This is a genomic window from Endozoicomonas sp. ALB091 (genome assembly GCF_049310265.1).
Classification (GTDB): Bacteria; Pseudomonadota; Gammaproteobacteria; order Pseudomonadales; family Endozoicomonadaceae; genus Endozoicomonas.
Genome location: NZ_JBLYNQ010000007.1, coordinates 922739 through 980409 on the forward strand (window position 1 = coordinate 922739; position 57671 = coordinate 980409).

The 57671-nt window shown below is 51.6% G+C and carries 36 protein-coding genes (2 of these 36 running past the window's edge); 24 read left to right on the top strand and 12 right to left on the bottom strand.

Translation table 11 applies throughout. The annotated features are described in order from the left end of the window. Positions 1 to 2530, bottom strand: the 5' portion of a protein-coding gene (locus tag ACO6UX_RS15840) for a hypothetical protein (protein ID WP_422449196.1). It extends 206 nt beyond the left edge of the window; the window shows 2530 of its 2736 coding nt (coding positions 1–2530); the start codon lies at positions 2528 to 2530; its stop codon lies beyond the left edge, outside the window. A 436-nt stretch (positions 2531 to 2966) separates the two neighbouring features. Here ACO6UX_RS15840 and ACO6UX_RS15845 point away from each other — a divergent pair, with 436 nt between their 5' ends. From ACO6UX_RS15845 to ACO6UX_RS15855, 3 genes are all read left to right on the top strand, one after another. Next, positions 2967 to 4460, top strand: a complete 1494-nt coding sequence (locus ACO6UX_RS15845) for a carboxypeptidase M32 (protein WP_422449198.1) — start codon at positions 2967 to 2969, stop codon at positions 4458 to 4460. Positions 4461 to 4557: 97 nt separating this feature from the next. Then, on the top strand, positions 4558 to 5613 hold the full coding sequence (locus tag ACO6UX_RS15850) for an AI-2E family transporter (RefSeq protein ID WP_422449200.1): 1056 nt from the start codon (positions 4558 to 4560) through the stop codon (positions 5611 to 5613). Positions 5614 to 5637: 24 nt separating this feature from the next. After that, positions 5638 to 6300 carry an NUDIX hydrolase gene (locus tag ACO6UX_RS15855; RefSeq protein ID WP_422449202.1) on the top strand — a complete coding sequence of 221 codons (663 nt, stop codon included), beginning with the start codon at positions 5638 to 5640 and terminating at the stop codon, positions 6298 to 6300. A gap of 179 nt (positions 6301 to 6479) precedes the next feature. Here the strand turns inward: ACO6UX_RS15855 and tldD are convergent, their stop codons facing one another. From tldD to ACO6UX_RS15870, 3 genes are all read right to left on the bottom strand, one after another. Beyond that, positions 6480 to 7919: a metalloprotease TldD gene (tldD, locus tag ACO6UX_RS15860; RefSeq protein WP_422449204.1), complete on the bottom strand. Its 1440-nt coding sequence runs from the start codon at positions 7917 to 7919 to the stop codon at positions 6480 to 6482. 352 nt (positions 7920 to 8271) lie between these two features. Next, positions 8272 to 12687 carry a hypothetical protein gene (locus ACO6UX_RS15865; protein WP_422449206.1) on the bottom strand — a complete coding sequence of 1472 codons (4416 nt, stop codon included), beginning with the start codon at positions 12685 to 12687 and terminating at the stop codon, positions 8272 to 8274. A 423-nt stretch (positions 12688 to 13110) separates the two neighbouring features. Further along, entirely contained in the window at positions 13111 to 15633 is a 2523-nt protein-coding gene (locus ACO6UX_RS15870) for a hypothetical protein (protein ID WP_422449208.1), read from the bottom strand. A 778-nt stretch (positions 15634 to 16411) separates the two neighbouring features. Here ACO6UX_RS15870 and ACO6UX_RS15875 point away from each other — a divergent pair. The 14 genes from ACO6UX_RS15875 (at position 16412) to ACO6UX_RS15940 (ending at position 36720) form a co-directional block, all read left to right on the top strand. Then, positions 16412 to 16945 (top strand): efflux RND transporter periplasmic adaptor subunit, encoded by a 534-nt coding sequence (locus tag ACO6UX_RS15875; protein WP_422449210.1) that lies wholly within the window; start codon positions 16412 to 16414, stop codon positions 16943 to 16945. Then, positions 16914 to 17369, top strand: a complete 456-nt coding sequence (locus ACO6UX_RS15880; protein WP_422449212.1) for an efflux RND transporter periplasmic adaptor subunit — start codon at positions 16914 to 16916, stop codon at positions 17367 to 17369. The genes ACO6UX_RS15875 and ACO6UX_RS15880 overlap by 32 nt, the downstream gene beginning before the upstream one ends. Before the next feature lie 3 nt (positions 17370 to 17372). After that, positions 17373 to 18542, top strand: coding sequence for an efflux RND transporter permease subunit (locus ACO6UX_RS15885; RefSeq protein ID WP_422449214.1), 1170 nt, complete (start codon positions 17373 to 17375; stop codon positions 18540 to 18542). Continuing rightward, on the top strand, positions 18490 to 20115 hold the full coding sequence (locus ACO6UX_RS15890) for an efflux RND transporter permease subunit (RefSeq protein ID WP_422449568.1): 1626 nt from the start codon (positions 18490 to 18492) through the stop codon (positions 20113 to 20115). Before ACO6UX_RS15885 ends, ACO6UX_RS15890 begins: the two co-directional genes overlap by 53 nt. A gap of 288 nt (positions 20116 to 20403) precedes the next feature. Further along, entirely contained in the window at positions 20404 to 21117 is a 714-nt protein-coding gene (locus tag ACO6UX_RS15895; RefSeq protein WP_422449216.1) for an SEL1-like repeat protein, read from the top strand. A gap of 447 nt (positions 21118 to 21564) precedes the next feature. Next, positions 21565 to 22197, top strand: a complete 633-nt coding sequence (locus ACO6UX_RS15900) for a hypothetical protein (RefSeq protein WP_422449218.1) — start codon at positions 21565 to 21567, stop codon at positions 22195 to 22197. A gap of 215 nt (positions 22198 to 22412) precedes the next feature. Then, the gene (locus ACO6UX_RS15905) at positions 22413 to 23984 is read left to right on the top strand and encodes an RING finger domain-containing protein (protein WP_422449220.1); all 1572 of its coding nucleotides are present in this window, start codon (positions 22413 to 22415) and stop codon (positions 23982 to 23984) included. Between the two features lie 169 nt (positions 23985 to 24153). Next, entirely contained in the window at positions 24154 to 25362 is a 1209-nt protein-coding gene (locus ACO6UX_RS15910; RefSeq protein WP_422449222.1) for an RING finger domain-containing protein, read from the top strand. A 256-nt stretch (positions 25363 to 25618) separates the two neighbouring features. After that, positions 25619 to 26902 carry an RING finger domain-containing protein gene (locus ACO6UX_RS15915; protein ID WP_422449224.1) on the top strand — a complete coding sequence of 428 codons (1284 nt, stop codon included), beginning with the start codon at positions 25619 to 25621 and terminating at the stop codon, positions 26900 to 26902. 357 nt (positions 26903 to 27259) lie between these two features. After that, positions 27260 to 28639: an RING finger domain-containing protein gene (locus ACO6UX_RS15920; protein WP_422449226.1), complete on the top strand. Its 1380-nt coding sequence runs from the start codon at positions 27260 to 27262 to the stop codon at positions 28637 to 28639. Positions 28640 to 28982: 343 nt separating this feature from the next. Further along, positions 28983 to 30896, top strand: coding sequence for an RING finger domain-containing protein (locus tag ACO6UX_RS15925; RefSeq protein WP_422449228.1), 1914 nt, complete (start codon positions 28983 to 28985; stop codon positions 30894 to 30896). Between the two features lie 172 nt (positions 30897 to 31068). Continuing rightward, a complete protein-coding gene (locus ACO6UX_RS15930) occupies positions 31069 to 32553 on the top strand; it encodes an ankyrin repeat domain-containing protein (RefSeq protein ID WP_422449230.1) in 1485 nt (494 codons plus the stop codon). Between the two features lie 535 nt (positions 32554 to 33088). Further along, on the top strand, positions 33089 to 34786 hold the full coding sequence (locus ACO6UX_RS15935; RefSeq protein ID WP_422449232.1) for an RING finger domain-containing protein: 1698 nt from the start codon (positions 33089 to 33091) through the stop codon (positions 34784 to 34786). A gap of 317 nt (positions 34787 to 35103) precedes the next feature. After that, positions 35104 to 36720, top strand: a complete 1617-nt coding sequence (locus tag ACO6UX_RS15940) for an RING finger domain-containing protein (protein WP_422449234.1) — start codon at positions 35104 to 35106, stop codon at positions 36718 to 36720. 76 nt (positions 36721 to 36796) lie between these two features. On the opposite strand, the gene ACO6UX_RS15945 is transcribed toward ACO6UX_RS15940, so the two are convergent. From ACO6UX_RS15945 to ACO6UX_RS15955, 3 genes are all read right to left on the bottom strand, one after another. After that, the gene (locus ACO6UX_RS15945) at positions 36797 to 40801 is read right to left on the bottom strand and encodes a YhdP family protein (RefSeq protein WP_422449569.1); all 4005 of its coding nucleotides are present in this window, start codon (positions 40799 to 40801) and stop codon (positions 36797 to 36799) included. Positions 40802 to 40996: 195 nt separating this feature from the next. Beyond that, entirely contained in the window at positions 40997 to 42475 is a 1479-nt protein-coding gene (gene rng, locus ACO6UX_RS15950) for a ribonuclease G (RefSeq protein ID WP_422449236.1), read from the bottom strand. 303 nt (positions 42476 to 42778) lie between these two features. Beyond that, positions 42779 to 43366 (bottom strand): Maf family protein, encoded by a 588-nt coding sequence (locus tag ACO6UX_RS15955; protein ID WP_422449238.1) that lies wholly within the window; start codon positions 43364 to 43366, stop codon positions 42779 to 42781. A gap of 264 nt (positions 43367 to 43630) precedes the next feature. Between ACO6UX_RS15955 and ACO6UX_RS15960 the strand changes: the two genes are divergently transcribed. From ACO6UX_RS15960 to ACO6UX_RS15970, 3 genes are all read left to right on the top strand, one after another. Further along, on the top strand, positions 43631 to 44806 hold the full coding sequence (locus ACO6UX_RS15960; RefSeq protein WP_422449240.1) for a hypothetical protein: 1176 nt from the start codon (positions 43631 to 43633) through the stop codon (positions 44804 to 44806). A 316-nt stretch (positions 44807 to 45122) separates the two neighbouring features. After that, positions 45123 to 46304, top strand: a complete 1182-nt coding sequence (locus tag ACO6UX_RS15965; RefSeq protein WP_422449242.1) for a hypothetical protein — start codon at positions 45123 to 45125, stop codon at positions 46302 to 46304. A gap of 307 nt (positions 46305 to 46611) precedes the next feature. Next, the gene (locus ACO6UX_RS15970) at positions 46612 to 48249 is read left to right on the top strand and encodes a hypothetical protein (protein WP_422449244.1); all 1638 of its coding nucleotides are present in this window, start codon (positions 46612 to 46614) and stop codon (positions 48247 to 48249) included. 277 nt (positions 48250 to 48526) lie between these two features. Here the strand turns inward: ACO6UX_RS15970 and mreD are convergent, their stop codons facing one another. From mreD to ACO6UX_RS15985, 3 genes are all read right to left on the bottom strand, one after another. Further along, positions 48527 to 49012: a rod shape-determining protein MreD gene (gene mreD, locus ACO6UX_RS15975; RefSeq protein ID WP_422449246.1), complete on the bottom strand. Its 486-nt coding sequence runs from the start codon at positions 49010 to 49012 to the stop codon at positions 48527 to 48529. Then, positions 49012 to 49959, bottom strand: a complete 948-nt coding sequence (mreC, locus tag ACO6UX_RS15980; RefSeq protein ID WP_422449570.1) for a rod shape-determining protein MreC — start codon at positions 49957 to 49959, stop codon at positions 49012 to 49014. Before mreC ends, mreD begins: the two co-directional genes overlap by 1 nt. A 425-nt stretch (positions 49960 to 50384) precedes the next feature. Continuing rightward, entirely contained in the window at positions 50385 to 51422 is a 1038-nt protein-coding gene (locus ACO6UX_RS15985) for a rod shape-determining protein (protein ID WP_020585121.1), read from the bottom strand. A 364-nt stretch (positions 51423 to 51786) separates the two neighbouring features. Here ACO6UX_RS15985 and gatC point away from each other — a divergent pair, with 364 nt between their 5' ends. The 3 genes from gatC (at position 51787) to gatB (ending at position 55117) form a co-directional block, all read left to right on the top strand. Then, positions 51787 to 52074 (top strand): Asp-tRNA(Asn)/Glu-tRNA(Gln) amidotransferase subunit GatC, encoded by a 288-nt coding sequence (gene gatC / locus ACO6UX_RS15990; protein ID WP_209203311.1) that lies wholly within the window; start codon positions 51787 to 51789, stop codon positions 52072 to 52074. A 131-nt stretch (positions 52075 to 52205) separates the two neighbouring features. Beyond that, on the top strand, positions 52206 to 53657 hold the full coding sequence (gene gatA, locus ACO6UX_RS15995; protein WP_422449249.1) for an Asp-tRNA(Asn)/Glu-tRNA(Gln) amidotransferase subunit GatA: 1452 nt from the start codon (positions 52206 to 52208) through the stop codon (positions 53655 to 53657). An 11-nt stretch (positions 53658 to 53668) separates the two neighbouring features. Further along, positions 53669 to 55117 (top strand): Asp-tRNA(Asn)/Glu-tRNA(Gln) amidotransferase subunit GatB, encoded by a 1449-nt coding sequence (gene gatB, locus ACO6UX_RS16000; RefSeq protein ID WP_422449251.1) that lies wholly within the window; start codon positions 53669 to 53671, stop codon positions 55115 to 55117. A 193-nt stretch (positions 55118 to 55310) separates the two neighbouring features. Here gatB and nhaD read toward each other — a convergent pair whose 3' ends face one another. Next, a complete protein-coding gene (nhaD, locus tag ACO6UX_RS16005) occupies positions 55311 to 56702 on the bottom strand; it encodes a sodium:proton antiporter NhaD (RefSeq protein WP_422449571.1) in 1392 nt (463 codons plus the stop codon). A gap of 300 nt (positions 56703 to 57002) precedes the next feature. Here nhaD and ACO6UX_RS16010 point away from each other — a divergent pair, with 300 nt between their 5' ends. Next, positions 57003 to 57503, top strand: coding sequence for an aminoacyl-tRNA deacylase (locus tag ACO6UX_RS16010; protein ID WP_422449253.1), 501 nt, complete (start codon positions 57003 to 57005; stop codon positions 57501 to 57503). Between the two features lie 89 nt (positions 57504 to 57592). Here the strand turns inward: ACO6UX_RS16010 and ACO6UX_RS16015 are convergent, their stop codons facing one another. Next, a protein-coding gene (locus tag ACO6UX_RS16015) for a pentapeptide repeat-containing protein (protein ID WP_422449572.1) crosses the window boundary here: on the bottom strand, positions 57593 to 57671 show its final stretch. The gene runs 890 nt beyond the window's last position; 79 of the gene's 969 nt are visible here — the last part of the coding sequence; the start codon falls outside the window, past its right edge — the gene reads right to left on this strand; its stop codon occupies positions 57593 to 57595.

Here is a 57671-nt window from a genome sequence, read left to right on the forward strand (position 1 = left end):
AGTCCTCCAGGGTAAAGTTTGACCAGTATTCAGGCCCATAGCAACTGCCTGCTAACTGCGCCCGTTGAACCTCCTGCCTGACAAGCGCAGAAGGCACCTCTGGGTCATCATTGGCAGCAAGTAAGGAATCTTCATTGGCAGCAAGTGAGGAATCTTCATTGGCAGCAAGTGAGGAATCTTCATTGGCAGCAAGTGAGGAATCATCATCACCGCCAGCCTCCCATTGCTCACAGTCTGCCAGTCTGGAAATACGATGCCTGTCTATATCCTCCCCGGTTTTTTCCAGTGTTATTTTCAACGGGTTTACCTGCCTTGTCAGTTTACCCCAGACCTCTAGCAATTTTGGCAGATCGAAGGTGGCCATTTGCGATTGATCTTGCCGATCTTGTACAGGTTTTCTTCGACCCTTTGGCAGCTTGTTGTTTCTTTTCAAAAACTGGAACCGGTCACTCCAGATGCTTTTTATCTCATCAAAAGTGGCTTCAATCTCACTAACCAGCCCTACCTCTGCCCTGAGACGCTCATGCAAAGATGCCAGCTCATCCAGAAAATCCCTGTCCAGCCCATCAGTACGAAGAATTAACCCCGACAAGGTGCTCAGCGCATCATTGACACTATCAAGCCAACCACAAATCTTCGTTATATCAGTAACGTCCTGAATGGCCTTTTTGAATGCCACACCCAAAGCGGACGACGGCATCACACCTGCTCGTATTAACTGCCCATAGGAATAAATGAAGGACGTTTGAGAGATAATCCGGTTGAATTCTCTATTCATTTTTCTGTCAAGCATATCAGCGAGAGCGAAATAAGACTCAGCCTTAACCACAGGCGTACTCTCGGGATCATCAACCACTGATTGAATCATTGCCGTGACCTCAGCCATTGGTCGATCAGCAATAAACGCTTTTACTGCATCCTGCACCCCCTGTGGCAAAGATGTTTCCCTTGGTGGGGTTTGTGAATCTTGCCGGGCTGTCGACTGGGCAGCGGGTACAGGTGCTTTTAACTCCACCGGTTTCTGGTAACCATAGCCCCTGGCCATTTTTCGTTTCAGCTTCCCCCTGATCTCCCGCTTTTCCCTGGTTTTCCCAGATTCTTCTCCACTGATCAGACGGCTTATTTGCCTGGCAGATTCTTGTCCCCTCAGGGCGTGCATCAATAAAACGTCTCTGCAGGGTCCTTCTACGAATCTTTGAAAACACTCATCGAGTTCTGAGCACTCAGCTGCAGACAGGGAAAACATCTGCTCAGCCTTTTGCATTACCTCTTTTAACAACTTTTTGATTGCTTCGATATTTTTAAGTTCATCATTGCCAATGTCTGGCAATTTGATGCAAACCAGGCACGATAACGCCTTCGAGGCGAGATAAAACAACCATTCGGTATCGTCCAGGTCAGCATTTATGCCATCAATTTTGCCATCAATCAATTTGATGAACCCGCTTAACAGCTTGCGCGCTGAGACAAATTCGCCAATACACAGTGAAGCACTGATCATTTGTATCACCTGGGGAATTTCATAGCACTTGAACAGGTCTGAATTGTTTGATTCTGAATTTAACCATTTGCTCAATCCTGTAACATCAGAACCCAACCCACGATGCAGGTCATCTTTGTCCTCTAGCTGTGCATAGTGATTAACAGCATCGTCCAGGATTATGATCAGAGACAAACTGACAGTTGTACAGAGACGGGATGCTGAGTCAGGAAACCCTTTAAATTTTTCCTGATGATGTTTCGGGAGTTGTTGATGCATAGTGGCCAGATCGGCACAGACATTCAGAAATTCCATGGATTGTGACATAAAAACCTGCCAGTGCTGTGCCAGACGATCACTACAGACAGCGTTCCAGTATAACTCCATGCCAAGATCACCGACGCATTGGCAATACTTACTGGTGAGACGTTTGACTTTTTGGTGCATGGCGGGCTCATCACCAAGACGCAATGACGATACCATCTGTAACACTAACACTATCCCGGATACAGGCTTGTAGCGTTGGAAGCACAAAATAAAGTACTTATGTTTCAAATTAAACAGCTGCTCTCTGAGGCATTCATAGCTTTGTCTTGCGCTTGTTCGGTCACCGCCTATTTTACGCAGCTTCGGTCTTTCATCACTCACCATCTTGTCAAAACGAGCAATATCCGCTCGAAAAGACTCCATCATCTTGAGATCTTCCGTTGACTTTGGTGTAAAGCCTGCAAGATCGTAGGAAAACTCCTTATGTTTGAGATTCTCAAGATAAAAAGACATTAATTCCGAATAACTTTTTACCCTGGATGGTTCTTCATGGAGGTTAACCTTTCTTTCAGTCAGGCTTTTCTCCGGTATTTTTTTAGCAGAGTATTCCACCGGAGCATTTTTTCTGCTTTTGATAGTATTCGAACTGCAGGGTATCCCGGCCAAAGAACCGCCGGAGCCAATGGTCTTGCTGGCATGATTGGCTATGGCTGCTGCCGGTAATTGATTTTCACCACTTACCACGCCAGGTACACTGACAACAGAAGGCTGTACATTGTCCATAACCAATACCCCTTTAGAATCGCGGATATCTCTCAATACGGACAACGTAAAGCCTTTTTTGTTCCATCTCTGTGCAACCTGACCCGGGCCAGATCAACAACGAACAGTTATATACGCCTCAAATCACAGAGAAAAAAGTCCTTAAATAATTCCGACATTTAGAACTCACTCTCCGTTCATCCTGAGCGGAGTCGAAGGGTGCCTGGCACAATCTATCATGCCTCGGAGTTAACGCCCTTCGACAGCCTCAGGACGAACGGAGTTCGGAGGCTCCGAAATGTGTAAATTATTCAAGGACTATTCCTTAACCTCCCGGTGGCGGCCTTTGTTACCGGCTTTTTTTATCGGCTTTTTTATCAATTGAGAAAAGCAGCCTGTCCCTGTGAACTATCACGTCATACAATGGACCTCATAATAACGTGTATGGAGTTCAACGATGACCACTGCTTATGAGAATCTGGTGAGCCGATTCCAGCAGATGTATCACCTTTCCCATCTGGGAGCTATCGCTGGCTGGGACCAGGCCGCCATGATGCCTGTCGGCGGCAATCAGGCCCGTGGTGCAGCGCTGGCGGAATTGAACACCCTTCTGCATAAGCTGCTGACGGCACCTGAAGTGGCAGCCTGGCTGCAAGAAGCACAGGCTCAGGAAACCAACCCGGACACCATCCGCTCCATTAGAGAGATGGCGGTTGAATGGCAACAGGCCAGTGCCATTCCTGATGATCTGGTGAAAGCCAAAACCATTGCATCCACAAACTGTGAACATGCCTGGCGCAGCCAGCGGCCTGCAAATGACTGGCCGGGTTTTGCCAGGAATCTGAAAGAGGTGGTTAACCTTTCCCGCCAGGAAGCGGCTGTTCGGGCAGAAAAAAGCCATGTTTCCCCTTACAACGCCCTGTTGGAGCTTTATGAACCCGGCGTCAATACCCGGGAGCTTGACCAGCTGTTTGGTGACCTGAAAACCTGGCTGCCTGGCTATATTCAGGATGCCCTGGATCGCCAGTCTTCGGTGAGCATCATTCAGCCTGAAGGCCCCTTCCCGATCGACAGGCAAAAGGCGCTGGGACTGGAGGTGATGCAGCTGCTCGGCTTTGATTTTGACCATGGCCGATTGGACGTAAGTACTCACCCATTTTGTGGTGGTGTCAGCGAAGATGTCCGGATGACTACCCGCTATAAAGAAGATAATTTTGTAGAAGCATTGATGGGCATCATCCATGAAACCGGCCATGCCCGCTACCAGCAAAATCTGCCGGAACAGAACCGTGAACTCCCCATTGCCCTCCCCCGCTCCATGGGAATCCATGAAGGACAGAGCCTGTTCTTTGAAATGCAGCTGGGCCGCAGCAGCGAATTCCTGTCGCTGATCCAGCCGTTGATCGTCAAACACCTCTGCGCTGGCACGTCACAGCCCGCCATGGCACTGGATAATCTGGAAAAAATCTACAAACGGGTTCGTCCGGGCTTTATCCGGGTTGATGCGGATGAGATCACCTACCCGGCTCATATTATTTTGCGCTATGAAATCGAGCGAGACCTGATTGAAGGGAACATCGAGGTGGGTGATATCCCCGAACTCTGGCAGCAGAAAATGCAGGATTACCTGGGCCTGGATGTAGCCGGTGATCACAAGAATGGCTGCATGCAGGATATTCACTGGCCCATGGGGTCGTTCGGCTACTTCCCGAGCTACACCCTTGGAGCCATGGTCGCAGCCCAGCTGTTTGCCGCCCGGAAAAAAACCATGCCGGATATTGCAGAGCTGATTCAACAGGGTAACCTTTCACCCATTTTTGACTGGTTGAAAAACAACATCTGGTCACAGGGACGACAGTATTCCACGGCAGAACTGATGACCAGGGCGACCGGCGAGCCATTAACGGCCAGTTATTTCCAACAACACCTGAAAGAAAGGTATCTTGGCTGACAGGCCCTGATAAATAGCATTTTCATCAATAGCACGCCCGGGTTAACTATGATGAAATCGACTGAATCTCTCCATTATTATCATCGAGGTTAACCTGATGCGGGGCATCAAAACGACACATGTCCGCCATATATTTCAGGGGCTGGCAGCACTGATTATCATCATAACGGGGATCAAGCTGGGCAGCACACTGGTTATTCCCCTGCTGCTTTCTGCCCTGCTTGCCTTGCTGGCCAATCCTGTGGTTGATTTGCTGGCGCGGTTCAGAGTTCCGCGAATCGTCGGAATCCTGTTTACCTTAACGGCCTTTGTCATCTTCGCCCTGTTATTCCTGGGTAATGTTGCCAGCACGGTTCAGGAGTTTACCGCCGCACTGCCCGGGTATCGTGAACAGCTGACTGAGTCGTTTAACAGGACTCAGGCTTTCCTGACACAGAAAAATATCCGTATTGACCTGAAAACCTTTATGGACTCCTTTGACCCATCGGCGCTTGTCAGTCTGCTGACCAATATGATTGGCAAACTCAGCAGCACCATGAGTTTTGCCCTGCTGATTTTAATCGCCGCCATCTTCATGCTGCTGGAAGCCCCGCTGCTGCCGGGTAAGCTGCGCTTGGCACTGTCATCCCCGGACCATGAATTACAGAGCATGCGTCGTTTTCTCCACTCATTTAACCGTTATGTGGCCCTGAAAACGCTGATCAGTATGATCACTGGCCTGCTGGTTGGCACCATGCTCTGGGCGAAAGGGGTGAACTTTTATGTGCTCTGGGGACTGGTCGCTTTTCTGTTTAACTTTATCCCTAATGTCGGCTCCATCGTGGCGGCTATTCCCGGCATTCTGCTGACACTGCTGCAGTTTGGCTATGGCGATGCCATGCTGGTTCTGGCGGGCTACCTGGCGATAAACGTGTTTATCGGTAATATCATTGAGCCTAACGTTATGGGACAAGGGCTGGGATTGTCGCCCCTGGTCGTCTTTCTGTCGTTGATCTTCTGGGGCTGGCTGTTAGGGCCTGTAGGGATGATTCTCTCCGTTCCACTGACCATGTTTATTAAAATCATGATGGAATCTTCCAGACAGTGGCGGAACATGGCTATTCTGTTAGGACCTGACGACAGTGCAGAGCAACACGAACAGAAGAACAGCTGATTAATAGGTAAAAGGGAGCCGGTGATGGTTGATAAACCTGACGTTGATCTGAAAAAGAATGACCCGGATAAAAATCCATGGATCGACTGGGCAGAAAAGATCCGGGCCATTGCCCAGAACGGACTCGCCTTTTCCGGAAATGAGTTTGACCTTGAGCGATATCACCAATTACAGGCTATTGCCCATGATATGACCGCACTGCTGACCGGAGCCCCCACAGCAAAAGTGAACGACTACTTTCTGCCGGATCATGGTTATGCCACCCCGAAGATTGACCTCCGTGGCGGCGTATTCCTCGATAATAAAATACTGCTGGTCAAAGAGCGATCTGATGGGCGCTGGGCTCTGCCCGGGGGCTGGGGCGATGTGTGTGAACCTCCCGCTTATGGGGTCGAGCGGGAAATTGTGGAAGAGTCCGGCTATACCGCCAGGGCATTAAAGCTGGTCGCTGTTCGGGATACCCAGCAACACCCCTACCGCCCACGAAGCCCCTATCATATTTACAAATTGATTTTTCTCTGCGAATTGACCGGTGGAGCCCCAAAAGAGAATATTGAAATTTCCGATATCGGCTTTTTTGATATTGACGATCTGCCGGAGCTTTCCGGGGGAAGAACCTTGCCGGAAGATATCCAATTATTATTGGAACACAAAAATAAACGCGAATTGCCCACCGTTTTTGACTGAAACGATGGGCACAATCCGCAGAGAATATTAAGTAATTGTCTTTTAATAAGTTCCCGATTTCCGTTCACCCTGAGTGCTGAGCTTGTCGAAGTATCGAAGGGTCGTGCCACCGAACTTCGACAAGCTCAGTCCGAACGGAGTCGGGCGATGAAAATAGGGAAGTTATTTCCAGACAATTCCTAAGCCGTACCACCCACGGTAATTTCATCAATCTTCAAGGTCGGCTGACCAACACCCACCGGAACAGACTGACCATCCTTACCACAGACCCCTACACCCGGGTCCAGCTCCAGGTCATTGCCGACCATGGACACCTTGTTCATCACATCAGGGCCGTTACCAATCAGGGTGGCACCCTTGACTGGCACGGTCTTTTTGCCATTTTCAATCAACCAGGCCTCACTGGTGGAGAACACAAACTTACCGGAGGTAATATCCACCTGACCACCGCCCATGTTCTCCACATAGATACCTTTTTTAACGGTACTGATAATCTCTTCAGGATCATGCTTGCCAGCCAGCATATAGGTATTGGTCATCCTTGGCATGGGCAGGTGGGAATACGACTCACGACGTCCGTTACCGGTCGGTGCAACACCCATTAAACGAGCGTTCAGCTTATCCTGCATATAGCCTTTGAGAATGCCATTTTCAATCAGGACGGTGCTTTCTGTGGGTACGCCCTCATCGTCCATATTCATGGAACCACGACGACCGCCCAGCGTACCGTCATCAACAATGGTACAGAGTGGAGAAGCAACCCGTTCACCAATCCGGCCAGCATAGGCAGACGACCCTTTACGGTTAAAGTCACCTTCCAGTCCATGGCCTACCGCTTCGTGCAGCAGCACCCCGGACCAGCCAGCGCTTAATACCACCGGCATGGTGCCTGCCGGAGCGGCTACTGCTTCAAGGTTGGTCATCGCCTGACGCACGGCTTTGCGGGCATACTCAAGGCCGGTGTCGTTGAGCAGGAACTGAAGGTAGTCACCCCGGCCGCCGCCTCCGGCAGACCCGCGCTCAATACGCCCTTCTTTTTCAGCAATAACACTGACATTCAAACGGACCAGCGGGCGAATATCCGCTGCCAGCGTGCCATCGGAGGCGGCTACCAGCACCACCTCATGGACACCGGCCAGACTCACCGTCACTTGCTTGACACTGGGGTCGGCCTTGCGGGCTTCCTGGTCCAGCTTTTTCAGCAGATCAACTTTATCTTCACTGGTTAAAGAATCCAGAGGGTTGGCGGTTCCGTAGAGCGACAGTGGCTGGCTGCGCTGCCATGCCTGAACCTGCTGCTGCTGGCCGACCCGGGCAATACTTCGGGCGGCACCGGCAGCCTGTTCCAGTGCCGGGAGAATAATTTCATTGGAATAGGCAAAACCGGTTTTCTCGCCACTCATGGCGCGAACACCGACCCCGCTGTCGACATTGAAACTGCCTTCCTTAACGATGCCATCTTCCAGCACCCAGGACTCATGGCGCATGGATTGAAAATAGAGGTCAGCGGCATCCACATTGTGCCCCAGAATGTTATCCAGAATCCTGCTGAGTTCACTGTCGCCGATATTGGCTGGAGTCAGCAGTTGGTCGCGGGCTGTTGTAATAATATCGGTCATAGATTTTGTCACCACTTTTGTTACCGCTTTTGTCAGCAGCATGGCTTCACACTGGTTTATTCTTATTGCAAGCCTACTCCCTGAGAACGGGCTAACTCAAGGGAAGTTTACAATTTCTCATAATGCATTTTGTTCAGTTTACCGGCTTCCATGGCCTCCCTGAACCACGGATTCCTCCCCCTTTCTACACCGCATACCATCAGCCTTTTTCGGGAGGCTGCCCAATGTGAGTATAAACTGAATAGTCGCCCAGATTCGCGACCAAGATTATTTCACCCCATGCGGGCAGCATCACCTGCATAAATGGCTCGATCAGTTATTGGCCTGCTGATTTAAGTGTTCCAAAGGTATTTCAGGATCCGCTGGTTGCTGTGCCTCGTCCCGACGATGATAGTGTTGGTAGAGAGCGCATAGACCAATGCCCGCAAGGATCGTGACAGCGGTACCCAGGCTGACACCCAGGACAACCCAGGTACTGATGGTTCCAGCCAATGGTGCAGGCGTGACGGGCAGTGCCGTTGCCGGGGGCATGCCGGAGAATGTCATTGATGCTTCCGGTAACGTCACCACGGTTTCCGTTACTGGTGCTGAGGTTGTCATTGCCGCCGTTGCCAATGGTGTTGTGGGAGTGATCGTGGCATTGATGGACGGTAACGGCGTTGAGATGGTGTTTCCTGTAATGGTTGTATTGGACATTACCATTTCGTTGAGCAATGCCGGGGTGGTCAGAGCAGGACTGGACAACGGAGTGCTTGTGTTGGCCATTGCCGTTTTGCCCAGTGGTGCCGGGGTAGTCTGAGTATGGCTGGACGGCCAGCGGGCTGGTAGTTCTGTCCATTGTCGCTTTGTTGAATGGCACCGGGGTGGTCTGTGTATGGCTGGACGGCGGGCTGGTAGTTCTGTCCATTGTCGCTTTGTTGAATGGCACCGGGGTGGTCTGTGTATGGCTGGACAGCATGCTGGCTGTGCTGTCCATTGCCGTTTTGTTGAATGGTGCTGGGGTAGTCTGAGTATGGCTGGACAGCGGGCTGGCTGTGCTGTCCATTGCCGTTTTGTTGAATGGTGCCGGGGTAGTCTGAGTATGGCTGGACAGCGGGCTGGTTGTGCTGTCCATTGCCGTTTTGTTGAATGGTGCCGGGGTGGTCAGAGTATGGCTGGACAGCGGGCTGGCTGTGCTGTCCATTGCCGTTTTGTTGAATGGTGCTGGGGTAGTCTGAGTATGGCTGGACAGCGGGCTGGTTGTGCTGTCCATTGCCGTTTTATTGAATGGTGCCGGGGTGGTCAGAGTATGGCTGGACAGCGAGCTGACTGTGCTGTCCATTGTCGTCTTGTTGTATGGTGCCGGGGTAGTCTGAGTATGGCTGGACAGCAGGCTGCTTGTGCTGTCCATTGTCGTTTTATTGAGTGATGTCATTGCCGGTTGTTGTGAGGTTGTATCAGCCATCGCAGGGTTATTGGTCGAGGATGCCGCTGTCTGCGGGCTATATTGCCGGACAGCAGGTGAATGGGCAGGTGTAGCAGCAATAGATGTTGCTGAACAGTTCCAATGCCAATGGTCTTCAGTGAGTGAGCCCGACGTGAGTTGGCAATCATCGGTTACAAAACGGGAGTCAGCGGTACGGCATAATTCGGATGAATCTGCAGAGCCAAAGTTTTCCAGCTCACCATTAACCTGGCTGTTCAATGATCGTATATCCGCTGTACTGCCGGCCTTACGACCGGCACCAATACCCCCACTCCCATCCGCCGTTGAAACAGAACAGTCAATAGCGCTGATCCCTCTGACCTCATCATTCACCACCCCGCCACCAATGCCGGCATGTGCCAAACGGCCTTCCGTCCTTACGTGGCTGTCCACGGCAACGAGATCATTGACGGAACCCCTGATAAGTTGGCCTCCGCCGCCAAAAGGTCTAAGACTGGGCCTCATGCCAACCTGTCCGCCACCAATGCCTGCATAAGCTATGGGAGCTTTGGTGGTGACATGGCTCTTGATCACCGTCATGGTGCGGATATCACCGGCCACTTCACCGCCGCCAATGCCGGCATCGGATGAGAACTGATCAGTGCTGACATTACTTGACAGAACCGTCAGATGCTCAATATCCCCGGTGATTTTGCCCCCTCCAATCCCGGCATTAGAATGGCTACCCCGGGTTTCTACCCGGCTATCGGTTACTGCCAGATGCTCACCCTGTCCAGCCATCCTGCCAGCGCCGATACCCGCATCTGAGTGACGGCCAGAGGTGGTGACCTGACTGTCTGCGACATTCATATTCTTCATCTGTCCCCTGGTCGTACCACTGCCAATGCCGGCCGGGGAAAAGTTGCCAGTGGTTGTGACCGAACTGTTTTTCACATCAACGCCCTCAATCAGGCTGCCTGTTTCCTGCTGTCCGGTGATGACGCCAGTGGAGGTACGACTAAAAAGATTAGCAGCCCGCTCGTTGATAATGCTGGTATCCTCGACAAGGATGTCGCGAACCGTTGATTGTTCGCCCATTTCACAAGCCAGTGCCGCTGAGAACCGATCACTGTTTTCGATGGCTCCATTGGCGACATGCAGGTCATGCACAATGGCATCACGCCCAAGCTTGCCGAATAGGCAACCCTCCGGATCACTGATGGTATGACACCCCCCATCATAATCCCCCTTGAATGGCGTGCTCCAGCTCCCAATGGTCACACTGTTGTTATGGCTGAAACTTTTTGTCTGAAGGTAGTGACCGTCCAGGGGATAGCCTGGCTGACCGATTTTGCCCAGTGTTTCGCTATCCGCGACCAGTATCGGACTGTCCGGTGCAGCCGACGTTCCGGTCAATGGTTTGCTGCCAGGAAGCGGTGTGGTGGTATGGGACAGCGCTGTTTTATGCATGGTTGTCGGCGTTGTCAGTGCATCGGTTGCTGGTTGTGTGATTGGATTTGCTGTCACGGTTTCCGTGATGGGTAATGTCGTTGGCTGAGGAACCGGGGCCGAAGTAGCAGTGGAGCTTGAACAGTTCCAATGATCTCCGGTGAGTGAATCAGGGTTCAGCTGACAATCACTGGTCACAAAACGTGCATCAGCCGTACGACATAAACCGGGTAAGGTAACATTGCCAAAGTTTTTCAATTCACCATTAACCTGGCTGTTCAGGGAGGCGGTCCCCTTCTCGCTGCCTGAACCGAGTGCCTTCCCAATATCTGCAAAACGCCCGGTGACTGAACTGTTCACTGCGGTGGTATCAGCAACTTGCCCCATGTTCCAACCGGCACCAATCGCAATCCAGGAAAGGTTCTGACTGGCTGAAACAGAACAATCGATAGCCGTTATGCCGTTGATCTCACTTTGCTGACCAGCTACAAGGCCACCGCCAATAGCAGCAAAGCTGTGATCATTTTCTATGTTGACCCGGCTTTTCAGGGCAACAAGTTCACTGACCTTGCCAGCAACAGGCGGAAACACTCTGCCAACCTGCCCACCACCAATGGCAGCATGCCCGCTGGTTCCCGTCGTTGTGACCTGACCGTTGACTACGGTGAGTTGTTTTATCTGGCCAGTGACCAGGCCACCACCTATGCCTGCTGGAGAATAAGCCCCTGCACTGGTAACCTGAGTGTCTCTAACGGTCAAGCGCTCGATATTACCATCAACCCATCCTCCCCCGGCTCCGGTATCTGTGTTCCGCCCTGAAGAAGTGACTGAGCAGTTAACAATCTCAATGTCTTTCAGAACGCTCTTTTTACCCTGTAGCCCGGTAATTACCCCGGCGGTACTGACCGACTCTGAGGATATTACCCCTTGCCTGGTTGCCACGCTGCCATGTTCAATCCGGACATCACTGACCGCAGAGCCACCGGACATTTTACAGGCCAATACGGCAGAGTGCTGCTTGCCGGTTTGATCAATGGTGGCATTGGCAATACGCAGGTTCTTAACGTCGGCACCGGACCCGAGTTCACCGAACAAACAGTCCTGCAGATCGCTTATGGTATGGCACCCACCGTCGTAATGGCCCTGAAATGGCGTGCTGTCACTGCCAACCGGAACACTGGTGTTATGGCTGAAGCTTCGAGTCTGCTGATAATGAGCGTCCGGGGGATAGCTATCGTTACGGCCGATTTTGCCCAGTGTTGCGCTATCCTCAACGGGTATCGGGTTGTTCCAGGCCCCGGGTCTGCCTTCTGCAGGCAGGGCCGCAGCACCCGCCAGCCGGTCCATCGCCATCAGGGTGGCGGTTGCCATGGCCGGACCTGATACACGTTTTGCTGTGCCCGAAGCGGTTACCGGCTTGTCTGGCTTTTCATCTTCCTGTTTTTTATCAGTGACCTTTTGCGAATGGTGTTTTGACACATTGTCTGAACCGCTGGCTGGCTCTTTACCAGACTTTCCCGACACGGCCATATTATCCAGGCTATTCGCCAGAGAAACGTAAGAACAGATGGTTCCTATCGCATCGCTCACTGCACTCACATTGGGTACCCAGCAGGAAAGTACCTTACTGGCCAGCCCAACCCCCTGGACGACACTATCCGCCAGGCTTGTTTTGTCGTTTTTATTGTCAGCAGGCAGCGTATTGGCAACCGGTGCAGCTGGCTGGCTGGTTTGTCGTTGATGCTCAGGAATATAATTGGGAGAGAGAGAGCTGAAGAAGGAGGTAACACCTGACTGGACAGCAACTGCAAACTTTCCTAATGTACCAGTGGGTTTGGTTTTTGCTGGTTCGTTAAGGTAGGGATTACTGGTTACATCTGTCATTGGTGCATGAGTTGAAGAAAATGGCTGCACAATTTACTCCATAAATGTTGTCTCGGTTATACATTGAGAGTGCCATTGTCGTATGAGTAAAAAACAAAGGCATACACCTAGGAGGCTAGATGGCTTTTTGTCATTATTTCAGTTTTGGTAAGATTGCTTTGGACTACATAAAGTCATAAGCAATTTCTTTTGCCGTGAAAGATATTTTGCTTTATTCGATTGTTCTCACTTTTTGCGTCGGCTTGTTCAACGTTGAGCTCTGCTATTTCCAAACCCTGAACAAGAACGGGGCGGTCAGAGTAGCGTTCAATGGTAAATGTGATTGCATGTATTGTTCTCCATAATGTTGTCAACACAGTTTCAAACAGGCAGAAAGCCAGCACTGCTGCCAGGAGGAATCCGCTGCCTGCAAGCCAGCCATGCAGGCAGCAGAACATTCATAAATGGATACAATCAGTTATTGGCCTGCTGGTTTAAGGGTTCCAAAGGTATTTCGGGTTCCGCTTGTTTCGGTGCCTCGCCCCGACGGTGGTATTGGTAGAAAGCGTATAGACCAATGCCTGCAAGGATCGTGAAAGCTGTACCCAGGCTGACACCCAGGATCAGCCCGGTGTTCGGGATTGTAACCAGTGGGGGGGTGGTGGGCAGTACCGTTGTTGGGGGCATGCCAGCAAATGTCACTGATGCTTCCGGTAACGTCACCCCGTTTTCCGTCACTGGTGCTGTGGTTGTCATTGCAGCCATTGCCAATGGTGCTGTGGTAGTGACCGTGGCATTGATGGTCGGTAACGGCGTTGTCATGGTGTGCCCTGTAATGGCCGTATTGGACATGACCATTTCGTTGAGCGGGGCCGGGGTTGTCAGAGTTGGGCTGGACAGCGGGCTGGTTGTGTTGGCCATTGCCCTTTGGCCCAAGGTGGCCTGGCTTGTCAGAGTTGGGCTGGACAGCGGACTGGTTGGGCTGGCCATTGCCGTTTTGTCCACGGGGGGCTGGCTTGTCAGAGTTGGGCCGGACAGCGGGCTGGTTGTGTTGGTCATTGCCCTTTGGCCCAAGGTGGCCTGGCTTGTCAGAGTTGGTCTGGACTGCGAGCTGGTTGTGTCGGCCGTTACCTTTTCATTGAGTTGTGTCATTGCCGGTTGTTGTGAGGTTGTATCAGCCATCACGGTTTTATTGGTGGTGGCTGAAGCTGGCTGCAGGAACCGGCTATGTTGCCGGGTAGCAGTTGAACGGGCAGGTGCGGAGTCAGTAGATGAGGCAGTAGATGAAGCAGTAGATGTTGAACAATTCCGATACCAATGGTCTTCAGTGAGTGAGTCAGTTAGCTGACAATCATCGTTCACTAAACGGGAATCGACGGTACGGCATAGTTCGGGTGAATATACAGAGTCAGAGTTTTGTAAGTCACCGTTAACCCAGCTGTTCAACGTTCGTATTTCCGTTGTTTTATTACCATGACTATAACCGGAATCAATACCCGCACGCCTATTATTCGCCGTTGTAACATTACAGTTAATGGCAATGCCCCCCCTGACCTCACCAGCCACCATCCCGCCACCAATGCCGGCATAGGCCCGGGAGCCTTCCGTTCTAACGTAGCTGTCCAGGGCAACAAGATCATTGACGGAACCATCAAGCCCGGGTTCGCAATGAGTTCCGAAACCACCAACCATCCCGCCACCAATGGCGACATTCGCATGCTTACCATCGGTAGTGACCCTGCTCTTTACCACCGTTATGTTCCGGATATCACCGCACACTTGGCCGCCGCCAATCCCGGCATGAGCCAGGCCACCCATGGTTAGTACCCAACTATCGGTGACTGCCAGATGCTCAATCTCTCCAGACATCTTGCCAGCACCGATACCTGCAACTGAGTAACGCTCAGAGGTGGTGACCGAACAGTTTTTCACAACAGCGCACTCAATCAGGCTGTCTGTTTGCTGCAGTCCGGTGATGACGCCAGTGGAGGTACGATTAGAAGCCCGCTTGTTGATAATGCTGGTATCCTCGACAAGGATGTTGCGAACCGTTGATTGTTCACCCATTTCACAGGCCAGTGCCGCTGAGTACCGATCACTGTTTTCGATAACTCCATTGGCGACATTCAGGTCATGCACGATGGCACCACGCCCAAGCTTGCTGAATAGGCAGCGCTGTGGGTCTCTGATGGTATGACCGCCTCCATCATAACGCCCCGTGAATGGTGTGCTCACGCTACCAATAGCCACACCGCTGTTGTGGCTGAAACTTTTTGTCTGACGGTAGGAACCGTTCGGGGGATAGCCTTCCTGACCGATTTTGCCCAGTATTTCACTGCCATTCACGCATATTTCACTGCCATTCACGCATATCGGGTTGTTCCTGGACCCTGGTTTTCCTTCTTCGGGCAGGGCCGCAGCACTCGCTAGCCGATCCATCGCCATCAGTGTGACGGTTGCAATGGCCGGACCGGACACACTGTTTGTTGTGTTGGAAGCGGTTACCGGCTTGCCCTGCTTTTCATCTTCCTGGTGTTTATTGGTGATCTCTTGCGAATGGGGTTTTGGCACATTTTCCGAACCGCTGGTTGGCTCTTTACCCGACTTGGCCATATTGTCCAGGCTATGAGCCAGGGAAAAGGAAGAACAGAGTGTTCCTACCGCATCGCTCACTTCACTGACATTGGGTACCCAGCAGGAAAGTACCTTGCTGGCCAGCCCAACTCCCTGGACGACATCAGCCACTAAACTTGTTTTGTCGTTTTTATTTTCAGCAGGCAGCATATTGACAACCGGGGCAGTTGGCTGATTGGTTTGTCGTTGATGTTCAGGAACATAATTGGGAGAGAGAGAACTGAAAAAAGTGGTAATACCTGACTGGACAGCAACTGCAAACTTTCCTAATGTACCAGAGGGATTTGTTTTTGCTGGTTCGTTAAAGGAGGGATTGCTGGTTACATCTGACATTGGTACATGAGTTGAAGAAAATGGTTGCACAATTTACTCCATAATAGATGTTGTCTCTGTTAGATATTTAGAGCGCCATTGTCGTATGAGTAAAAAACAAAGGCATACACTAGTACATCGTTTCAATGAGTTTGACGTGTACAATCTCCGTTCACCCTGAGCGTCCATCGTCTCCGCTCAGGATGCGCGGACTAAGGGGGCTTGGCACGATCTATCAGAGTCCGGAGTTTCCGTCCTTCGACAGGCTCAGGACGAACGGAGTGTGGAGGCACGACAACCAGTCAAACTCATTGAAACCATCTACTAGGAGGCTAGATGACTTTTTGTCGTTATTTCAGTTTTGGTAAGATTGCTTTGGACTACACAAGGCCATAAGCAATTACTTTTGCCGTGAAAAATATTTTGCTTTATTCGATTGTTCTCACTTTTTGCGTCGGCTTGTTCAACGTTAAGCTCTGCTATTTCCAAACCCTGAACAAGAACGGGGGCAAAGAAAGCAATATGCATAGTACACTACGAAGTTTACATTTTTTTAACGCAAGCATACTATAAACTCAAACGTTTACTTCTGAGTTATAAGCCTCCCGAACACAACTTCAGGAAATAGTTTTCCTCCTACCTTGATCACATCGGATCAGATTTTTTTAGAGACCGGTCACTATGCTGACATCCATACAAATCACCAGACGGGCAGCTGCCATTGCCCTGGCATCACTCCTTCTTGGAGGGTGCGGTCAAGAAGACGTTGCTCAAACAAAAACTGTCGTTATTCAACCTGCTCTGACAGAAGTGGTCAGCAGCAGTATCAATGATGAACTCAGTTTTAATGGTGTGGTCCGCTGAACGAGCCAACCTTGCCTTTCGTGTAGGTCGACTGATCACCAACATCCGGGTAAAAGAAGGTGATTACATCAAACAGGGGGATCTGCTGGCCAAACTGGATGCCCGGGATGCCAAAACAGCACTTGCATCGGCGGAGCTTGAGCTGCAAAGTGCAGAGGATGACTATAATCGCGCCAAAGCGATTTTTGACAAAAGCCGGGCGATTTCCAAAAGTGATCTGGACGCCATCACCACCCGATTCAATCTGGCCCGGAACCGTGTCGATGAAGCAAAACGACAGCATGAGTACACCGAGCTGCGAGCACCTTTTGACGGCATCATCGGTCGTAAACTGGTGGACAACCATATCCAGATCCAGATCCAGGCCAATGCGCCAGTGCTGGTGCTGCATGACCTGAGTGACCTGGAAGTTGTGATTAACCTCCCCCATCAGATGATGCTTTCCGAGCAGAATCAGGCGACAGTCAATGCGGAATTATCCGGTGGTATTCGGATTTAATGACCTCAAGGGCTTCCGCGTTCTGCCGGGCATGGCTGTTAAAGTCACTGCGTCCAGCACCCGGGCGGAAGGCGCTCTGGCAACCATCACCGTTCCGCTGACGGCAGTGGTTCCGGACAATCAGGGCGGCCAGTTTGTCTGGGTGGTTGGCAGTGACAGCCGGGTGAAAAAACGTTTTGTCAAAGTGGGCAACCTGAATAACAACCGCATTGAGATCAGACAACACCTGACCACCGGTGAACGGGTCATTATCGCCGGTGTCTCCAGCCTTAAAGAGGGCATGGAAGTTCGCCCATATACCGATAGCTCTGCTGAAAAAGCCACGAAAGGCTCTGGAAAAGCTGATGGCTCTTTCATCAAAAAAGCTGATGGCTCTCTTATCAGAAACGCTGATGGCTCCACCCAGAAAAGTTCTGGAGTCTGATGCATGGATATTGCACGCTACACCATCGCAAAACGCACCAGTGTCTGGGTGATTATCGCCCTGACCCTGATCGGCGGCTATATCAGCTACCTGAAACTGGGTCGCTTTGAAGACCCTGAATTCGTTATTCGTCAGGCGGTCATTAATACGCCTTATAATGGTGCCACCGCTCAGGAAGTAGCCGATGAAGTCACAGACCTGATCGAAGGTGCGGTTCAATCCCTGCAGGAGCTAAAGGAAGTAAAGTCCGTCTCCAAACAGGGCATGTCCGAAGTGACCGTTGAAATCCAGCTGGAATTTGCCAAAAGCTCCGGGGATTTACAGCAGGTCTGGGACAAACTGCGGCGGAAAATCAGTGATGTTCAACGGCAACTGCCGCCCGGTGCCGGCCCATCCATCGTTAATGATGATTTCGCCGATGTTTATGCCCTCTTCTTTGCCGTAACCGGTGAAGGGTTCAGTGACCGGCAACTGCAGGATTATGTCGACACCCTGCGTCGTGAGCTGGTACTGGTGCCGGGCGTAGCCAAAACAGCCACGCTGGCCGAACAACAGGAAACCATTTTCGTCGAAATATCCAGTGAACGGATGGCCAGGTACGGCCTGTCGGCAGAGAAAGTCCTTCAGGTACTGCAAAAACAGAACCTGGTGGCCGTTGCCGGCAGTCTTGCTACTGATGCCATGCGCATTCCAGTGATTCCCTCCGCCAGCGTACACTCCTTTACTGACCTGAAAAATCTGCAGGTCGGCGTTGGTGAAAACAACGCCGTACTCCGCCTGGGCGATATTGCCGATGTGACCCGGGGATACCGGGAACCGGCCTCCATGCTGATGCGCTATAACGGCGAACGGGCCATTGGGTTTGGTATCTCCAATGTCACCGGTGGCAACGTGGTGGATATGGGCGATGCGGTCAAGGCACGGATTGCTGAACTGGAAAACCAGCGACCACTGGGCATGGAGCTGGATGTGATTTCCATGCAATCCGATTCGGTGCGTGCGTCAGTGGCCATTGCTGGGCGGAACCGTTGTGGGCATCTGTGCCTTCAGTGCCATTGGTCTGTCACCGTCGGATATGGGGGAATACGCCGGTTCACTGTTCTGGGTAATCCTCTACTCCATGCTGTTCAGCTGGGTATTTGCGGTCACAGTCACCCCAATGCTCTGCCATGACTTTATGAAAGTGAATACCAGCAAGGCGGCCCCAAAGCCAGGTCGAATGATCACGGCCTATAAAGCGCTGCTGGTATGGGTTATTAACCATCGTCTGGTAAGTTCAGTACTGCTACTGGCCACAATGGCAGTAACCATCTGGGGTGTGCAGTTTGTGCCTCCCGGCTTTATGCCTGATTCACAACGCGCACAGTTTGTGGTGGACGTCTATCTGCCACAGGGTTCCGATATCAAGCGTACCGAAGCAGTGGTTGCTGATATCGAGCAGGATGTAAAAGCTAAAGAAGGCATCACCAATATCACCAGCTTTATTGGCGGCGGCGGACTGCGCTTTATGCTGACCTATTCGCCAGAGGCGCGGAACCCAAGCTACGGTCAGCTGCTGATTGATATTGATGATTACACCCGAATTGCGCCGTTATTGAGCGAACTGCAAACAGAACTGGACACCAAATACCCCGACGCATCAATAAAAGCCTGGAAGTTTATGCTGGGCCGCGGTGGTGGCAAGAAGATCGAAGCCGGTTTCGAGAGTCCGGACAGTCAGGTGTTGCGTCAACTGGCTGAGCAGGCCAAAACAATCATGCTGAATGAACCTGACCTGATTGCGATTCAGGACGACTGGCACCAGCAGGTACCTGTCCTGCGTCCGGTATACGCAGCTGAAGAAGCGCAACGTTTCGGCCTGACCACACCGGAGATCAACCAGGCCATTACCCAGACACTGACTGGCCGAAACGTCGGGGTGTACCGTGAGGGTAATGAGCTGATTCCTATTGTGGTCCGCTCACCCGAGGATGAACGCAACCATCAACGGGCTATCGAAAATACCGAAGTGTTCAGTCAGGTGGCGCAGCGCTTTATTCCGGTGAGTCAGTTGATCGATTCAGTCGATGTCGTCTATCAGGATGCCATCTTGCGTCGTATTGACCGCGTACCTACCATTCTTGTACAGGGCGACCCGGCACCCGGTGTCCTGACGGCGGATGCATTCAACAATATCCGCAGCAAAATCGAAGCGATTGAACTGCCTCCCGGCTATCAGCTGACCTGGTATGGTGAATACAAAGCCTCAAGGGACGCTAATGAAGGACTGGTGATTTCTGCGCCTTATGGTTTTGCCGCCATGATCCTGTCGGTCATCTTTATGTTCAACGCCCTGCGCCAGCCCCTGGTCATCTGGCTGACCGCACCGCTGGCACTGGTGGGCGTCACTATCGAGCTGGTAATCTTTCAGACGCCTTTCGAATTTATGGCGATACTGGGCTTTTTAAGCCTGATCGGCATGATGGTAAAGAATGCGATTGTTCTGGTGGACCAGGCGGATGTGGAAAGCAAAGGTGGGAAACCGGCGTATCATGCCATTATTGATGCCGCCCTCAGCCGTGCCCGTCCGGTGTTGCTGGGTGCCCTGACCACCATACTGGGCGTGGCTCCGCTATTGGTTGATCCGTTCTTTAAAAGTATGGCAGTGACCATTATGTTTGGTCTGCTGTTTGCCACCATTCTGACCCTGGTGGTTATTCCACTGTTTTATGCCATCTTCTTCAAAGTGACTGTTGAAACGGCATAAAAGCGGATAAGAATATTCGCTCCTGCCGGGAGCGAATATTTTTTCAACCATTGGCCTGCCATTGACCTCCCCATCAACCTCATCGAAAAAATGCACTATCGTTTCATATTTCCCCGGGGTATATCTCAAAGCCGAATCAATTTTATCCGCGTAATAAGCAACACATTTTTTGTGGATCGACACGTTAGCATAACTAACCAATCGGTCAGTGATTTTTGCGAAAGCAAATGATCAAGTACTTTACGTTTCAAAATAATCAAGTCGTAAAAACGTAAAGGAATGTGTGACATGAATAACCCTCCACCCAGTGCCGGAGTGGTCCCAGTGGACTATTTCACTAATTGCCCGGTCTGTTTGGAAAAAATCTTACCTCCCGAACATCCGCAATTTGCGGGCAGACGCATCGCCCTGGTCAAGCCCTGCGGACATAAATTCCACTTTGAGTGCAATGCTCCCTGGATAGAAGAAAAACTGACATGCCCTTTCGACCGGGTAGTCATTGAGGAGGTAGTGGTAATGCTGAACCTGCCCCGAGACTGGCAGGAGATGATGGTTATTGCAGCAAAAGAGGGCAATATCGAGATCATCCAGGCCCTGCTGAACCGGGGTGCAGACGTGGATGCGAACAAAGCCGAGGGGGATACCCCCCTGGCCTGGGCTGTGGAGACAAAGCACTTTGATGCAGCTCTGCTGTTGGCCAGCAGGGGAACATCTGACCCGATCAGTCTGTTCAAACTGGGGAATCTGTTCCGCGATGGTGACAGGAACCTCCCGGCAGATCTGCACCAGGCGGAAAGCTGTTACCTGAAGGCGGCCGGGCTGGGGAGTGTCAAGGCCATGTCCTGCCTGGGCTCCATTTATCTCAAAGGTGGCAATGACTTCCCGGTAAATCTTCAGCAGGCGAAATACTGGTTAAACAAGGCTGTCAGGGGAGGGTGCCCCAGGGCCATAGCCAGCATGGGCTCTCTGTTTGTGAAAAAGATGGCAAGCGCTTTCCGTTAAGTAGCTGGCCATATGGAATCGAATATTTCTGGCTACTTGGGCTGGTACTATGCGAGGCACAACGGAGGGAGCATAGCCGTAGCCATGTGACCGGAGTTGTAACGAAGCACGACTGCATGGATGCAGGAGCTAGAGCAACGCAGGAGCAGTTGCCGGGAGTGCCAGCACAAGGAGTCAGAAATATATGATTTCATATGGTTAGCTACTTAACCCGGAAGAACTTGGAAAAAATGGGCTATACCGTTAAAGTCATGGCCCTGAATTCAGGTTTACTGGCAATCCATTTCAGGAATAAAAAACCGGTTGGCAATTCTGCCCTCCCGGAAAGGTTTTTTATGGGTAATAAAAGGCAGCTCACCGACCTTTAGCTCTTTTCCCGTCCGTCCCCGTCTCTATTGTTAAACTGATGTCAACCCGGTACCGGTTCTGTTGGCTGAGGATTCACTGATGAACAACACCCAAATCAACTATGCCGTTCAGGACGCCATTGAGTGGTCACTGATGCACGGCATGGCGGTAAAAACCGCCAAAGATTCTGCACGACACTGTGCCTTCAGCTTTGCCCCCACCCTGATCGGGCGTGAACGCTTTGAATTGTTGAAATCCATTGTGCCATTGATGGGCAAGCTGATTCACGGTGTTTCAGAAGACCATGGTTTTCTTCTGGATGCCATTGAGCCGCTGTGCAGTGGCGATGTCTTTTTTGCCAGCCTGCTGGAGCAGCACCAGAACATCCACAGCAGCACCAAGCCTGCCAGACGGCTGCCCATGCTGCTGATGCGCACAGACTTTATGGACGATGCAGAGTCTGGCCCGAAACTGATCGAATTTAATGGCATTGCTGCCGGTATGGGGCCTTTTGGTCAACGGGCCCATGAGTTGCACCATTATCTGCAGTATCAGTGGCCAGCGGCCTTTCAATCCTGGTCCGAGGCAGATGACCTTGAACTGATTCCAAATCATGGCATAGAACATCTGGCCAGGGGTGCAACAGCCTCTGAAGGCGGGGTCCATAGCGGTCAGGGGGCGGTGGACTCACTGGCCTGCACCCGCCCCCCCTGGCAACGCCTGTGTTTCTGACGCCCTATTGCGCTGAAGACTGGTGCTTTATTTGGTGATCGTCGTCTTTTCTCAAGGTACAAATCTTCATGCTCATCGCGGTCGTTGGAAAACACGACAGGTATCGGATCCTGCAGGTCTTTTTTTGAGTTTTTAGCGCCTGGTTATTGGATCTTTTTGGCGTTTACCCGGTCTGAGTAACCAACCCAGAAAACGTAAGTGAAAAAGTCTCTTACATGGACAGCATTCCCTCCAGTCCGGCAGAAGCCATACCCACTGAGAATGCAATCTGCCCGATATGCCACGATGATCTCTACCGACCTGAAGACCCGGAATTTGCGGGCAGGCACGTCACCATAGCCAGGCCTTGCGGACATAAATTCCACCTTAACTGCCTTACCACCTGGACCGATGATCACCTGACGTGCCCCGTGGGGCGCAGAGTCATTGAGACCGTAGAGCTGGAAATCCTCACCCTGCCCCCGGACTGGCGGCAGCAGATGATCACGGCAGCAAAGGAGGGCGATATCAGGACCATCCGTGCCCTGCTGAACCGGGGGGCAGACGTGGGTGCAGGCCAGCCAGGGGAGCCTTCCCCCCTGGTCTGGGCCGCTACCAACAAGCATCTTGAGGTTGCCCTGCTGCTGGCCAGCAGGGGAGGACCCGACCCGATCGGTCTGTGCAAGCTGGGGGATCTGTTCCAGGATGGTGGCGAGGGCATTGAGGTAAATCTGCATGTAGCGGAGCGCTGGTATATGAAGGCAGCCATGCTGGGGAATGACTTAGCCATGAACAACCTGGGCCTCCTGTATAACAATGGTGGCGAGGGCTTTCCGGCAGATCTGCACAAGGCAAAATACTGGCTGCAAAAGGCGGCTGATCTGGATAACACTGTTGCCATGTACAACCTGGGCGAACTCTATGAGCAAGGTGGAGCGGACTTTCCGGTAGATCTCCGTGAGGCAGAACGATGGTACATTAAAGCGGCCAGACTGGATGATGCCATATCCATGTACAATCTGGGCTACCTGAATGAGCATGGTGGCAAGGACTTTCCGGTCAATCTGCACGAAGCTGAGCTCTGGTACTTAAAGGCGATTGAGCATGGGCATACTGGTGCCATGAACAACCTGGGCTTCCTGTATTTGGAAGGTGGCAAGGGCTTGCCAGCGAATCCGGAGCAAGGGAAGTTCCTGTTGTTCAAGGCGGCCGGGCTGGATGAAGAGTCAGCCATGTACAACCTGGGCTTACTGTATCAGCATGGTGGCGTGGGCTTTGAGGTAGATCTGCATGAAGCGGAACGATGGTATCTAAATGCAGCTGAGCTGGGGGATGTTATGGCCATGAACAACCTGGGCTACCTGTATGAGCATGGTAGCAAGGACTTTGCGGTAGATCTGTGCAAAGCGGAGCACTGGTACCTGGAAGCGGTTCGGCTGGAGTATTCTGTGGCCATGAACAACCTGGGCCTCCTGTATTTGTACGGTGGCGAGGGCTTGCCAGCGAATCCGGAGCAAGGGAAACGCTTGTTGCTCAGGGCGGTCGGGCTGGGAAACGCTTCAGCCATGAACAACCTGGGCTGCCTTTACAGGGATGGTGGCGAGGGCTTTGAGGTAGATCTGCCCCAGGCAAGAGCCTTGTTTCTCAAGGCGGCTGGGCTGGGAGATGCCTCGGCCATGAGAAACCTGAAAAAACTCCCTGAACCGCAACCCGCTAAAAAACGCGGGTTTGATGAAGCCTTTCCTGATGAACCCGACCACGCCTGCCCGGAAGGCGAATCCGGGGCTGGAGGCATAAAACGGTGTTAACGAGGGCTTCCCGACAGATCAGCTACAAGCGTTAATCACAAAGCTGCAATTATTCCCGGCACAGATGTGACCCGTTGATGATCATTGAGATTTTCAGAGCCTGGTACTGGATATTTTTGGGTTCTACCCGGTCTGAGTAACCAACCCAAACACGCAAGGGGTACCTTAGATGAACCGTGTTTCGTCCATTGCAGCAGTCATACCCACTGCCCCCCCAAACTGCCCGATCTGCCACGATGATCTCTACCGACCTGAAAATCCCGAGTTTGCGGGCAGGTACGTCGCCACAGCCAGGCCCTGCGGGCATAAATTCCACTTTAAATGCCTTGATCGCTGGAGAAAGGATCATCTTGAGTGCCCTTACGGGCGAAGGGCCATTGAGGATATGTTGTTGGAAAACCGGACCTTGCCCGGGGGCTGGCAGCAGCAGATGACCAATGCGGCAAAACAAGGCGATATCGGGATCATCCGGGTTCTGCTGAACCTGGGTGCGGACGTGGATGCGGGCCAGAGCCCGGGTAAAACACCACTGGCTCTGGCCGCTACCAATAAGCACCTCGATGTTGCTCTGCTACTGGCCGACCGGGGGGGGGCCGACCTGGTCGGTCTGAGAGAACTGGGGCGTTTGTACAGGTTTGGTGGCGAGGGCGTTCCGGTCGATCTGCGCAAAGCGGAGTGCTGGTTACTTAGGGCGGCCGTGCTGGGGGATGCTTCAGCCATGTGCCTCCTGGCTCACCTGTATCATCATGGTGGCGAGGGCTTTGGGGTAGATCTGCGTAAAGCGGAGTACTGGTACCGGGAGGCGGCTGGGAGGGGGATTGTTCTGGCCATGAGCAATCTGGGTTACCTGTATCAGTATGGTGGCGAGGGCTTTGAGGCAGATCCGGACCGGGGAACGTTCCTGTTGTTCAAGGCGGCCGGGCTGGGGAGTGTTGGAGCCATGTACAACCTTGGCAACCTGTATCACCATGGTGGCGTGGGCTTCAAGATAGATCTGCGCAAAGCGGAGCACTGGTATCTGCACGCGATCAAGCGGAGGTGCTCTGCGGCCATGAACAATTTGGCTGTCCTGTATCTGCGCGGTGGCAAAGACTTTCCGGCAAATCCGCACAAGGGAAAACGCCTGTTGCTCAAGGCGGCCGGGCTGGGTGATGCTGTCGCCATGTACTGCCTGGGCCAGCTGTATGAGTATGGTAGAACGGACTTTCCGACAGATCCCGGCAAAGCGCAGAGCTGGTACCAGAAGGCGGCTGAATTGGGGAATGCCCGGGCCATGAAAAAACTGGAAGAACTCTCTAAACCGCAACCCGCTAAAAAACGCGGGTTTGATGAAGCCTTTCCTGATGAACCCGGCCACGCCCATCCACAGGAGCCATGAATCCGGTAACCAATGCTGGCCTGTTAAAGTTCAGGCCTACTTAAACGACAATAAATTTGTATCTCTATACTTCCTGCATCCATAAAAATGTGTACGTTATGACTGTATAACCACTTTTTTTTGGATATTTTGCCCTGTTCTGGAATTCATGAAATCTATAAAGCTGTTTTTTGATATTTTCAGAACCTGTTACGGGATATTTTTGAGATCAACACAGTCAGAGTAACAATCCCAAAACGCAAGGAAGTTACCTGGCGTGAACAGCGTGCCCTTCAGTACAGCAGTTGTTGTACCCACCGAGCCCCCAACCTGCCCGATCTGCCATGATGACCTCTACTCACCCAAAAATCGGAAGTTTGTGGGCAGGCACGTCGCTATTGCCAGACCCTGCGGGCATAAGTTTCACTTTAAGTGCCTTTCCCGCTGGACAAAAGACTACGTGACCTGCCCTTACGGGCAGGAAGTCATTAAAAATATGGTGGTGAAAAACCTGCCCCTGCCCCGGGGCTGGAAGAATCAGATGGTCAACGCGGCAGAGGAGGGTGATATCAAGATCATCCAGGCCCTGCTGCAACGGGGAGCGAAGGTGGATGCGGGCCAAACTGCGGGTGAAACTCCCCTGGCCCTGGCCGTTGCCAATAAGCATCTCGATGCTGCCCTGCTGCTGGCCGGAAGGGGTGGATCCGACCCGATCGGTCTGAGAAACCTGGGGAATCTTTTCAAGGATGGTGGTGAGGGCATTGTGGTAGATCTAAGCAAATCGGAGCACTGGTACCTGAAGGCAGCTGGATTGGGGGATGCCTGCGCCATGAATAACCTGGCCCTACTGTATCTGGATGGCGGCGAGGGCTTACCGGCAGATCATCAGGATCAGGGAAAGTTCCTGTTGTTCAAGGCGGCTGGGCTTGGGGATTCCGGAGCCATGTCCAATCTGGGCTGGCACTGTTTTAAGGGTGACAAGGGCTTTGAGCAAGATCTACACCAGGCGAAATCCTGGTGGCTCAAGGCGGTTGAGCTGAGATATGTTCTAGCCATGCATCACCTGGGAAGCCTGTATCTGCATGGTGGCGAGAACTTTCCGGCAGATCTGCACCAGGCGAAAACCTTGTTGCTCAAGGTGATTGAGCTGGGAAAAGATCCAGCCATTATAGCTTCAGCCATGTACATGCTGGGTCGCCTATATCAGTATGGTGGCGAGGGCTTTAAGATAGATCTGCTTGAAGCGGAGCGCTGGTACCTGAAAGCCATTGAGCTGGGGTCTCATCTGGCCATGAGTAGCCTGGGTCATCTGTATCTGCGTGGTGGCGAAAAATTTCCGGAACATAGGTACAAGGGAAAACGACTGTTGCTCAAGGCGGCTCAGTTGAGGAGAGACCTGGACATCAAAAAACTGAAAAAAGTCTCTAAACCGCAACCCGCTAAAAAACGCGGGCTTGATGAAGCCTTTCCTGATGAAACCGGCCGCGCCCACACAGAGGGCGAATCCACGGCAGCAGACAGTAACGGGTATAAAACGATGATAGAGCAGGCTTCCCGATAGAGCCGCCAAATGCCCATGGCAGGTGACAATATTTTGTGTCCCCCGGGAGGCTGTCCAGAGTTATTTCCGGGTTATCCCGGGATCATCAAAGGAGCCATGAATCCGGTAACCAATGCTGGCCTGTTAAAGTCTGGGTCGAATTAAACGACAATGAATTTATATCTATATACCTCCTGCATCGATAAAATTGTATATGTTATAACTGTATAACCACTTTTTTTCGGATATTTTGCCCTGTTCTGGAATTCACGAAATCTATAAAGCTGTTTTTTGATATTTTCAGAACCTGTTACGGGATATTTTTGAGATCAACACAGTCAGAGTAGCAATCCCAAAAATGCAAGGGAGTTACCTGGTATGAACAGCCTTCCCTCCAGTGCAGCAGTTGTTGTACCCACCGAGCCCTCAATCTGCCCGATCTGCCATGATGGCCTCTACTCATCCACTAATCGGAAGTTTGTGGGCAGGCGTGTCGCTATTGCCAGGCCCTGCGGGCATAAGTTTCACTTTAAGTGCCTTTCCCGCTGGACCAAAGACCATCTGACCTGCCCTTACGGGCGGGAAGTCATTAACAATATTATGGTGGTGAAAAACCTGCCCCTGCCACGGGGCTGGCGGCGTCAAATGGTCAACGCGGCAAAGGAGGGTGATCTCAAGATCATCCAGGCCCTGCTGCAACGGGGGGCGAAGGTGGATGCGGGCCGAACTGTGGGTAAAACTCCCCTGGCCCGGGCCGCTGCCAATAAGCACCTCGATGTTGCTCTGCTGCTCGCCAGAAGGGGAGGATCCGACCCGATCGGACTGAACAACCTGGGGAAGCTGCTCCACGATGGTTGTGAGGGCATTCCGGTAGACCTAAGCAAAGCGGAGCACTGGTACCTCAAGGCGGCTGAGTTGGGGGATATTGCAGGCATGTGGCATCTGGGCTACCTGTATCATTATGGTGGCAAGGACTTCGCGGTAGATCTGCACAAAGCGGAGAGCTGGTACCTTAAGGCGGCTGAGCTGGGGCATATTAAAGCCATGTGCGGCCTGGGCATGGTGTATAGCGACGGTGGCGAGGGCTTTCCAGCCGATCTGCACAAAGCCGAGAGCTGGTACCTGAAGGCGGCTGAGCTGGGGCATGTTGTAGCCATGAATAATCTGGGCTACCTGTATCATTATGGTGGTGAGGACTTCGCGGTAGATCTGCGCAAAGCGGAGCGATTGTACATAGAGGCGGCTGGGCTGGGGGATGCTTGCGCCATGAGCAACCTGGGCCTGGTGTACCTGGAGGGAGGCGAGGGCTTACCGGCAGATCCGGATCGGGGAAAGCTCCTGTTGTTCAAAGCGGCTGGGCTGGGGGATATTGGAGCCATGTTTCACCTGGGTTGCTTTTATCTGGATGGCGACGAGAACTTTCCGGTAGATCTGCGCCAGGCGAAAATCTGGTTGCTCAAAGCGGCTGATCTGGGTTGCGCTGCTGCCATGTACAACCTGAGCGAGCTGTATGAGCGCAGTGGAGCGAACTTTCCGGTAGATCTGGACCAGGCGAAAGCCTGGTTGCTCAAGGCGGCTGAGTTGGGGTATGACCTGGCCATCAAAAAACTGGAAAAAGCCTTTAAACCGCAACCCGCTAAAAAACGCGGGTTTGATGAAGCCTTTCCTGATGAAACCGGCCGCGCCCACACAGTGGGCGAATCCACGGCAGCAGACTGTAAGGGTTATAAAACGATGGTAGAGAATGCTCCCCGATAGATCCACCAAATGCCCATGGCACGTCCCCGGGAGGCTGTCCCGGGTTATTTCAGGATTATCCCGGGATCATCAAAGGGGCCATGAATCCGGTAACCAATGTCGGCCTGTTAAAGTCCAGATCGACTTAAACGACAATAAATCTATATCTTTATACCTCCTGCATCCATAAAATTGTGTAAGTTATAATCGTATAACCGCCTTCTTTTCCGATATTTTGACCTTTTCTGTAATTCAAGAAATCTATAAAGCTGGTTTTTTGATATTTTCAGAACCTGTTACGGGATATTTTTGAGATCAACACAGTCAGAGTAGCAATCCCAAAAACGTAAGGGAGTTACCTGGCATGAACAGCGTTCCCTCCAGTGCAGCAGTTATTGTACCCACCGAGCCTCCAATCTGCCCGATCTGCCATGATAGCCTCTACTCATCCAAAAATCGGAAGTTTGTGGGCAGGCACGTCGCTATTGCCAGGCCCTGCGGGCATAAGTTTCACTTTAAGTGCCTTTCCCGCTGGACAAAAGACCATCTGACCTGCCCTTACGGGCGGGGAGTCATTAAACATATGGTGGTGAAAAACCTGCCCCTGCCCCGGGGCTGGCGGCGTCAGATGGTCAACGCGGCAAAGGAGGGTGATATCAAGATCATCCAGACCCTGCTGCAACGGGGGGCAAAGGTGGATGCGGGCCGGACTTCAGGAAAAACCCCCCTTGCCTGGGCCGCTGCCAATAAGCACCTCGATGCTGCCCTGCTGCTGGCCAGAAGGGGTGGATCCGACCCGATCGGTCTGAGCAACCTGGGGTGTCTTTTCCAGAATGGTGGTGAGGGCATTCCGGTAGATCTGCACAAAGCGGAGCACTGGTACCTCAAGGCGGCTGAGTTGGGGGATATTGCAGCCATGTGGCAGCTGGGCCACCTGTATCAGCATGGTGGCAAGGGCTTTCCGGTAGATCTGCACAAAGCCGAGAGCTGGTACCTTAAGGCGGCTGAGCTGGGGGATATTGCAGCCATGTGCAGACTGGGCATCGTCTTTGCAAATGGTGGCGAGGGCTTTCCAGCCGATCTGCACAAAGCCGAGAGCTGGTACCTTAAGGCGGCTGAGCTGGGGGATATTATAGCCATGAACAACCTGGGCTGCCTGTATCATAATGGTGGCAAGGACTTCGCGGTAGATCTGCGCAAAGCGGAGCACTGGTACTGTGAGGCGGCTGGATTGGGGGATGCCTGCACCATGACTAACCTGGCCATACTGTATCTGGATGGCGGCGAGGGCTTACCGGCAGATCAGGATCAGGCAAAGTTCCTGTTGTTCAAGGCGGCTGGAATGGGGGATGTTGGAGCAATGACCAGTCTGGGCTGGCAGTATTTCAAGGGTAACAATGGCTTTGAGAAAGATCTGCACCAGGCGAAATCCTGGTGGCTCAAGGCGATTGAGCTGGGATGTGCTAAAGCCATGCTTCACCTGGGTTACCTGTGTCTTCATGGTGGCGAGAACTTTCCGGCAGATCTGCACCAGGCGAAAATCTGGTTGCTCAAGGCGGTTGAGCTGGGGGAAGATCCAGCCATTGTAGCTTCAGCCATGTACCAGCTGGTTTACCTTCATCACTATGCTGACCAGGACTTTGGGTTAGATCTGCGTGAAGCGGAGCGCTTGTACCTGAAAGCCATTGAGCTGGGGTCTCCTCTGGCCATGAGTAAACTGGGTCACCTGTATCTGGGTGGTGGCAAGAACTTTCCGGCAGACCAGTACAAGGGAGAACGCCTGTTGCTCAAGGCGGCTGAGCTGGGAAATGCGCCATCCATGAACACCCTCGGCAACCGTTATGTGCTTGGTGACGTGGGCTTTGAGGCAGATCCGCACAAAGCAAAACACTTTTTCCTCAAGGCCGCTGAGCTGGGATATGTTTCAGCCATGAGCAACCTGGGCTGGTTATATCTGTATGGTCGCAAACACTTTCAGGTGGATCTGCAGCAGGCGAAGCTCTGGTTGCTCAAGGCGGCTGACCTGGGTAACGCTTGGGCCATGTTCCACCTGAGTCATCTGTATGAGCATGGTGGGGCGGACTTCCCGGTAGATCTGGACCAGGCGAAGGCCTGGTTGCTCAAGGCGGCTGAGTTGGGGAATGACCTGGCCATCAAAAAACTGGAAAAAGTCTCTAAACCACAACCAGCTAAAAAACGCGGGTTTGATAAAACCTTTACTGATGAACCCGGCCACGCCCGCCCGGAAGGAGAATCCGGGGCTGGAGGCATAAAATGATGATAGCGAGGGCTTCCGGATCAGCTACAAGCGTTAATCACAAAGCTTCAATGATTCCCGGCAGAGATGTGACCCATTGATGATCATTGAGATTTTCAGAGCCTGGTAATGGATATTTTTGGGGGCTACCCGGTCTGAGTAACGGACTTAGCAATGTAACGAAGCCCCTTACATGAACAGCGTTCCATCCAGTGCGACTGTAGCCATACCCACCGCCCCCTCAAACTGCCCGATCTGCCACGATGACCTCTACCGACCTGAAAAGCCGGAGTTTGTCGGCAGGCACGTCGCCATAGCCAGGCCCTGCGGGCATAAATTCCACCTTAACTGCCTTACCCGCTGGACAGAAGCTCATCTGAAGTGCCCCTGCGGGCGAGGGGCCATTGAGGGTGTGGTGGTAGAAAACCTGACCTTGCCCAGGGGCTGGAAGCAGCAGATGGTCAAGGCGGCAAAGAAAGGCGATATCGGGATCATCCGGGCCCTGCTGAACCGGGGTGCGGACGTGGATGCAGGCCAGAGCCCGGGCAAAACGCCACTGGCCCTGGCCGCTATCAATAAGCACCTCGATGTTGCCCTGCTGCTGGCCGACCGGGGAGGGTCCGACCCAATCGGCCTGAGAAAGCTGGGGTATCTGTACCGGCTTGGCGGCGAGGGCGTTCCAGTAGATCTGTGCAAAGCGGAGCAATGGTTTCTTAAGGCTGCTGAGCTGTGGGACGCTTCCGCCATGTACAGCCTGGGCTGCCTGTATCAGGATGGTGGCGAGGGCATTGCGGTAGATCTGCGCAAAGCGGAGCGTTGGTACTATGAGGCGGCTGGACTGGGGCATATTGCTGCCATGAACAACCTGGGTCACCTTTATCAGCATGGTCGCGAGGGCTTTAAGGCAGATCCGGACCAGGGAAAGTTCCTGTTGTTCAAGGCGGCCGGGCAGGGCTGTGTCACCGCCATGTACAACCTGGGGTGCCTCTATCAGCATGGTGGCGTGGGTTTTGAGGTAGATTTACGTGAAGCGGAGCGATGGTACATAAAGGCGATTGGACTGGGGGATCCCCGGGCCATGAATAACCTGGGTGAACTGTATCTGCGCGGTGACAGGGGCTTTGAGGCAAATCCATATCTGGGAAAGCGCCTGTTGCTCAGGGCCTCTGGGCTGGGGATTACGCAATCCATGAACATCCTCGGCAACCGTTATGCGAATGGTGGCGAAGGCTTTGAGGCAGACCCGCACAAAGCGGAACAATTGTACCGCAAAGCCGCTGAGCTGGGATATGTTTCAGCCATGAGCAACCTGGGCTGCTTATATCTGTATGGTCGCAAACGCTTTCCAGTGGATCTGCAACAGGCGAAGTTTTGGTTGCTCAAGGCGGCTGATCTGGGTAACGCTGCGGCCATGTTCCACCTGAGTCATCTGTATGAGCATGGTGGGGTGGACTTTTCGGTAGATCTGGACCAGGCGAAGGCCTGGTTGCTCAAGGCGGCTGAGTTGGGGAATGACCTGGCCATGAAAAAACTGGAAAAACTCTCTAAACCGCTACCAGCTAAAAAGCGCGGGTTTGATGAAGCCTTTCCTGATGAACCCGGCCGCGCCCACCCAGAGGGCGAATCCACTGCAGCAGACAGTAACGGGCATAAAACGATGGTAGAGAAGGCTTCCTGATAGATCCACCAAATGCCCATGGTACGTGACAATATTTTGCGTCCCCCGGGAGGCTGTCCAGAGTTATTTCCGGATTATCCCGGGACCATCAAAGGAGCCATGAATCCGATAAGGAATTGTCCCGGAATAACTTCATCATTTTATTCAGTCCGGGAAAATGTCGCCGCCCGCTTCCCGCCACCCGCTGCCCGCAAAAGCACAAGTGGTTCCAGCTTTTCGGGAAGCGGGCGGCGGGTAGCGGGTAGCGACTGTAGAAATGTCGAAGTTATTTCAGGACAGCTCCTAACCAATGCTGGCCTGTTAAAGTTCACGTCGATTTAAACGACAATAAATTTGTATCTCTATACTTCCTGCATCCATAAAATTGTGTACGTTATAACCGTATAAACGCCTTATTTTCGGATATTTTGACCTGTTCTGGAATTCATGAAATATATAAAGCTGTTTTTTGATATTTTTAGATCCTGGTACGGGATATTTTTGAGATCAACACAGTCAGAGTAACAATCCCAAAAACATAAGGAAGTTACCTGGCGTGAACAGCGTGCCCTCCAGTACAGCAGTTGTTGTACCCACCGAGCCCCCAACCTGCCCGATCTGCCATGATGACCTCTACTCACCCAAAAATCGGAAGTTTGTGGGCAGGCGCGTCGCTATTGCCAGACCCTGTGGGCATAAGTTTCACTTTAAGTGCCTTTCCCGCTGGACAAAAGACCACGTGACCTGCCCTTACGAGCGGAAAGTCATTAAAAATATGGTGGTGAAAAACCTGCACCTGCCCCGGGGCTGGAAGAACAAGATGGTCAACGCGGCAGAGGAGGGTGATATCAAGATCCTCCAGGCCCTGCTGCAACGGGGGGCAAAGGTGGATGCGGGCCAAACTGCGGGTGAAACTCCCCTGGCCCTGGCCGTTGACAATAAGCATCTCAATGCTGCCCTGCTGCTGGCCGGAAGGGGAGGATCGGACCCGATCGGTCTGAGCAACCTGGGAAGACTGTTCAATGATGGTGGTGAGGGCATTCCGGTAGATCTGCACAAAGCGGAGCATTGGTATCTCAAGGCGGCTGAGTTGGGGGATGTTGAAGCCATGTGGCATCTGGGCTACCTGTATCAGTTTGGTGGCGAGGGCTTGTCGATAGATCTGCATAAAGCCGTGAGCTGGTACCTTAAGGCGGCTGAGCTGGGGGATATTGAAGCCATGTGCAGCCTGGGCATCGTGTATGCAAATGGTGGTGAGGGCTTTCCAGCCGATCCGCACAAAGCCGAGAGCTGGTACCTTAAGTCGGCTGAGCTGGGGGATACTACAGCCATGAATAACCTGGCCTGCCTGTATCAAGACGGTGGCAAGGACTTCGCGGTAGATCTGGGCAAATCGGAGCACTGGTACCTGAAGGCGGTTGGATTGGGGGATGTCTGCGCCATGAATAACCTGGCACTACTGTATCTGGATGGCGGCGAGGGCTTACCGGCAGATCATCAGGATCGGGGAAAGTCCCGGTTGTTCAAGGCGGCTGAGTTGGGGGATCTTGGAGCCATGACCAACTTGGGGTGCCAGTATTTCCACGGTGAGGATGGCTTTGAGAAAGATCTGCACCAGGCGAAATCCTGGTGGCTCAAGGCGGGTGAGCTGGGATATGTTGAAGCGATGCATCACCTGAGTTACCTGTATCTGCATGGTGGCGAGAACTTTCCGGCAGATCTGCATCAGGCGAAAATCTGGTTGCTCAAGGTGGTTGAGCCGGGAAAAGATCCAGCCAATATAGCTTCAGCCATGTACATGCTGGGCCGCCTATATCATTTTGGTGGCGCGGGCTTTGAGGTAGATCTGCATGAAGCGGAGCGATGGTACCTGAAGGCGGCTGGGCTGGGGGATGTTTTAGCCATGTACAACCTGGGTCGCCTATATCAGTATGGTGGCGAGGGCTTTAAGATAGATCTGCGTGAAGCAGAGCGATGGTACCTGAAAGCCATTGAGCTGGGGTCTCCTCTGGCCATGAGTAGGCTGGGTCACCTGTATCTGCGTGGTGGCGAAAAATTTCCGGAACATAGGTACGAGGGAAAACGACTGTTGCTCAAGGCTGCTCAACTGAGGAGAGACCTGGCCATCAAAAATCGGGAAAAAGCCTCTAAACCGCAACTCGCAAAAAAACGCGGACTTGATGAAGACTTTCCTGAAGAACCCGGCCGCGCCCACCCAGAGGGCGAATCCACGGCAGCAGACTGTAAGGCATAAAATGATGGTAGAGCAGGCTTCCCGACAGATCCGCCAAATGCCCATGGCAGGTGACAATATTTTGCGTCCCACGGGAGCGAAAAAAGGTTCAGCAAAATATGTTTCACGACAATGAATATATATCTATACATCCTGCATCGATAAAATTGTGTGCGTTATAACCGTATAACCACCTTCTTTTCCCATATTTTGATCTGTTCTGGAATTCAGGAAATCCACAAAGCTGGTTTTTTGATATTTTCAGAACCTGGTACGGGATATTTTTGAGATCAACACAGTCAGAGTAGCAATCCCAAAAAGTAAGGAAGTTACCTGGCGTGAACAGCATTCCCTCCAGTGCAGCAGTTGTTGTGCCCACCGAGCCCACAATCTGCTCGATCTGCCATGATGACCTCTACTCATCCACCAATCAGAAGTTTGTGGGCAGGTGCGTCGCTATTGCCAGGCCCTGCAGGCATAAGTTTCACTTTAAGTGCCTTTCCAGCTGGACAAAAGGCCATGTGACCTGCCCTTACGGGCGGGAAGTCATTCAAAATATGGTGGTGAAAAACCTGCCTCTGCCCCGGGACTGGCGGCATCAGATGGTCAACGCGGCAAAGAAGGGTGATATCAAGATCATCCAGGCCCTGCTGCAACGGGGGGTGGAGGTGGATGCGGGCCGAGCGGCGGGTAAAACGCCCCTGGCCATGGCCGTTGCCAATAAGCACCTCGATGCGGCCCTGCTGCTGGCCAGAAGGGGAGGATCCGACCCGATCGGTCTGAGAAACCTGGGGGAGCTTTTCCAGAATGGTGGTGAGGGCATTCCGGTAGATCTGCACAAAGCGGAGCAATGGTATATCAAGGCCGCTGAGTTGGGGGATATTGCCGCCATGTGGCATCTGGGCTACCTGTATCAGTTTGGTGGCGAGGGCTTTTCGATAGATCTGCACAAAGCCCAGAGCTGGTACCTTAAGGCGGCTGAGCTGGGGGATATTGCAGCCATGTACAGCCTGGGCATCGTGTATACAAATGGTGGCAAGGGCTTTGAGATAGATCTGCACAAAGCCCAGAGCTGGTACCTTAAGGCGGCTGAGCTGGGGGATACTTCAGCCATGAATAACCTGGCCTACCAGTATGAGCATGGTGGCAAGGACTTCGCGGCAGATCTGTGCAAAGCGGAGCACTGGTACCTGGAAGCGGCCGGATTGGGGGATGCCTGCGCCATGAATAACCTGGCCCTACTGTATCTGGGTGGCGGCGAGGGCTTACCGGCAGATCATCAGGATCAGGGAAAGTTCCTGTTGCTCAAGGCGGCTGGAATGGGGGATGTTGGAGCCATGACCAACCTGGGCTGCCAGTATTACGAGGGTGACAATGGCTTTGAGAAAGATCTGCACCAGGCGAAATCCTGGTGGCTCAAAGCGGTTGAGCTGGAAGGTGTCAGGGCCATGTTTAACCTGGGTTACCTGTATCTTTATGGCGGCGAGGGCTTTGAGGCAGATCTGCACCAGGCGAAAATCTGGTTGCTCAAGGTGGTTGAGCGGGGGAAAGATCCAGCCATTATAGCTTCAGCCATGTACCTGCTGGGCTACCTTCATCACTATGCTGACGGGGGCTTTGGGGTAGATCTGCGTGAAGCGGAGCGGTGGTACCTGAAGGCGGCCATGCTGGGCGATGATTCCGCCATGAACAAGCTGGGTGGCCTTTATCTGTATGGTGACGAGGGCTTTGAGATAGATCTGGACCAGGCGATCCCCTGGTTGCTCAGGGCGTCTGAGCGGGGTAATGCTTCAGCCATGAACAAACTGGGCACTCTGTTTGAGCTAGGTAGCAAGGGCTTTGTGGCAAATCTGTATGAAGCGGAGCGCTGGTACCGTATGGCAGCCAGGCTGGGGCATGCCAAGGCTATGAAAAACCTGAGGAACCTCAAAAGCAGTGTGGAGGTAGCTTCCTGATAGATCCGCCAAAAGCCTTTGCGTATTCAGAGTGCATTCAGGCAGAGGATGAATCAGGAAGATTATATCGGCCGGGTTATTTTTTCGGCTTATTGGAGAACAGCCTGTCCAGGGTCATTTTAGGGTCAGCAAAGGAGCCATGAATCCGGTAACGGATGCTGGCCAGCTGATCCACCTGTTTGCCCACCAGTCTGTCCGCAATGTAAATAATACCCGCCACCTGGGGAGCAGTGCCCAGCAGTACGCTGAGAATCGGCAGATTGGATGACACAGGCAGGGTAACCACCAGACTCAGATCCAGCTGTTCGGTGTTGGTATCGATAGTGCCATCCAGTTTGAAGTCGGAAGACGGTCCTTCGATCACCATGGGTGAATTGAAGGTAATCAGTCCCCGGTTAAAGTTCAGGCTGCCCTTGATTTGATCAAAACTGATACCGGACGAGTAGAGATCGGAAAAGTCCAGCTTTATCCTTCTGGTCAGTGCTTCGGTATTAAAAATACCAAATAATTTAAGTGCTTCCGACGAGCCATTATCGACTTTGCGCAGCCGCCCCTTCTTCAGCAGCAAATCGATCCGGCCTTTCATGGTGGCAATCGAACCTCCAAGAGGCGATCCATCCCAGTTCAGGCTGGCCTCGAAACGGCTTTCCCTGGCCTCAAGAAAACCTGAAGAGCCCAGGGCTTTCTGCAATGCTGTGATGTCCGTGCCCTTAAGTTCTCCCTGAACCCAGCTGCGCTGTTCACCGTCCGTCAGCACCCAGTCTGCCAGACCATTCAGCGACATACCCGACAGCTCACCGGTAATATGATCGATCTTGACACCGTTGGGTCCATGACGAAGTTTAAAACCGATGCTTGCAGGCGTTCGGCCGCCAACCTGAATATGGTTGATGTTCACATCAAGATTGGGCAACGTTGCCGGATTGATGTCCGCCAGGCTGTCCCCGGATTCTGAAGGACTATCTCCGGAAGCGGTTTCAGAAGCAGGCTCTGGCAGATGTACACGGTCAATATAAAGAGACCACGGTGCAGTTTGCTGGTCAGGAATCCATAAATCACCTTTCAGTGTCTGTCCATCAACGGCCAGTTTCATACCTTTTCTGTCAGACTGTGACCTCTGATTCTGAACCGCCTGCTGAAGTGAAACCGATATATCCGGCCAGAGATAATCCCCATACTTCAGTGAACCGAGGCGAACATTGTCAAGGGCCAGGCGTGAGGCCAACTGTTGCTCGACAGGACTACCGGGCTGCCCTTCAAAGCGAGCCTTCCAGGGACCGAGATCCAGTTCCGGCAAAGCACCGGTCACCAGAAATTGATTCCCTGAAGGCCAGGCAGCAGAGCCTGTACCAGGGTGGGAAGCATCGTCACCCAGTGTCATCAGGGCAGACTCCGGGGAAAACTCCGGCGTCATTCTCATGTCCAGCCGCCCCAGTTTGCCCAGCGTCACACCCAGCAGCTGGTGACCTGCTTTGTTGGTCAGAGAAAACGTCAGGGGTAGCGGTGTATCCGCCGTTTTACCCACCGGCGCTGGCAGCTCAACATTAACTCCAAGCAGTTCACTGCCGACCATGAGTTCCGTGTTATTGTCGTCTAATCCCAGGGATAAGCTGGCGCGATAATCCGTTTCTCCCTCCAGCAAACTGAGCCAATCCAGCTTCAGCCAGTCCTGAAGTGAAGACACTGAGGCTCTGCCTGACCAGACAATATCGGTGGAAACGGGTTGTTGATTCTGTACCATCGAACGTATCTGAAATTGAGCCGGCTGATCAAACAGTTGACCAGATAACTGTCGTGCAGTAAGTCCACGGTCAGTGCTGTAGGAGAGATCACCGGCAATGCCTTTTGCGGCAATCCCCACCTCAGGAATCCCGAAGGTAAATGATTCCACAGCGCCACGGATATCCACTTCAGAACGGCCCGGGTCATCCAGAGGAAGTGTCAAATCAAGTCCGGCATCCAGCTGCCCCTGCAACGTCCATTGCTCTGCTGCACCCTTCATCCAGTCATTAACGGGTGTCCGGGTAAGAAAGTGCTGCAGAGTCTCGCCACTGGCATTCAGCTGACTGCTGATCCTGAGTATTGATGTCCCGTCCAGCGGCACTCGCGCGACTATACCATCCAGTTGGCCACCCGCTGACTCTGCCTGCTGGCCCTGTACTTCCACCCGGTCATCGTTAACATAAACCTGCCCGGCCAGGCCGGTAATCACAGGCCAGTCAGGCGCGTAGTCCAGCTCGCCATTCTGGAGATCAAAAAAAAGTCCCCATCGGGAATCCTGCGGGCCGATATCTCCACGCTTACCACCAGATAGAGCACCGTTATAAATAAACCCGCCCCCTAAGATATCTGCCTTGCGGATGGCGGTATCCAGCCAGTGCACCAGACCGCTGTTCATGGGCCGCAAGGCTGGCAGGTATTTGCCCGTATAGCGGGCATCACCATTGCTCATGCCCACCGTCAATGCCATATCCAGGGTGTCACCTTCATGCCATTTCAGCGGGATATCAAGCCTGAGCTTGCCTTTCAGATCACCTTCAGCCCCCACCAGGGCGATGTCATCCGACTTCAAAATATAAAAGTCATCAATAACATCCCAGTAAAGGCGTGCTTTGGCAGTAGCAAATGTCCAGGTCTCCCGGAACAGTTTGGGAAAGCCCAGCTGGAAGTTCCGGGTATCCAGGTCAAGATAGCCCTGCAGCAGGTTCATCCTTAACTGACCACTGACATTGCCCCCGGAAGGAGCGCCATGCCAGGCAGCCACCGACACATTGTCAAGCCGGGCACTCAAGTCGAAATCAAACGGTTGACGGGATGGGTAAAAACGGATGGCCAGATCCTTCAACTGGCCAATGGGATTCAGGGTATTCACCAGATCAGCCACCGGTTCCGGAAGCGCATCGGTATCCAGTAACCATCGTTTCAGCAGATCCAGATCCAGGTTTTCGGTCGCTACGGTTACCGTATATTCTTCAGCACGGCCACCGGCCAGATACCAGCTGTTTTCCCACTGATAAACCGTCCCGTTATGCAGGCGGTTCTCCAGATTGAGGCCATTCAGCCAGATCTGCCAGCTGGATTCTGACAACGGCTCCCGGGACAAAACGCCCTGCATAAATACATGGGTCTGCCCGGAAAGATGGTTCAACGCACCAGCATTATCCCGATACGTTACATCAGGAGAGGCAACCTCTCCCTGAACTTGCCAGGCCCCATCATCATAAAGCCAGCCGGTCTCCAGCTGTATCCGTGCTGACAGCACATCATCATAACAACCAGACCACAGGACACAGAGCTGCTCAGCATCAAGATCACTGGCGACGGCCACTCCCTGCCACCGGGAAAACTGACCAGGGCCGACGATGCCAGAGCCATCGATGGCAAGATAACCAGCACCCGCCTCAAGACGGACCGACAGATTTTTCTGGTCACCATCCGTCATGACCGTCAAATGCTGGCCACGAATATCACTGCCCTCACCATTGGCTTTGCGCATATTCAGGCGGATATCACGAATATCCACCTTCTTTTGCAGGGCAAGCCATTCCAGTGCAGAACTTTGTTGATATTCGGGAGCCTGTAATGATGACCCGGCAACCCGTTGAATACCGGATAGCGCCCACTGGGCACCATCGCCACGGACCAGCGCAACATTGACGCCATTGATTTCCAGGGATGAAAATACCGGCGTCCAGTGTAACAGTGACTCCTTCAGGCTCAATTCCAAAGCCAGCTGCGAGATACTGAACCCGGCCTGATCTGCCTCTTTACCTTTAAGCGTCAACCCTTGCATGGATAACCATGGCTCGCCATCATTCCATTGTGCAGACATGGACTCAATTTGCAGGTCAGCCTGTAAACGGTCGCTGAGAAAATCTGAAAGCTGAGGCAGCAGAACCGGTAGGGCACTGAACATCAGTCGCCCGAGTCCTACCAGAATGACCAGAATGGTTAACCCGGTCAGCAGCAGCCGCCAACTCCATTTCATCAAACTATTCAGTAGACGGAGACTGCCAGATGGTGCATTTTTGCCATCTGCCCCCTGAATACCCGGAGCACTCTGCCTGAGGCTGTTTACCATCCGCTTCAACAACCGAGTTCCCGCCCAGACAAACCATTGGACAACTGACCATCAGCCAGCCGTATAACAAAAGTGACGCTCAACAAAATATCAATCCAGTAACCATTACCAAATACTAAAAAAACACTACCCGCTTCCCGTTGTCCGCACCCCTGAGAAGCGGAGTAGCGGGCAGCAGGAAGCGGGCAGCGTTCGTTACACCAGAACTACATCAAACTGTTCCTGGGTGTAGATCGGCTCTACCTGAAAACGAATAGGCTTCTGGATAAACTCTTCAAGATCGGCCACATTATTGGACTCTTCATCCAGCAGACGGTCTATCACGGTCTCAGCTGCCAGCACCGTATAACTGTCGCCATCATAGGCCCGGACAGCCCGGAGAATTTCCCGGAAAATCTCGTAGCATACCGTCTCTGCCGTTTTCAAGGTACCACGGCCCTCACAGGTTGGGCAGGGTTCACACAGAACATTTTCCAGTGACTCACGGGTTCGCTTGCGGGTCATCTCCACCAGGCCCAGTTCACTGACGCCGGTAAAATTGGTCTTGGCATGGTCCTGCTCCATGGCCTTTTCAAAAGCACGCTGAACCTGCCGCTGATGCTCCGGATCTTCCATATCAATAAAGTCGATAATGATGATCCCCCCCAAATTCCGTAAACGGAGCTGGCGGGCAATGGCAACGGCCGCTTCAAGGTTGGTTTTAAAGATAGTCTCTTCCAGATTACGGTGGCCAACAAAGGCACCGGTGTTGACATCGATGGTGGTCATGGCTTCGGTCTGGTCAATAATCAGATAGCCACCGGACTTCAGCTGAACTTTACGGCTAAGCCCCTTGTTGATCTCATCCTCAACGCCAAACAGATCAAAAATCGGGCGTTCGCCGGGGTAATATTCCACCCGGCCGTCAATCTCAGGCACCAGCTTCTTGACGAATTTGGACACCTTTTCAAAGGTTTCCCGGGAATCAATGCGGATCTTTTCAATGTTGGGATTGACCAGGTCACGCATGGTTCGCAAGTGCAGCGGCAAGTCTTCATAGACATTGGCCGGTGCCCTGCTCTCCCGGATATTCTCTTCGATGGTGGCCCACAGCCTGCGCAGAAAGAGAATATCCGCACGCACCTCACCTTCGCCAATGCCTTCTGCTGCCGTTCTCAGAATAAAGCCACCGGCACCATCATCACCGCCAAGGCAAGACTCAACCAATTGCCGCAGACGTTCCCGCTCCTCAACATCCTCGATGCGCAGCGAGATCCCAACGTGGTTGTTTTTTGGCATGTGCACCAGATAACGGGCCGGAATGGAGATATGGGTGGTCAGGCGGGCACCTTTGGTTCCCAGGGGATCTTTGGTTACCTGAACCACCAGCGACTGGCCTTCATGCACCAACTCATAAATCGGGCGTTCCTGGGTCTCTTCCCCGTTTTTTTCATGGCGGCTGTCCTGCCTGGGCGCAATTTCACTGGCATGAATAAACGCCGCCCGTTCAAGGCCAATATCAACAAAAGCGGCCTGCATTCCCGGCAGGACACGAACCACCTTCCCTTTATAAATATTGCCGACAATACCCCGACTTCGGGCACGCTCGACATAGATCTCCTGCAGCACCCCATTTTCAACCAGAGCCACCCGTGATTCCATGGGCGTGATATTCATGAGAATTTCTTCGCTCATCCCAGTCCCTCAATTCCTTTAATGCATTGACCTGTGGTGCCTCTTCAGACGGACGATGAGTTTCGTCTCAGGCATCACAGGTCAATACACTTTCCACCATTCCTTAAAAGGCCGTCTGAGGTTGACGTACTGGTAGAAACAAAATAGATCAGTCGATCATACCAGCAATTTGCATCCGGTTTTTGCTTCCTGACAAACTTTATACCAAAAACCGTTCCATGATGTTGTGAGAGCGTATTCACGCTCTTTTTTGAACTGAAAAACGGAGAGAAAATGAGACACCTTAGTTGGAAATAAGGACTATCAGCCCGCTTGCCAGAATGGCACATTAAAATCTGACAGAAGTCGTGCAGTTTCCATAAGCGGCAACCCGACAACACCGGAATAGCTGCCAGACAGACTCGCTACCAAAACTGCACCATAGCCCTGAATTCCGTAGGCACCTGCTTTATCGGTCGGCTCCCCGGAGGCAATATAATCATCAATCAACGAATCAGGCAGGTCATTAAACACCACATCCGTAACCGACAACTCAGTTTGCAGCTGACTGCCATCGGTGACCGCTACTGCGGTCATCACCTGATGAGTCTTGCCGGAAAGCATCCCCAACATACGACGAGCATCGTTTGCATTCTGAGGCTTGCCGAGAATTTGATCATTACAGACCACCGTTGTATCTGCTGCCAACAAAGGCATTTTGGCAGAATCCCGGGTTACTGATGCCTGCCAGCCTGCCGCTGCCTTTTCCCGGGCCATGCGCAGCACATACTCTGCTGGAGCCTCACCGGGGAATGGGGTTTCATCAATATCACAGGCCAGTTGATGAAAGGAAACACCGATTTGCTGTAACAGCTCAGCTCGACGCGGGGATTGGGAAGCCAGATAGATCATATTCAACCTTTTTTTGAACGACACAGATTAGAGGGATAGATGCCTGATGCCTAACGTAATGCAGACGGATTATAAAAGAGTTGGAACTTATTCGTTAGTTAGTGGTCAAAAACACCAGAAAAGCTTTAATAGCCATACACCCCACTCTTCCTGAGCGGAGCCAAAGGATGGGAGCACCGCACTTCACTCAGTGCGAACGGTGTGGGTATCAAAGAATCAACTACTTATAACAATACTCATAATAAAGAAACACAGGAGGTTTCTATGACAGGCCCCACTGCCGGTAATCCAGCGCTCAATTCCCCCCAGAATGCGCCAAATAGTGAATGGACCTGCGTAAGCTGGTTTAAAAAAATTTCTGACACTGTTGCCAGTAAAACATCTCGCTTTTTTGGGCGTGTTGTTGCCGCTGTGCTATCTGTAGCCGCCTTCATTCCTTCACTGGGCGTTGATCTTGTTTATGCAGCCAAGAGCCTGTATGACAGAAAAGTCACCCATCTCCAAACCAAGGTAGAGTGGATAAGAGACATTCATGATAACGATGTCAAAACTACGATGGCAAACCACAACCGTTTTCTGGCAAAGAACGTCTTACATCATCCAGAGGCTATCCCGGAAGCAGCTCACCGACAACTGGCTGAGGCCCTGAATGGTGATATTCCAATTGAGTTGATTACTCCAGACCAAAATGCTTTTACAACATTTAAGTTCGGGGAAGAGCTAAGAATTGGTGAATCCAGACGTTACTACGATATTGGCGATGGACAGGCACTGGCAATGAATAATTGCCCACACCAATTCTATGATGAATTAATGATGAATAGATACCTGGAGAAATTAGGTGTTCCGACCATTGAAATCAAACCCGCTGTTATTCGTTGGGAATTCGAGGGCGAAAAATACACAATGGCAACCTACATCACAACATCATTTAGCGAATACGCAAAACAAAATGCTTTCTTAATGCATATAAGATCTACTTCAGAGGAAAATGAACTACTGGATGGTAAGAAATTGTTAGTAGTTGACGAAGACAAAGACGAAGACGAGTATATACGGACTCCTGAGAACTGGGATGAGGTTTTAAAGCCACTGGTTAATGATGTTAGAACCCTGATTGATAATGGTGTTTCTACACGTGCCTGTTACAGAATTGCGGCTACCCACAAAGCCATCGTTGTCGGAAAAGGCAATAAATTCCACTCAGGGGGGCCTGCTAAATATGAGATTCGCGCATTTCCTTATGAATTTGTAGACGAAACGACTCAACTGGATCAACTTCCACCTAAAAAGCGGCTTACAGCCAGGGAGGAGGAAGAAATATTGCAACATTATTTCGAGTTAGCCGCTTTTGTTCAATTTAACCCCAAGGCATGGTGCTTGCCAAAAGAGTGGAAAAAACTTGTTAAATATCTTGTCGAAAGACATATTCGCCGATGAATCTTCCAAAAGGCTGCGTTGGTTTTCTACACTCCCGGGAGAATCGCGGTTTGGTGTTTTTGCCAGCAGTTGCCTTTTCCCGGCAGGGGACTCACCGGGAAAAGGGTTTTTATTGAAGGCCAGTTTCTGCAGGAAACACCAATTTTTTGCAGCAGCCCAGCTCGACGCAGCCATTTGTAAGCCAGATAGATCTTATTCAATCTTTAAAGAATTGAAACTTATTCACTAGATAGTGGTCAAATCTCTAGGCAATTTACTTTATCTCCAAAATATTACTTACAACTACATGATTTAAAGAGAAACACAGGAGGTTTCTATGTCAGACCCGATTATTGGTACTCCAGCACTCAATCTCTCGCAAAATGCGCAAAATAGTGAATGGACCTGCGTAAGCTGGTTTAAAAAAATTTCTGATGCAGTTGCCAGCAAAACATCTCGTTTTTTTGGGCGTGTTGTTGCCGCTTTGGTAACTGTAGTCACCTTTATTCCTTCACTGGGCGTTGATCTTGTTTATGCGGCCAAGAGTCTGTATGACAGGAAAATCACCAAACTCCAGGCTCCTGCTCCAAATCTTCCGGTTATTCCGGGAGCCAAAGTACAATGGCGAAGATACATTCATGATGATGATGTTAAAGCTACGATGGAACGTTACGATCGTTTTCTGGCAGAAAACCTCACACATCATCCAGATGAGATTCCAAAAGCAGCAGAGCAACAATTGAATGAGGCAGCCAAAGGTAATATGCCCATTGAGTTGATTACTGAAGATGGTGTCAAAACCGTAAAACTCCATAAAGGGCTGGGAGGTGGTGGATCCAAGACTTTCTACGATATCGGCGATGGCCAGGCACTGGCAATGATCAAGACCTCATATCAATTCTATGATGAGTTAATGATGCTTCGATACCTGGAAAAATTAGGTATCCCTACCAATGAAATCAAACCTGCGGTTATTCGTTGGGAGTTTGAGGGCACAAAATACACAAAAGCAACCTACATCGCACCATCATTCAGCGAATACCCAAAACAAAATGCTTTCGTAGTGGACCACAAGGACTGTGATAAGCTTGCCGGTCAACTGAACGGCAAGAAAGTGTTACCAGCAGGCCAGGATGCATTCAAACCTGAGAACTGGGATGAGGTTTTGAATCCATTGGTTAATGATATTAGAACCATGATTGATAATGGCATTTCCACTCTGGGTGATGCATGCAATGCCATTCTTGTGGGAAAAGGCAACAAATTCCACTCAGGTGGGCAAGCTGATTTTGAGGCGCGTGCATTTCCATTTGATTTCTCAAGCAAAGCCGAGCAGTACGATCAGCTCCCCGTTATAAAACGGCTTAAAGCGAAAGAGGAGAAAAGAACATTGAGGGCCTATATTGAGCAAGTCGTTTTTGTTCAATATGATGCCAAGGCATGCTTCTTGCCAGAAAAATGGAAAGACCTTGCTAAGGACCTTACCAAAAGATACCTTCGTCGAAGAAATTTCCTGTGAAAAAGTAGCGACAGATTTCTATCCCGGGAGAATCCCGGTCCAGTATTTCTGCCAGCAGATGCCTTTTCCCGGTGGTGGGCTCACCGGGAAAAGGTTTTTCATTAAAAGGTCAGTTTCTGCCAGGAAACACCAATTTGTTGTAACAGCTCAGCACGACGCAGCCATTGGTAAGCCAGATAGATCTTATTCAATCTTAAAAGAATTGAAACTTATTCACTGCATAGTGGTCAAACCATTAAATAATCAACTATATCCCCAAATTATTATTTACAACTACATGATTTAAAGAGAAACACAGGAGGTTTCTATGTCAGACCCGATTGCTGGTAATCCGGCACTTAATACCGATCAGACCACAGAAAAGCGTAAATGGACCTGCGCAAACTGGTTTAACAAAATTTCTGAGGCTGTTGCCAGTAAAACATCTCGCTTTTTTGGGCGTGCTGTTGCCGCTGTGGTGTCTGTAGTAGCTTTTATTCCGTCACTGGCGGTTGATCTTGTTTACGCAGTCAAGAGCCTGTATGACCGAAAAGTTACCAAACCTCAAACTATGACCGAAAACCAGCTGCCAGTGAGCAGAACACAAACTACGACTCAAAACCCGATACCAGAGATCAGGTCACAAACTACAACTCAAAACCCGACACCTGAGACAAGGCCACAAACTACAGCTCAACACCCGACACCTGAGACAAGGCCACAAACTACAGCTCAAAACCCGACACCTGAGAGAAGGCCACAAACTACAGCTCAAAACCCGATACCTAAGAGAAGGCCACAAACTACAGCTCAAAACCCGATACCTAAGAGAAGGCCACAAACTACAGCTCAAAACCCGATACCAGAGAGAAGGCCACAAACTACAGCTCAACGCCCGATACCAAAGAGCGGGCCACAACCCCCGGCTCAACGCCCGATACCAAAGAGCGGGCCACAACCCCCGGCTCAACGCCCGATACCAAAGAGCAGTTTTAAAAGTACGGCTCAAAAACGAATGGCAGAGGGTGGTTCAAAAACGCTGACTTCAAACCTTCAAGTTATTCCCGGAGCCAAAGTACAATGGCAAAGATACATCATTGATGACGATGTCAGAGATGCGATGGAAAGATACAATCGTTTTCTGGCAGTTAATGTTTCACATCATCCTGAGGAAATTCCAAAAGCAGCCTACAGTCAATTGGAGAAGGCAAGAGATGGCGCTATTCCCATTGAGTTGATTACTCAAGATGCGGTTAAAACAGTAAAACTCAATAAGAGACTGGGAGCTGGTGCATCAAAGACATTCTATGATACTGGCGATGGTCAGGCACTGGCAATGAATGCGGCCCCACATCAATTCTATGATGAGTTAATGATGCACAGTTACCTGAAAAAATCAGGTATTCCAACCCTTGACATCGAACCCGCTGTAATTCGTTGGGAGTTTCAGGGTACCAAATACTCAATAGCAACCCATATCGCGCCATCATTTAGCGAATACGCCAAAGAAAATGCTTTTGAAGTGATCAGCAAAACCAGTCTTAAGATTTTTAATCATCTGAACGGTAAGAAAGTGTTATCAGAAGGCCAGAAGCCGTCCATACTTGAAAACTGGGATGCGGCTTTAACTCCACTGGTTAAGGATATTAGAAACCTTATTGATAATGGAGTTTACAACCCGGGTGATGCCTTCAATATGATTCTTGTGGGAAAAGGCGCAAAATTCCACTCAGGAGGTCCTGCTGATTATGAGGTTCGTGCATTCCCAATTGATTTCTCAAGCAAGATTTTTTGCTATGACCGTCTGCCCGTTAAAAATCAGCTGAAAGCTGAAGACGAGAAAACAATATTGAAGGCACATATCAAGCAAGCGGCTCTTATTCAACTCGATGCCAATGCACACCAGTTGACAAAAGATTGGAAGCGTCTTGTTGATAACCTTGCTGAAAGATACCTCCGCAAATGAAGACCTCTGTAAGTAGTTAACCAAATGAACGAGCCTCCAATTACATTGAAAACATTTGGTTAACTACTTATACCAGTGGCAAATCCCATTCACACCAGGAACTAAGTAATGATCCTTAAATAATTCCGACATTTAGAACTCACTCTCCGTTCATCCTGAGCGGAGTCGAAGGGTGCCTGGCACAATCTATCATGCCTCGGAGTTAACGCCCTTCGACAGGCTCAGGACGAACGGAGTTCGGAGGCTCCGAAATGTGTAAATTATTCAAGGACTATTCCTAAACCACCCGGAAATAGCGCCTCAAAAAACGCAGTCCGGACATAACCCAGGGCCAGATAAGCGCGCTGGATAATGAAGGCAGCAAATACCAGACAGAGGGAATCGTATTCCCTGCAGCACTGCGAACCCACAGTAGCAGCAGTTGATAAAAACCTACCATCAGGAACACCATGAAGGCCTGTTGCCAGACAGGAAATAACCTGAGCCGCCGATGCAGGCTGAGCACAATAAAAGCAACCATGATCATCCCCAGGGAGTTCAACCCAAACAGACTTCCCTGAAACACATCCAGCAGCAAACCAGTAATAAAGGCAAACAGCAAACCAAACCGCTCCGGCAATGCCAGAGCCCAGTAGATAACCACCAGCGGTACCCATGCCGGGCGAACCAGTGATAACCATTCAGGCAATGGCATAATACTGAACATTGCCGCCACCAGCAGGGTCATCCACACCACCCAGTGGGCATTAGCCTGCTGAACCATTATCGCCGCACCTCATCTGCTTTCTTCTCCACCTTTGTCTTTGAAACATCCGTCTGGGCAGCGTTGATCGGCTCAATCAGGCCGGAGACTTCCCGAAAAACCAGAAGCACAACCCGGCTTCTGTTCACTTCAGCAAGAGGCTTAACTTCAATAGAGGCAAAGGCATCGCCGGAATTATGGATAACCCGGGTAACCACCCCCACCGGGTACCCCTCGGGATAGATGCCCCCCAGCCCCGAACTGGTCAGCAGATCACCCTCCTGAAAATCTTCAGTAACCGGGATATGCTGCAATTCAAGGCGATCCGTACGACCGGTCCCCGTAGCAATAGCTCGATATTTGGTTCGGTGATTTTGCACAGGAATGCGGGCCGCCACATCGGTCAGCATCAACACCCGACTGCTGACCGGGCTGACTTCAATAACCTGCCCCATCACGCCATGAGCATCGAGAATGGCCTGCCCTTCGTAGACCTTGTCAATGGCTCCCTTGTTAATGATCACCCGGTGCCGGAAAGGATCAGGGTCAACGCCAACCACCTCGGCAACCAATACCTGCTCATCCACCAGTTCAGAAGAGTTCAGCAACTCCCGCAGACGGATATTCTGGGCTGTTAATGAAGCAAGTTTCTGAACCTTCTGTTCAAGAATCAGGTTTCGTGCCTTGAGACGGGCGTTTTCCTGAAGCAAGTCGTTGTGCGACATCACCACCTGTGAAGCGGTTCCCCAGATACGCCCGGGCAGATCAGCAAGAAACAGGACAGGCGTAGCAGCAACAGTCAGCCACTGGCGAACCTGTGACAGGGCGCGATAGCTATGATCAAAATACAAAATCGCCAATGACAGGATGATCAGCAAAACAAAGCGCGTGACCAGTGACTGGCGTTGACTGAAAATCGGTTTAATAACCTGCTCCTTACCAGGCTTCGGATTAATTGCCGTGAAAATGCCATATCAAAAACCTGAAGCACCGTTCTATCGACACCCATACCTGGCTGACAATTTCCAGTGATCAGCTATTTAAGGTGATGAGTTCAACACTTCCCGGAAAAGCCGCGATTACCGAAAAAACACTGATCACCAGAAGATAACTGCTAACTTTGCCTGGGAGCCTGTCCGAGAATAGCGCCCGTCTAGGCGACCCCGTAGCGAGGATGGCAGAAAATTGAGGATAAAAATTCTGTTTTGTGAGGTGAATAGCGGGGCTATTTGCCGAACAAAACGGAATTTTTAGACCAATTTGCTGCCACCGCAGTAGGGCAGTCTATTCTCGGACAGGCTCCTAGTGGCAGACCAAAATAGCAAATCAGCAATACCTCGGGAAGAAATATTGCTGATCATTTTGCAAAACAGGTGCTTGATTAACAGAGCCGTTAATCCGTGGATAACAAGTCCATACGGTGCTTATCCATCATCTCTATTGCCCTGCCGCCGCCACGGGCCACACAGGTCAGCGGATCTTCAGCGACCAGAACCGGCAGGCCGGTTTCTTCACTGATCAGTTTATCCAGATCCCGCAGCAATGCACCACCACCGGTCAGAACCAGGCCACGCTCGGCAATATCCGAAGCCAGTTCCGGCGGTGATTGTTCCAAGGCACTTTTCACTGCCTGAACAATCGCCGTCAGCGACTCCTGAAGCGCTTCCAGAATTTCACCACTGTTCAGGGTAAAGCTCCGGGGAATACCTTCCGCCAGGTTACGCCCGCGCACATCAATTTCCAGCAGTTCATCACTTGGGTAGGCGATGGCAATTTCCTGCTTGATACGCTCAGCAGTAGCATCACCAATCAGGCTGCCGTAGTTGCGGCGGACATACGTCACAATCGCGTCATCAAAACGGTCACCGCCAATGCGCACAGATTCAGAGTATACGACACCGCTAAGGGAGATAATGGCAATCTCCGTAGTACCACCACCGATATCCACAACCATGGAGCCACTGGCTTCTTCAACCGGAAGTCCGGCACCAATAGCGGCCGCCATCGGCTCTTCGATCAAATACACTTCCCGGGCACCCGCGCCCAGTACTGATTCACGGATCGCCCGCTTTTCAACTTTGGTTGATTTGCAGGGCACACAGACCAGCACACGAGGGCTGGGCTGAATAAAACTGTTCTCATGCACTTTGTTAATAAAGTGCTGGAGCATACGCTCGCAGACATCAAAGTCCGCTATCACGCCATCCTTCATTGGACGTATAGCGGTAATGTTGCCGGGGGTTCGCCCCAGCATCCGCTTGGCATCGGCACCAACAGCCACTACGCTTTTCTGAGTACCGAGATTGCGGATAGCAACCACAGAGGGTTCATTTAACACTATGCCCTTTTCGCGGACATAGACCAATGTGTTGGCTGTTCCAAGATCAATCGAGAGATCGCTGGAAAACAGGCCACGTAACCTTTTCAGCATGTTATGGTGTACCTTGATTCAAGGCTTGGGTAATTCCAGAAACTCTAACAATGCTGCCTCCGGAGGGCAAGCAGCAATTGTGCTCTGTGGCAACTGTGCCTGAATCATTTATCTCAGGAAAAGCATTCAAACAGCGGCCTTAATAGTGGGATTTACCGAAAAACCGGGTGACTGTCCGTGTGTTTTGTTAAACTGCAAAGTTCTATTTTTACACCAATCAGCCCCCCCATTTACCATTCCAGCAGAGATGTTTCCGGTAATCATCCCATAGATCACCCGATAAATCCTTGAGAAATAGGTGGGCAGCCCATACATTAGCTTCTTATTTATTTGATTGTTATTCATTTATGGAGAACCATTACCAATGGCCATCGACGCCTCTGGAGTTAAAAAGGTTGCAAAACTTGCACGTCTGTCCATTGACGACGATGCAGTGGAAGTAACCGCTGCCACCATCAGCAGCATACTGGAACTGGTCGATAGCATGCAGGCCGTTGATACACAGGGCGTGGAACCCCTGGCACACCCTCTGGATGCCATCCAGCGCCTGCGCCCTGACCAGGTCACCGAAGAAAACCAGCGAGAGCAATTACAGGGCTGCGCACCTGCCGTTGAAGAAGGCCTCTTTCTGGTTCCCCGTGTTATTGAGTAATACGTCAGAAAATATTGCAGCAGTGATCGTGGTAGAAACGCCGAAAAGGCATTATTTTCATAATAACTGCTCTGAGTCCGGTAGAAGCTGAGCCTCTTCTATACCATACGTCTTCCAACCGAACGAATCCCATGTACGATAAAACCATTGCAGAACAGAGCCGGGCATTAGCCAGTGGCGAAATATCCAGTGTCGAGTTGACACAAACCTACCTTGACCGAATCAGGCAGTTCGATGGTGACATCAACAGCTTTATTACGGTGACTGAAACGTTAGCCCTGGAACAGGCAGCCGCCGCCGACCAGTGCCTTGCGGCGGGCGATGCCCACGCCATGACCGGCATTCCCGTTGCCCATAAAGACCTGTTCTGCACACAAGGCGTAAAAACCTCCTGTGGTTCAAAAATGCTGGACAACTTTATTGCCCCTTATGAGTCCACCGTCACCGGCAAATTCAGGGATGCCGGTGCCGTTATGCTGGGCAAAACCAATATGGATGAGTTTGCCATGGGCTCTTCCAATGAAAACAGCCATTATGGCCCGGTCAAAAACCCATGGGACAAATCCGCCATCCCCGGCGGCTCCTCCGGCGGTTCTGCCGCAGCTGTAGCAGCCCAGCTGGCAGCTGGCGCTACCGGCACGGATACCGGCGGGTCCATTCGCCAGCCTGCCTCACACTGCGGCATTACCGGACTGAAGCCAACCTATGGCCGGGTTTCCCGCTGGGGTATGGTAGCCTACGCATCAAGCCTTGATCAGGCTGGCCCGATGACCCGCTCCGCTGAAGATGCCGCCATTATGCTGAACACCATGGCGGGCTTTGATAACCGGGACTCCACCTGTCTTGACCATGAAGTACCGGACTACACGGCAACACTGAATGACTCCCTGGAAGGCCTGACCATTGGGCTGCCAAAAGAGTACTTCGCGGCCGGACTGGACAGTGAAGTGGAACAACAGATCCGCAATGCCATTGCCGAATATGAAAAGCTCGGTGCAAACGTCAAGGAGGTCAGCCTGCCTAATGCCAGGCTGTGCATTCCTGCCTACTACGTGATTGCCCCGGCAGAAGCTTCTTCCAACCTGTCCCGCTTTGACGGCGTGCGTTTCGGGCATCGCTGCGAAGACCCGAAAGACTTGATGGATCTCTACATTCGCAGCCGCAGCGAAGGGTTTGGTGAAGAAGTCAAACGTCGTATTATTGTGGGTACCTATGCCCTCTCGGCTGGCTACTACGACGCCTATTACCGCAAGGCCCAGCAGATCCGTCGCCTGATCCGGGATGACTTCCTCAACGCCTTTAAAGAGTGTGATGTCATCATGGGCCCTAACGCCCCGACATCCGCCTTTGACATTGGCTCCATGAGCAATGATCCGGTCGCCATGTACCTCTCGGATATCTATACACTGTCGGTTAACCTGGCAGGCCTGCCCGGATTATCTGTTCCTGCTGGAATGGCAAACCAGCGCCCGGTCGGCCTGCAGATCATTGGTCAGCACTTTGATGAAGCCCGTCTGTTGAATATTGGCCACCGCTTCCAGCAGGCAACCGACTGGCACCAGAAATCTCCGGCATTGGTTTAGGACACAGTAATATGCAATGGGAAACCGTTATCGGACTGGAGATTCACGTCCAGCTCGCCACCAGAACCAAAATATTCTCCGGTGCATCCACCGCTTTTGGTGCCGCACCTAACACCCAGGCCTGTGCGGTAGACCTTGGTCTGCCCGGCATCCTGCCCGTGGTTAACGAAGAAGCGATCAATATGGCCATTAAGTTTGGCCTGGGCATTGATGCCGACATCAACAAGGTGAATGTTTTCGAGCGTAAAAACTATTTCTACCCGGATCTGCCAAAAGGCTACCAGACCACCCAGCTGGAAAAGCCAATAGTGGGCGCTGGTCATGTGGATATCACACTGGCGGATGGCTCCACTAAAAGCATTCGCATCCACCATGCCCACCTGGAAGAAGATGCAGGAAAAAGCCTGCACGAAGACTTTCATGGTATGTCAGGGATTGACCTGAACCGTGCTGGCACTCCCCTGATTGAGATTGTCACAGAACCTGATATCCGCAATGCAGAGGAAGCTGTGGCCTTTGCCAAAAAGCTGCACTCCATTGTCACTACACTGGGCATCTGCGATGGCGATATGTCCCAGGGTTCCATGCGGTTTGATGTTAACGTCTCCGTTCGCCCTAAAGGACAACAAGAGTTCGGTACCCGCACAGAAACCAAAAACCTGAACTCCTTCAAGTTTATGGAGGCGGCCATCCTCAAAGAGGTAGAGCGCCAGATCGACCTGATTGAAGATGGCGGCACCGTTATCCAGGAGACCCGTCTCTATAACGGTGATACCGGCGAAGCCCGCTCCATGCGCAGCAAAGAAGAAGCGAACGATTACCGTTACTTCCCCTGCCCTGACCTGCTGCCGGTTATTATTGACGACAGCCGTCTTGAAAAACTGAAGGCTGAAATGCCAGAAATGCCAGATGCCAAAAAAGCACGTTTTATCGCTGATTTTGGCCTGAGCGATTACGATGCCGAAATACTTTCCGCTGACCAGGGGACTGCGAATTACTTTGAAGCCACCGTCCGTGCCAGTGATGATGCCAAACTGTCTGCCAACTGGATTATGGGAGAACTGTCCAGATCCCTGAATCAGAACAGCATTGCCATCAGCGCAAGTCCGGTGACTGCCGATATGCTCGGCGGCCTGATCAAGCGCATCAAAGACAACACCATCTCCGGCAAAATCGCCAAAGAGGTCTTTGAAGTACTCTGGCAGGGTGAGTGCAGCACGGCCGATGCAGTCATCGAGAAAAAAGGCCTCAAGCAGGTGACCGATACCGGTGCCATTGAAGCCATGATTGATGACGTTCTGGCCAACAATGCCCAGCAGGTTGAGAATTATCGTGCGGCTGAGGAAGACAAGCGCGGAAAAATGATCGGTTTCTTTGTGGGTCAGTGCATGAAAGCGTCCAAAGGCAAGGCCAACCCCGGCCTGGTTAACCAGATTCTGAAACAGAAACTGGACGGCTAACCGTAGCTCTCAGGGTAGACATTAGCACCAGGGGAAGTCGCTAATGTCTATTTAACAAGGCAACATCCATCAAAACAGCCCCTCTCACCTCCGTCTGTAATTGATCACCTGTTAACCAGAATACGACAGATGACAATGAAGGGCTGGATTTCCAAACCCTTCAGCTGGCCTAACGTTTTTAACTGATTCTAGATCAGCTATTAACCAGGAAGTGGGCCCAGATACTGGCCGCATACCCCAGGGCAATGGCCCAACTCCAGCGGAGATGGGTCATAAAGGTGTAGCCACCTTTCGATGTCCCCATCAAGGCAACGCCAGCAGCGGAGCCGATGGATAACAGGCTGCCACCCACACCTGCGGTCAGCGTTATCAATAACCACTGGAAGGCGTCCATTTCAGGATCCATTCCGAGGATGGCAAACATCACCGGAATGTTATCGACAATGGCAGAGATTATACCGGCGATGATATTAGTCCACGTTGCCCCGAGATCGGCATACATGGTTTCCGAGGCAAGGTCGAGATAACCGAGATAGCGCAGGCCACCCACCGAGAAGATGACACCAAAGAAGAACAGCAGCGTATCCCATTCGGCATGGGCCACTTCCTGAAAGATATCGATTTTATCCTCTTTGGCCCGGGGACGTGCTGTCAACCGGCGGTTACTGGTCAGCCCCTGAATTTGCATGATATAGGTATAGAGCATCAACAGGGCAAGACCTGTCATCATCCCCATAAATGGTGGCAGACCCAGCACTTTCTCAAAACTTACCGCCAGGAAGATGGTCACCAGGAAAAGCAGGCAGATGGCAATACCACCACGACGAATGGTGCTATCCACTCGCACACCGGCCGGACGCCCTTGCTCAACGAAAAAGCTCATAATGATGGCCGGTACCAGATAATTAACCACCGACGGTATAAAGAGGCTGAAAAAGGTAAAGAACTCAAGCTTACCTGCCTGCCAAACCATCAGAGTGGTAATATCTCCAAAGGGGCTGAAAGCACCACCGGCATTGGCAGCAACCACCACATTGATCATGGCCAGGGTAGTAAACGCTGGCCTGCCTTCACCTACGGCCATAATCACCGCGCCCATCAACAGCGCAGTGGTAAGATTGTCAGCCACCGGAGAAATAAAGAACGCCATAGCGCCGGTTATCCAGAAAAGACTTCGGTAATTAAAGCCCTTGCTGATCAGCCAGCTGCGTAACGTGGCAAACACCTGCCGGTCTTCCATGGCATTAATGTAGGTCATGGCCACCAGCAGAAAGAGGAACATCGCCGCATACTCTTCCAGATCATGCATAACGGCCTGTTTGAGCTCTTCGTGGGAAACGCCCTTCTGTGTAGCAATAAAAGCAATCAGTGCCCAGATGATTCCCGCCGCCATAATCACCGGTTTGGACTTACGCAGATGAAGCTGCTCTTCGGCCATCACCAGGCAGTAGGCAATTACAAAAATGGCAATGCAGGCCCAGGCTAACGGGCTGGATGTTACCCCCAGCACACTATCGCCAGCCAGAGCGGTGGTCGGCAGGCAGGCTAGCGCTCCCATTGACAGGCGTCTTTTCATTATTATCATCATAACTTCGTCCCACAGGCTCAATCTGAAGCCAGTGCTAAATTGGTAAATTTAAAGATCGCGAAGGATACCTATACCGAAAGCAGAGTGCAAAAAAGCATCAAATAAAAGCAGCATTACGCAGTGGCAGGATAAACAGGCAAGACGATACGAAAGCAAATAGCGATATGAAAAAAAAGTTATTAATACTTTTTTAGCTTAAAAACCGCTTTATATTGAACAATCTTTCAACAAGTTTGCGTATAGACTTTATAGACAGATGTTCAATATTTCCGAGAATGATTTTTGCGAGAGTGTCTGATGTCAATCGCTCTAAAACTCCAGGCTTTTTTAAATCATAATCAGGTAGATTATGAAGTGGTCAGTCACCCTTATTCAGACCGTGCACTCAACACCGCCCATGTCGCCTGCGTTCCCGTTAAACATATGGCTAAAGCCATCGTTCTTCAGGATGAGGAAGGTCATGTAATGGCTATCGTTCCCTCCATGAACAAATTAATGCTGCGCTGGATAAACACAAAACTGAATCGTCATCTTCATCTGGTCAGCGAACACAGCCTTGAGGAGCTGTTCCCAGACTGCGAAATGGGAGCAGTACCGGCAATGGGCATCGCCTATGGCATGAAAACCTGTTGGGATGATGAGCTCAACGCCGTCCAGGATCTTTACTTCCAGGGAGGTAATCACCGGGAACTGGTGCATATTCAAAGAGAACAGTTTAAAAAGTTGCTACAGGGCCAGCCACACGCCGCCATCAGCTGTGATCCGGATGAAGCGGAGGCTTATGCAACGGACAACTAAGGAATTGAGCCTGAATAATTTCCTTTTTTGCCACAGAGGAAAAGCTTTTTGCTTTTCTCCGTGTCTCTGTGACTCCGTGGCAATCTCTTTTAGCGGATCATCTTCTTTACAAACAAGACAACAAAAAGCGCCAGGGAAAAGCTGCCGGTGAATGCTTCACAGGCAGCA

What these genes read in the sequence shown, in the direction of transcription:
- ACO6UX_RS15845 (WP_422449198.1), top strand. Translation starts at nt 2,967, where the DNA reads ATGACCACTGCTTATGAGAATCTGGTGAGCCGATTCCAGCAGATGTAT.
- ACO6UX_RS15875 (WP_422449210.1), top strand. Translation starts at nt 16,412, where the DNA reads ATGATGAACTCAGTTTTAATGGTGTGGTCCGCTGAACGAGCCAACCTT.
- ACO6UX_RS15905 (WP_422449220.1), top strand. Translation starts at nt 22,413, where the DNA reads ATGGACAGCATTCCCTCCAGTCCGGCAGAAGCCATACCCACTGAGAAT.
- ACO6UX_RS15965 (WP_422449242.1), top strand. Translation starts at nt 45,123, where the DNA reads ATGTCAGACCCGATTATTGGTACTCCAGCACTCAATCTCTCGCAAAAT.
- rng (WP_422449236.1), bottom strand. Translation starts at nt 42,475, where the DNA reads ATGAGCGAAGAAATTCTCATGAATATCACGCCCATGGAATCACGGGTG.
- ACO6UX_RS15850 (WP_422449200.1), top strand. Translation starts at nt 4,558, where the DNA reads ATGCGGGGCATCAAAACGACACATGTCCGCCATATATTTCAGGGGCTG.
- ACO6UX_RS15955 (WP_422449238.1), bottom strand. Translation starts at nt 43,366, where the DNA reads ATGATCTATCTGGCTTCCCAATCCCCGCGTCGAGCTGAGCTGTTACAG.
- gatA (WP_422449249.1), top strand. Translation starts at nt 52,206, where the DNA reads ATGTACGATAAAACCATTGCAGAACAGAGCCGGGCATTAGCCAGTGGC.
- ACO6UX_RS15960 (WP_422449240.1), top strand. Translation starts at nt 43,631, where the DNA reads ATGACAGGCCCCACTGCCGGTAATCCAGCGCTCAATTCCCCCCAGAAT.
- ACO6UX_RS15925 (WP_422449228.1), top strand. Translation starts at nt 28,983, where the DNA reads ATGAACAGCGTTCCCTCCAGTGCAGCAGTTATTGTACCCACCGAGCCT.
- ACO6UX_RS15970 (WP_422449244.1), top strand. Translation starts at nt 46,612, where the DNA reads ATGTCAGACCCGATTGCTGGTAATCCGGCACTTAATACCGATCAGACC.
- ACO6UX_RS15985 (WP_020585121.1), bottom strand. Translation starts at nt 51,422, where the DNA reads ATGCTGAAAAGGTTACGTGGCCTGTTTTCCAGCGATCTCTCGATTGAT.
- ACO6UX_RS15910 (WP_422449222.1), top strand. Translation starts at nt 24,154, where the DNA reads ATGAACCGTGTTTCGTCCATTGCAGCAGTCATACCCACTGCCCCCCCA.
- gatB (WP_422449251.1), top strand. Translation starts at nt 53,669, where the DNA reads ATGCAATGGGAAACCGTTATCGGACTGGAGATTCACGTCCAGCTCGCC.
- ACO6UX_RS15855 (WP_422449202.1), top strand. Translation starts at nt 5,638, where the DNA reads ATGGTTGATAAACCTGACGTTGATCTGAAAAAGAATGACCCGGATAAA.
- gatC (WP_209203311.1), top strand. Translation starts at nt 51,787, where the DNA reads ATGGCCATCGACGCCTCTGGAGTTAAAAAGGTTGCAAAACTTGCACGT.
- nhaD (WP_422449571.1), bottom strand. Translation starts at nt 56,702, where the DNA reads ATGATAATAATGAAAAGACGCCTGTCAATGGGAGCGCTAGCCTGCCTG.
- ACO6UX_RS15930 (WP_422449230.1), top strand. Translation starts at nt 31,069, where the DNA reads ATGAACAGCGTTCCATCCAGTGCGACTGTAGCCATACCCACCGCCCCC.
- ACO6UX_RS15895 (WP_422449216.1), top strand. Translation starts at nt 20,404, where the DNA reads ATGAATAACCCTCCACCCAGTGCCGGAGTGGTCCCAGTGGACTATTTC.
- ACO6UX_RS15900 (WP_422449218.1), top strand. Translation starts at nt 21,565, where the DNA reads ATGAACAACACCCAAATCAACTATGCCGTTCAGGACGCCATTGAGTGG.
- ACO6UX_RS15885 (WP_422449214.1), top strand. Translation starts at nt 17,373, where the DNA reads ATGGATATTGCACGCTACACCATCGCAAAACGCACCAGTGTCTGGGTG.
- tldD (WP_422449204.1), bottom strand. Translation starts at nt 7,919, where the DNA reads ATGACCGATATTATTACAACAGCCCGCGACCAACTGCTGACTCCAGCC.
- ACO6UX_RS15890 (WP_422449568.1), top strand. Translation starts at nt 18,490, where the DNA reads ATGCTGTTCAGCTGGGTATTTGCGGTCACAGTCACCCCAATGCTCTGC.
- ACO6UX_RS16010 (WP_422449253.1), top strand. Translation starts at nt 57,003, where the DNA reads ATGTCAATCGCTCTAAAACTCCAGGCTTTTTTAAATCATAATCAGGTA.
- mreD (WP_422449246.1), bottom strand. Translation starts at nt 49,012, where the DNA reads ATGGTTCAGCAGGCTAATGCCCACTGGGTGGTGTGGATGACCCTGCTG.
- ACO6UX_RS15945 (WP_422449569.1), bottom strand. Translation starts at nt 40,801, where the DNA reads ATGGTAAACAGCCTCAGGCAGAGTGCTCCGGGTATTCAGGGGGCAGAT.
- ACO6UX_RS15880 (WP_422449212.1), top strand. Translation starts at nt 16,914, where the DNA reads ATGCGGAATTATCCGGTGGTATTCGGATTTAATGACCTCAAGGGCTTC.
- ACO6UX_RS15920 (WP_422449226.1), top strand. Translation starts at nt 27,260, where the DNA reads ATGAACAGCCTTCCCTCCAGTGCAGCAGTTGTTGTACCCACCGAGCCC.